This is a genomic window from Nonomuraea sp. NPDC050556 (genome assembly GCF_044457355.1).
Lineage (GTDB): Bacteria > Actinomycetota > Actinomycetes > Streptosporangiales > Streptosporangiaceae > Nonomuraea.
Map to the genome: position 1 here is coordinate 1 of NZ_JBITGU010000004.1, position 56,055 is coordinate 56,055.

Consider the following 56,055-nt stretch of genomic DNA (forward strand, 5'->3'; position numbering starts at 1 on the left):
TTCCAACCAAAGGAATCCGTCATATACATGACGGGGTTGTGCATCATGCACTGGCTTTTAACACACTGTTGAGTTCTCAAGAAACGGACGCGTACTCCCCGGTACTGCGAGAGGCGCACATTTCGTCTTTCGAATCTTATCAGATCCGGGCGATCCTTGTCAAATCGCTCGTTCCTGCATAATTCGGGCAACCCGTCTAACTTACTCTGACCTCCGGCCCGTGTCCAATCGTGCGGACACGCACCCGAAGATCGGGGTCAGTCAGTGGGATGTACAGAGCCTAGCAGCCCGTCCGAGTGCTCCAGTCGAAGCTCTCCAGGCCCTTGCTGCCCTGCGTTGAAAAGAGTAGCAGCCCATCCGGGATGCAACGCCCAACTTCAGTAACGAAAGGGTTTTCCCTCTCTGCGTGTTCCCCAAACCCCTTCCCCAGAAAACGACAAACCGCCCACACCGAGCACGGTGCGGGCGGTTCGACGAGCTCTGTCAGGCAGCGGGCAGCGCCGCGATCTGCGCCTCCAGGCGGGCGATGTCGGCAGCCGCCTGGTCAGCCCTCCCCCGGACCTTGGCCACCACGTCGTCCGGCGCCTTGGACATGAACTGCTCGTTGCCCAGCTTCGCCGCCACCTGGGCGGCCTCCTTCTGCGCCACAGCCAGATCCTTCTCCAGCCGCTTCCGCTCGGCCGCCACGTCGATCGTGCCGGCCGTGTCGATCTCCACCTCGACCCCGGCGACCACCAACCGCGCCGTGGCGTTGAACGTCTCCCCCGCCGCGTCGAGCCGCAGCAACGACCTGATCGCCGACTCGTGCGCGGCGAGAGCCGTACCCGACAGACCGAGACGGGCCGCGACCTTCTGGCCCGGCTTGAGCCCCTGGTCGGAGCGGAACCTGCGGACCTCGGTCACGAGGTCCTGCACCGCCAGGACCTCGGCCTCAGCGGCCGGATCCTCGTAACGTTTGTCGACCACCGGCCACGGCGCGACCACGATCGACTCCCCGCCGGTGACCGCGCGCCACAGCTCCTCGGTGACGAACGGCACCAGCGGATGCAGCAGCCGCAGCAACGCGTCGAAGACGTGGCCGAGGACGAGCCTGGTGTGGTCGAGCCCCTCGGACAGCTGGATCTTGGCGAGCTCGAGATACCAGTCGCAGACCTCGTCCCACGCGAAGTGGTAGAGCAGGTCGGACGCCTTGGCGAACTCGAACTCCTCCAGCGCCGCGTCCGTCGAGGCGATGACCGTCTGCAGCCGCGACAGGATCCACCGGTCGGAAGCCGTCAGCTCCGACGGCAGATCCCCCACCTGAGCGCCGTTCATCAGCGCGAAGCGCGTGGCGTTCCAGATCTTGTTGCAGAAGTTGCGCGACCCGCCGGCCCACTCCTCGCTCACCGCGACGTCCGCGCCGGGGTTGGCGCCGCGCAGCAGGGTGAACCGGGTGGCGTCAGCGCCGAACCGCTCGATCCAGTCGAGCGGGTCGACGACGTTGCCGAACGACTTCGACATCTTCTTGCCGTACTGGTCGCGGACCATGCCGTGCAGGGCGACCGTGCGGAACGGCGGCTCGCCGTCCATCGCGTACAACCCGAACATCATCATCCTGGCGACCCAGAAGAACAGGATGTCGTAGCCGGTGACCAGCACCGAGGTCGGGTAGAAGCGCGACAGCTCCGGCGTGCGGTCGGGCCAGCCCAGCGTCGAGAAGGGCCACAGCGCCGACGAGAACCAGGTGTCGAGCACGTCGGGATCCTGGACGTACCCGGCGGGCGGCTCCTCGTCAGGGCCGACGCACACGACCTCACCGGCTGGGCCGTACCAGACCGGAATGCGGTGACCCCACCAGAGTTGCCGGGAGATGCACCAGTCGTGCATGTCGTCGACCCAGTCGAAGTAGCGCTTGGCCAGCTCCGGCGGGTGGATGCGGGTGCGCCCGTCGCGGACGGCGTCGCCGGCCTCCTTGGCCAGCGGCGAGACGTTGACGAACCACTGCAGCGACAGCCGCGGCTCGACCACGGTCTTGCACCGCGAGCAGTGCCCGACCGAGTGCAGGTAGGGCCGCTTCTCGGCGACGATCCTGCCCTCGGCGCGCAACGCGGCCACCACGGCGGGGCGCGCCTCGAACCGGTCGAGCCCCTCGAAGGGCCCGTGCGCGGTGATCACGCCACGCTCGTCCATGACCGTCAGGGACGGCAGGCCGTGCCGGCGCCCGATCTCGAAGTCGTTGGGGTCGTGCGCGGGGGTCACCTTGACGCAACCCGTGCCGAAGGCGGGATCGACGTGCTCGTCACCCACGATCGGGATGGACCGCCCGGTGAGCGGCAGAACCACCGAGGTCCCGATCAGATGCGCATAGCGCTCGTCGGACGGATGGACGGCGACGGCCGTGTCGCCGAGCATCGTCTCCGCGCGCGTCGTGGCCACGACGATCTCGTCGGAGTAGCGGATGGAGACGAGCTCGCCCTCGTCCTCGCTGTGCTCGACCTCGATGTCGGACAGCGCGGTGTGGCAGCGCACGCACCAGTTGATGATGCGCTCGGCGCGGTAGATGAGCCCGTCGTCGAAGAGCTTCTTGAAGATCGTCTGAACGGCCCTGGACAGGCCCTCGTCCATGGTGAACCGCTCGCGCGACCAGTCGACGCCGTCGCCGAGCTTGCGCATCTGGCCGAGGATCTTGCCGCCGGACTCTTCCTTCCACTCCCAGACCTTCTCCACGAAGGCCTCACGCCCGAGGTCGTGCCGGGACAGGCCCTCGGTGCCGAGCTTGCGCTCGACGACGTTCTGGGTGGCGATGCCCGCGTGGTCCATGCCGGGCAGCCACAACGTCTCCTTGCCCTGCATGCGGGCCCGGCGACTCAGCGCGTCCTGGATGGAGTGGTCGAGCGCGTGCCCGATGTGCAGGACGCCGGTCACGTTGGGCGGGGGCAGGACGATGCTGTACGGCTCGCGCGAGCTGCCCGGATCGGCGCCGAAGTAGCCTTCGGATACCCAGCGCTCGTAGCTCCGGGTCTCGACGTCGGCGGGCGTGTACTGGGTAGGCAGCTCTGGCGTTGTCACAGTGACCAAGTTTAGAGCCCAAGCGAAAGGCCCCGGACACGATATGTGTCCGGGGCCTTGACGCGAGAGATCAGGCGGACTTCTCGCGCGGCGTGCGCTGCTGCTTGGCCGCCAGCTGGTCGCGCGGGACCAGCGTCGGGATCGCGTGCTCCAGGACGGACTCGCGGGTGATGACCACCCGGGCGACGTCCTGGCGGGACGGCACTTCGTACATCACCGAGAGGAGCACCTCCTCCAGGATCGCGCGCAGGCCGCGGGCGCCGGTGCCGCGCAGGATCGCCTGGTCGGCGATGGCCTCGAGCGCGTCGTCGGTGAACTCCAGCTCCACCCCGTCGAGCTCGAAGAGCTTGCGGTACTGCTTCACCAGCGCGTTCTTCGGCTCGGTGAGGATCTGGATGAGCGCCTCACGGTCGAGGTTGTGCACCGAGGTGATCACCGGAAGGCGGCCGACGAACTCGGGAATCATGCCGAACTTCAGCAGGTCCTCCGGCATCACGTCGCCGAAGATGTCGATCGCGTCGACCTCTTCCTTGGACCTGATGATCGCGTTGAAGCCGATGCCCTTCCTACCCACCCGCGACTCGATGATCTTCTCGAGCCCCGCGAAGGCGCCACCACAGATGAACAGCACGTTGGTGGTGTCGATCTGGATGAACTCCTGGTGCGGGTGCTTGCGGCCGCCCTGCGGAGGCACGGAGGCCGTGGTGCCCTCCAGTATCTTCAGCAGCGCCTGCTGCACACCCTCGCCGGAGACGTCGCGCGTGATCGACGGGTTCTCGCTCTTGCGGGCGATCTTGTCGACCTCGTCGATGTAGATGATGCCGGTCTCGGCCTTCTTGACGTCGTAGTCAGCGGCCTGGATCAGCTTGAGAAGGATGTTCTCGACGTCCTCGCCGACGTAACCCGCCTCGGTCAGCGCCGTGGCGTCCGCGATGGCGAACGGGACGTTGAGCATCTTGGCCAACGTCTGCGCCAGCAGCGTCTTGCCGGAACCCGTGGGACCTAGCAGCAGGATGTTGGACTTGGACAGCTCGAGGCCGTCGTCCCTGCCGCGGTCGCCTGACTGCACCCGCTTGTAGTGGTTGTAAACCGCCACCGACAGCGCCTTCTTGGCGTTGTCCTGGCCGATGACATAGCCATCGAGGAACTCGAAGATTTCCCTCGGCTTGGGCAGATTGTCCCACTTGAGCTCGGAGGACTCGGAGAGCTCCTCCTCGATGATCTCGTTGCAGAGATCGATGCACTCATCGCAGATGTAGACGCCAGGTCCGGCGATGAGCTTCTTGACTTGCTTCTGGCTCTTCCCGCAGAAAGAGCACTTCAGCAGGTCTCCCCCGTCGCCGATGCGTGCCACCCCAGATACTCCTTTGCGTGGGACCGCCCTGCTCCCGCGATCCGTATCCTCCGGACCCGGTCCGAACCGCTCAGGTTTCGACGTTACCGTCTTCTGGGCCCTCAGTGAGCCCCCTGGCGGCGAGTCGCACCGGAAGGTGCCCAATTGGGCACCGTTCCGGCGCGGCGCCATCTCGTCAGGAAGCCACGGCCTGAGCTCGCTTTTTCCGCGACGGGATGATGTCGTCGATCAGACCATACGCCTTCGCTTCATCCGAAGTGAGAATCTTGTCGCGTTCGATGTCCTTGCGGATCTCGACTGCGGGCTTGCCCGTGTGCTTGGCCACGATCTCCTCCAGGAGGGATCGCATGCGCAGGATCTCACGGGCCTGAATCTCGATGTCGCTTCCCTGGCCGCCGCCCTCGGTGGAGGGCTGGTGGATGAGGATGCGCGCGTTCGGAAGCGCGAAGCGCTTGCCTGGCGTGCCACCTGCCAGCAGCACGGCCGCCGCTGAAGCGGCCTGGCCGAGGCAGACGGTCTGGATTTCCGGCCTGACGAACTGCATCGTGTCGTAGATCGCCGTCATGGCCGTGAAGGACCCGCCGGGCGAGTTGATGTAGATGCTGATGTCCCGGTCGGGATCGAGCGACTCCAGCGTCAGCAACTGCGCCATGACGTCGTTGGCCGAGGCGTCGTCGATCTGCACTCCGAGGAAGATGATGCGGTCCTCGAAGAGCTTGTTGTACGGGTTCATCTCCTTCACGCCGTAGGACGTGCGCTCGACGAAGGAGGGGAGAACGTAGCGGCTCTCGATGTTCACTTCAACTCCCCCTAGGAGACTGGGCCCTGAGAGGACACCTGGCGCGCGTTGCGCACGACCTGGTCGATGAAGCCGTAGTCCTTGGCTTCGTCGGCCGTGAACCAACGGTCGCGGTCGGAGTCCTGCTCGATCTGGTCGAGCGGCTGGCCGGTGTGGAAGGCGATCCGCTCGGCCAGGGTCTTCTTGACGTAGAGCATCTGCTCAGCCTGGATGGCGATGTCGGCGGCGGTGCCGCCGATGCCACCGGAGGGCTGGTGCATCATGATGCGCGCGTGCGGCAGGGCGAAACGCTTGCCAGGGGCGCCGGCGCAGAGCAGGAACTGCCCCATGGAGGCCGCCAGGCCCATCGCAACCGTTGCCACGTCGTTCGGCACGTATTCCATCATGTCGTAAATCGCCATGCCGGCGGTGACAGAACCACCCGGCGAGTTGATGTACAGGTAGATGTCACGCTCTGGGTCGTCCGCCGCGAGCAACAGCAATTCCGCACAGATCCGGTTAGCGATCTCGTCGTTGACGTCCGTGCCGAGCACGATGATGCGCTCGCGCAACAGACGCTGGTAAAGCTGGTCCTCGAGCCGGAAGGACGAGCCGTTCTCACGGCCTCGCGACTCAGGGTGATAGAAGGTCGGCGGGCTGGTCACAGCGTCACCTTCCGATCAGTCGTCATCGATGGGCTTTGCTTGTGACCTTAACGCGCAGGGCTCACAGGTCATGCCCGGTCCGCGTACTGTTCGCTGACGGCGCAGGTCGCCTCATGGACTTCCCTGGCCCTGACGGCCCGCCTCGAGGTCCAGTTCATGCCCCAGTTTGCGCATCGTGTCCGCACTGATCCTGCCCTTGCGGTACAGCTGGTGCAGCTTCTCCCGCTGAGCTTTGATGAGCTCTTTGCGCAGCCATCCCTTGGGCGCCGGCGACTCCTCCGAGTCGTCGAGTACGGCACGCACCCGGTCGAGCCTGAGCTCGAACAGCTGGCGGTAGACCTCGGCGGTGTGCTCGTCCACCCGGTCGTCGGCCGCGAGGGCGTCCAGACGGGCGAGAGCGGCCTCCAGGGTGGCCTCGCGCGCCGTACCCTCCTCCTTGAGCAGGTCCTCGCCCTCGCTCAGCCCCAGCGCCCGCAGGAGGGGCGCCAGGGTCGGCGCCTGGCCCAGCAGGGTGGCCAGGACGACGCAGGCGGCCAGGAAGATGAGCAGCGGCCGGTTCTCGACGTCCAGCGGGATCGACAGGGCGATGGCCAGGGTGATCGCGCCGCGCATTCCCGCCCAGCCCATCACCAGGCGCTGCCTCACGTCGATGCTGGCGAAGCGGCGGAAGCGCAGCAGCGGCACGACCACGAGCGTCCAGAACAGCCTGACGAGCACGACGACGCCCACCACGAGCAGTGCGGCCACGGCGAGTCTCGGCCAGGAGCGGTCGGCCACCTCGGCGAACACGTCGGTCATCTGCAGCCCGAGCAGGACGAACAGGGTCGACTCCAGCAGGAAGACCAGGACGTCCCAGAAGACCTGCGCGGTCAGCCTGGAGGCGGGCTGGAACACGCCCTGTCCCTTCACCCCCAGGTAGAACCCGACGACGATGGTGGCGAGGACGCCGGACAGCCCCATGTGCTCGGCGGGGATGTAGGCGACGAACGGGGTCACGAGCGACAACACGATCTGCACGCTGGCGTCGTGGATCAGCGGGCGCACCCTGCCGATCACCCACGCGAGCGCGAAGCCGTACAGGATGCCTCCCGCCACGACCTGAAGCAGGTCGATCACCACGTCTGCCGCGGTGACCTGGACGGTGAGCGCGGTGAGCGCGAGCCCGAACAGCGTGAGCGCCACGCCGTCGTTGACCAGGCTCTCGCCTTCGAGGATGGTCACCAGCCTGCGCGGCGCGCCGAGCCGCTTCATGACCGACGTGGCGGCCACGGGGTCGGTCGGCGCGACCGCGGCCCCGAGCGCCAGCGCGGCCGCCCAGGTCAGATGCGGTACGGCGAGGCCGACGGCGAGCATCACGCACAGCGCCGTGACGAAGGTCAGGGTGAACGCCATGATCCCGATCGGGACGGCGTCCGCGCGCGTCTCCCTGGGCGCGGTCAGGAACGCCGCCCGGTAGACCAGCGGCGGCAGGAAGATGTTGAGCACGACGTCCGGGTCCACGTGCACGCCGTCCACGCCCGGCAGGAGGCTCACCAGGATGCCCAGCAGGACCAGCAGGATCGCCTCTGGCACGTTGAGACGCTTGGCCAGCGTGCGCGCCACCACGAGCGCCACAGCGATCGCCAGCGCCAGGATGAACAGCTCGTCGCCCACGATGCCCCCAGAAAAGACAAAACCCCCAGCCTGCACGCAGGCCGGGGGTTTCGTTGTGCTACGGGGAGCTTACTCCTCGGAGTCGGCCTCGGCGGCCTCCTCGGTGACCTCTTCACCGTTGATCTCGGTGTAGATCGCCTTGAGGTCGACCTCGTTGCCCTCGGTGTCGACGACCTTGGCCGCGTCGCCGATGACGGTCTTGGCCTTGTCGCGGACGATCTCGACCATGGCCAGCGTGAGCTGGTCGTTGTCGGCGAGGTGCTGGGCCAGCTGGTTGGGCTGGACGCCCATCTGCATGGCGCGGCGGACCACGAAGTTGGTGAGCTCCTGCTCGGAGACGCCCAGCTCCTCGGCCTTCACGATCTTGTCGAGCACGAAGCCCGTCTTGATGGCCTTGGCGGAGTTGGTGTCGAACTCGGCGAGGCGCTCCTCCTCCGTCGTCTGGTACAGACGGTAGAAGGCGTCCTTGCTGAGGCCGCTCTCGGCGATCTGGTGCTCGTTGTTGTGCTTGCGAGCGTCGACCTCGGCCTTGAGCGCGCTGTCCGGGATCGGGATGTCGATCTGGCCGAGGAGCGCCTCGAGGGCCTTCTCGCGCGCCTGGACGACCTGGTCGACCAGCTTGTTGCGGCGGGCCTGCTCGCGGATGCTGTCCTTCAGCTCGTCCAGCGTGTCGAACTCGCTGGCCAGCTGGGCGAACTCGTCGTCGAGCTCGGGGAGGACCTTCTCCTTGACCGACTTGACGGTGATGATCACGTCGGCCTCCTCGCCGGCGTTCTCACCGCCGACGAGCTCGGTCTTGAAGGACTTCTCGTCGCCGGCCGACATGCCCTCGAGCGCGTCGTCGAGGCCCTGGAGCACCGAGCCTGCGCCGACCTCGTAGGAGACCTCGTTGGCCTGCTGCTCCTCGATGTTGTTGCCATCGATCTCGGCGCGCAGGTCCATGACCACGTAGTCGGTCTTGGTGGCGGCCCGCTCCACGCCGGTCAGCGTGGCGAAACGCTGGCGCAGGGCGTCGAGCTGGGTGTCGATGTCGGCGTCCGAGACCTCGGCCGAGTCGACGGTGACCTCGAGGCCCGCGTAGTCGGGGACGTCGAAGTTGGGGCGGATGTCGACCTCGGCGGTGAACTCGATCTGGTCACCGTCTTCGATCTTGGTGACCTCGATGTCGGGCTGGCTCACCGGGAAGACGTCGACCTCGTCGACGGCCTGGCTGTAGAGCTTGGGCACCGCGTCGTTGAGGGTCTCCTCAAGCACCACCGCGCGGCCGAAGCGCTGCTCGATGATGCGCGCAGGGACCTTGCCTGGGCGGAAGCCGGGGACGCGCACCTGCTGCGCGACCTTCTTGTATGCCGCATCCAGGCTCGGGCGCAGCTCGTCGAACGGCACCTCGACGGTGAGCTTCACCCGGGTCGGGCTGAGCTCCTCGACAGCGGTCTTCACGGGGTGGTCTCCTTGATCAAGCTTCGAGTGATCGCGGGCGCGTCTCTTCGGAAACGGCTCACGCGCCGCGCCCACATGAGGCGGCATTCTGGCACGCTCCGCATCGGCGGGATCCAATGCCGCCTGCCAGTCTAGGGCAGAAGTGCAGCCCTCAGAACTCTTCCGCGATGGTACGCAGCAGTTCGACGGTCTCCACCGGTGTGGTGCTCACCGCGCACAGCCGTTCCATCACCTCGCTGTAGCGGTCGACTTCCTCGCGCTTGTCCAGGTAGAGGGCGCTGGCCAGCTGTTCCACGTAGACGACGTCCGGCAGTTCCCTGTCCGGGAAGCGCAGGATACTGAAGGCGCCGCCCTCCGCGCTGTGCCCGCCGAAGCTGAACGGCATGACCTGGATCGTGATGCGCGGCTGGCGCATCAGGTCGATGAGGTGCTCGACCTGGGCGCGCATGACCTCGCCTCCGCCGATCGGCCGGCGCAGCGCCGCCTCGTCGATGACCGCCCAGAAGATCGGCCCGTCCGGCCGGTCGAGCAGCCGCTGGCGCTCCAGGCGCAGGTCGACGCGGCGGGCGATCTCCTCGGAGCCCAGGCCGGCCGACCCGGCGGTGATGACCGCCTTGGCGTACTCCTTGGTCTGCAACAATCCGGGAACGAACTGCACTTCGTACGTCCTGATGCGCGCCGCGGCCTCTTCCAGGCCCACGTAGGCCTGGAACCAGCCGGGCAGGACGTCGTTGAACCTGTGCCACCAGCCGGGCTCGTTGGCCCGGTCCACGAGGTCGAGGACGGCGGCCCTGGCCTGCTCGTCGATGACCTCGTAGAGCGTCAGCAGGTCGGCTACGTCACGCTCCTTGAATCCGACTCTGCCCAGCTCCATGCGGCTGATCTTGGATTCCGACCCCCTGATGAGGTGGCCGGCCTCCTCGCGCGTGACGCCCTTGGTCTCGCGCAGGCGGCGGAGCTGCGAGCCCAGGAGGATACGCAGAGCCGTCGGCCCCGTGCCCGGCTGATGCTGCGTCACGTCGCCTCCTCTTAGGTCCGCACACAGTGTCATCATCTTGCGGCCAGATGACAAGGTCTCAACCTCGTGTCCGGTTTGGATACCCAGACGCGTAGTCGCTCATGCGGTTGCACATTGCACATGCACGTGCATTTGGGTCTTGCAGCTCCGGCGCTCGTGACCCATGATGGCCTAGTGCATATTGGGCCAAACATGCACTAAACCCAACGGGTGAGCGGGAGGTACCGGCAGGATGGTGGAGGATGCTCTGGCCACTGCCGCCTGCTTGCAGCTCACCAGGGAAGTGGGCTTCGACCGGCTCCTGAACAACGGTCACGCCCTCCCTTTTCAGGCCGACTCCGTCAAGGCCGCCAGGGACATCACCCGCACCACCCTCAGCGACTGGGGACTGTCGGAGCTGAGCGACGACGCCGCGCTGGTGGTCTCGGAACTGGTGACCAACGCCGTCCGCTACACCAGGGGCCACAGGGACATCACGCTGCTGCTGATGCGCGTGGCGCCGCACGTCCTGCTGGCCGTGGCCGACCCCAGCGACGAGGCGCCCAGGCGCAAGGAGCCCGACTTCGTGTCGGAGAACGGGCGCGGGCTCTACATCGTGGAGACCTACAGCCAGTGCTGGGGCTGGGACCCGCTCGCCGACGGCGGCAAGGCGGTCTGGGCCCTCTTCCAGACCGAAGCCTGACTTATTAGTCTGGTAGGGGATTTCTCCTTTGCGGGGGTCCCCCATGCGCATGCTCATTCCCATGGCGCTTCTCGCGGCCGTCTACGCCGCGGTGCTGGCCGTCCTTCTTCGTGCCGGTGTACCTGTCGAAGTCGTCGTCACCGGCGGCGCCGCCATCCTGCTGGCCCAGTGGTGGTGGACCGAGGCGGCCGCGCGGCGCGCGATCGGCGCCCGGGTCGTCGACCGGTCCCAGGAACCGGAACTGCACGCCGTACTCGACCGTCTTTGCGCGCTGAGCGGGCTGCCCAGGCCGCGGCTGGCGGTCAGCCCGACGCTTTCGCCCAACGCGTACACGATCGGGCGCGGCCCCCGGTCGGTGACGATCATCGTGACCGAAGGGTTACGGCGGCGCCTCTCGCCGGACGAGCTGACCGCGGTCCTGGCGCACGAGATCGCGCACATCCGGCACCGCGACGTGGCGGTGATGACGCTGGCGAGCTCGTTCACGATCTTCCTGCAGGCGTTCGGCCGGCACGCGCGGCAGGCGATCCGGCGGGTGCCCGTGCTGTTGTTCCTGCTGTTCCCCGCGTTGCTGATGCTGACCATCTACCTGATGGTCATCGGGGCGCTCGCCGGGGTGGCCAGCTTCGTGGCCCACGTGCCGTTGCGCGCACTCAACCGGGCACGGGAGCTGGCCGCGGACCGGGCGGCGGCCGAGCTCCTGGGACAGCCCGCGTTGCTGGCCTCGGCGCTGCTCAAGCTGCACGACGCGAAGGGGATCCCGCTGACCGACCTGCGGGCCGGGGCTTACGCGCTGGGCGTGGTGGCCTGCCGTACGGGCTCTGGCCTGATGGCCACGCACCCGCATGTGAACGAGCGGGTGCGGCGGCTGCTGGAAGGCCACCCTCGCTGAGGACAGCGAGAGTGGCCCGTTGGGTCGGGGCGACAGGATTTGAACCTGCGACTTCCTGCTCCCAAAGCAGGCGCGCTACCAAGCTGCGCCACGCCCCGATTCGTCGATTGCGCATGCGCCCCGTGACTCCGGTACGCTTACGCCCTGACGACCGGATGAAGTCTAGACCAGAGTTCGACCGGCTCGCGCGGACGTAGCTCAATGGTAGAGCCCTAGTCTTCCAAACTAGCTACGCGGGTTCGATTCCCGTCGTCCGCTCAGATGACGAAAGGCCAGGTCAGCCCCATGGGCTGCCTGGCCTTTCCGCATCTTCTGGGATTTCTTTCGAGCTCGCAGGATCATCTGCCCCAGCCGAGGCATCTGGACAGGGTCACGAGCAGTAAGCGGACGGCGAAGATCGGCCCAACGATCTCCACCCTCGAACGAGACACCTGGCACTCCAGTCTCCTTCATGCGTTCTAGCCCTGTTGCTCTGCCGGAATCCGCGTGACACTGGGGAGTTCCCCGGCGATCAATTGCCCCAGAACCTCGGAGGCGGGTACGGCGCGCTGATAGCGGCAGGAATCGCGCATGTGCCACGATGTGCCGGGTGATCAGGACGCAGCTACTCAAAGCCACCGCAGCCGGCGTCCTGCTGCCGCTGGTGATCGCGGCGGCCACGATCGTCCTGTTCGCCGTCACCCCCTGCGCCGAGCAGGGCTGCTTCAGCGTCCTCGACGGCGCCGGCGAGCGGGCGCTGTGGATCGCCGCCTTCCTGGGCTGGCCGCTGCTCTACCTGGTCAGGGTGCGTCCCGCCTGGCCGGTCGCGGTGATGGGGGCGTTGTTCATGATGGTGGCCTGGCCGTTCGTCGCGTTCCCGTTCGACGCGGTCGCGGGGGTCGTGGCGTATCCGGCCGCCGTGCTGATCTCCGTGCGCCGGTGATGCGTCCCATCTCTCCCAAGGTCCTGGTCGAGGAGCTGGTCGAACGGATCCACGCCACCGCGGCGCCCTGGGTGCGGGTGGCGGTCGACGGGGCTCCTGCGGCGCTGCCGGGTGAGCTGGCCGACGCGCTGGTCGAGCCGCTCAAGGCGCTGGGCAGGCCGGTCGTGCGGGTGTCTGCCGCCGACTTCCTGCGTCCGGCCTCGTTGAGGCTGGAGTACGGCCGGACGGATCCTGACGTGTTCTACACCGACTGGCTCGACGTGAAGGCGCTGGCCAGGGAGGTCGTCGGGCCGCTGGCGCCGGGCGGGTCCGGGCGGGTGCTGCCCGCGTTGTGGGACAGCGCGCGGGATCGGGCGTTTCGCGTGCCGTACGAGGAACTGCCCGCGCGTGGGGTGTTGCTGCTCGACGGGGCGCTGTTGCTGGCCACAGGGTTGGAGTTCGAGGTGACCGTGCACCTGTGGCTGTCGCAGGGCGCCCTTGCCCGCCGTACGCCGGAGGCGGACCGCTGGCAGCTGCCCGCCTTCGCCAGGTACGACAGGGAACGGGCGCCCGCCGACGTGACCGTCAAGGTCGACGACCCGCGTCATCCGGCGACGCTGGAGTAGAGGATGCCGCGCATCCCCACCGCCCGCGCCCCCTCGACGCAGGCGGGCGTGTCGTCGATGAACACCGCCTCCCCCGGCTCCACACCGAGCCTTTCGCAGGAGAGGCGGTAGATGCGGGGGTCCGGCTTGGACATGCCCACCTCGTGCGAGTAGACGATGTCGTCCACCAGATCCTCGAACCCATAGGCGGCCTGCTCCCGCTCCCTGGCCCCGACGAAGCTGTTGCTGAGGATGCCGGTCCTGTACCGGGGCCTGAGCCCGCGCACGAACGCGATGAGCCGCGTGTTGGCGGTGCCCAGGTACTCCGCCCAGATGTCGTCCATCAGCGCGGACACCTGCTCCTCGTCGAAGCCGTAGTGCTCGGCGACCGCCTCGTGCACCTGCTGCTCGGTGACGGTGCCGATGGCGCCGGCGGCCCAGATGTGGTCCATGCGGCCGTCGAGTCCCCACTTCTCGCGGAGTCCGCGGTCGGGGGTGAGCTCCAGTACGCCGCCGATGTCGAACACGACTGCCCTTATCGCCATGGAAGCTATGACGACAGCGCTGAGGCGATGGTTCGGGCGACGGTGGGGTGGGAGAGGTACTCCTCGACGTCGTGGGCGCGCTGCAGCGGGTTCTCCACCGCCCGCTCCTCCACCTGTCCCTTCCAGTCGTCGTCCAGCGGGCAGCCGATGCACACCGGGTCCGCCGGGCACCACACGTTCAGCCACCGGCCGACCCGGCTCGGCCGTACCGGTCCGCCCGACAGTAACCGCCGGTGCACCGAGTCGAGCCCCAGCGGGCTCCCCACCGTCACCAGCAGCGGCACCTCGACCCGCGACGGCAGCTCGGTGAGCAGGTCCATCGCCACGACGGTGCCCAGGCTGTGCGCCACCAGCACGACGGGCCCGGACTCGGGCATCGTCTGCAGCACCGCGTCGAGTACGGCACGCCGTACGGCAGGGTCGTCGAGGTAGGCGGCGACGTCGCGGAAGACGGCCGCGATGAGCAGGTGGTCGAGGTTGGTCGCCGAGGCCAGCCACGACAGCGCCCCCTGCACCCCGCTCACCAGCCCCTCCCGCCGCCCGTCCGACGGCATCCCGGCCATCATCGCCGCCTCGCTGATCAGCTGCTCGTACAGCAGCCTGGCCGTCGGCGAGCGCGGCGCGAACGCCCCCGCGTGGTCCCCGGCCAGCGCCTCGGCCGACCCGATGGCGGCGGCGAGCCGGTCGCCGTAGAACGGCATCCACGCGTCGCCCGGATCGATGGGCGACAGCTCCGCGAGGGTCAGCCCCTTGTTCAGTCCCGCCGTCCACTGACGGCGCATGGTCACCGGGTCGTGCCCGGCCTGTCCCCTTCCGTGCAGGAAGAGCAGCTTGCCCGCCCCGCCGAACGCCGCGGGCCGCGCGGTGAGGCCTGTGGCCCGCGGCAATACCTTCTCCTGTACGGCGGGCGTCCCCATGTCCAGGTCGGCGCGCACCTCGGGGGCCAGGTCGCGCCCCGCCAGGTCGCGCAGGATCACGCTGATCCGCACCCCCTCGTTGAACTCGTCGGTGCCCACGTGGTGCAGCGCCACGACCTCCCACTGGTCGTTGAAGACCGGCGAGCCCGAGCTGCCCGGCTCGGTGTCTGCCGAGTAGTGCAGGAAGTCGTCGAGCTGGAGCATGAGTTCGCTGTTGCGTACGGCGATCTCCTTGAGCCGCCCGTTGGGGTGGCCCGCGACGTTCACCGGCTCGCCGGTGACGATCTTGCCTTGCTGCACGATGAGCTGGTTCCAGCCGAACAGGGTTCCCGCAGCGCGTCCGTCAGGCGCGGGCCGCACCATGACCAGGGTGTAGTCGAGCCGCTCGTCGGTGACGAAGCAGCCGTCCGGGTCGAGGGTGAACCTGCTCCACGGCGACGGGTCGTTGTCGATGCCGATCTCGGCGCCGAACTCCACCACCACAGCGCGCGCCGTGTCCTCGTCGGGGAGCACGTGGTTGTTGGTGAGCAGCAGGCGCGGCGACACCAGGAAACCCGTGCCGATCGGCCTGGAGGTCCGGTCGGCGACGCGGCCGACCGAGGTGATCGCCCGAGCGCCCCTGGACAGGAAGTTGGCGGCCTGGAAGTCGCGGGACACGCCGATGATGCGCTCGAAGAGGCGCGATGGAGACTCCCCTGCGAGCTTCTCGACCGCGGCGACCGGCACGTCGCCCCTGCGGACGAGCCGCTCGGCCCTGGCGGAGATCTGGGCGGGGTCGTCGACGATGTAGTGGCCCGTCTCGTCGCGGCGGCGCAGGACGGTCTCGCGGGCTTCCGTGCTCCGCTCGAACCGCTCGGCGGCCGCCTGGGCCTGCTCGAAAGCGTTCATGCGGCTACGGTCCGCCCGGCTCGCCCACCCGCACATGAGTAGACCCATACTCAGGGATATGACCGATTATGGACGGCCTGTCGAGTTTGGCTACTTCCTGGTTCCGAACGCCGGCGACCCCTTGCTGAAGCTCGCTTCCGTGGCCGACGACCTGGGCCTTGACCTGCTGGGCGTGCAGGACCATCCGTACCAGCGGCGCTACGTGGACACCTGGACGCTGCTCGGCATGATCGCCGCCACGACCCAGCGGATCCGGGTTTTTCCTGATGTGGCGTGCCTGCCTCTGCGGCCGCCCGCCGTACTCGCCAAGGCCGCCGCGAGCCTCGACCTCCTCAGCGGCGGGCGGGTGGAGCTCGGGCTGGGCGCCGGTGGTTTCTGGGACGCCATCGAGGCGTACGGCGGGCCGCGCCGTACGCCGAAGGAGGCCTTCGAGGCGCTCGGCGAGGCCGTCGAGGTGATCAGGGCGATCTGGAGCGGCGAGCGCAACCGGCGTTTCGACGGGACGCACTACCAGCTCAAGGGCGCCCAGTCCGGTCCGGTGCCCGCGCACCCGATCGAGCTGTGGCTCGGCGTCAGCGGTCCCAAGGCGCTCGCGCTCACCGGGGCCAAGGCCGACGGCTGGCTGCCGTCGTCGAGCTGGGCGACCCCGGACAAGCTGCCCGGGATGAACGCGCGCATCGACGACTCGGCCGCGGAGCACGGCAGGCGGCCGGAGGAGATCCGCAGGCTCTACAACGTCCACGGCACGGTCACCGCTGAATCGGTCGAGCAGTGGGTGGAGGAGCTGACCGACCTCGCCGTCGGGTTCGGCATGGACACGTTCGTCCTCTGGGCGGAGGGTGAGCAGGAGCCGCAGCTGCGCAGGTTCGCCGAGGAGGTCGTGCCACGCGTGCGCGAGCAGGTAGCTATGGAACGCGGAGCGTAATCGGCGCAGACTGGGCCGATGACCCCAGAACACTGGTACAACATCGTCCCCGACCTGGCGTCACCACCGCCCCCTCCGCTGCACCCCGGCACGATGCAGCCGATCGGCCCCGACGACCTCGCCCCGCTGTTCCCCATGGAACTGATCGCCCAGGAGGTGAGCACGGACCGGTTCGTCGCCATCCCCGAGGAGGTGGCCGACGTCTACCGGATGTGGCGGCCGACGCCCCTGATCAGGGCGCGACGGCTGGAGAAGTCGCTGGGCACGCCCGCCCGGATCTACTACAAGTACGAGGGCGTCTCCCCGGCCGGCTCGCACAAGCCGAACACCGCCGTGCCCCAGGCGTACTACAACGCCCGCGAGGGCGTGCGCCGGCTCACCACGGAGACCGGCGCCGGTCAGTGGGGGTCGGCGCTGGCGTTCGCCTGCGCCCAGTTCGACCTGGAGTGCCTGATCTGGATGGTGCGGGCCTCCTACGACCAGAAGCCCTACCGCCGCTCGCTCATGCAGGTGTACGGCGCGACCGTGCACGCCAGCCCCTCCCCCGTCACCGGCGCGGGCAGCAAGATCCTCGCGGACGACCCGGACTCGCCGGGCAGCCTGGGCATCGCGATCAGCGAGGCGGTGGAGGTCGCCGGTTCCGCCGAGGACACGCGTTACGCGCTGGGCTCGGTGCTCAACCACGTGCTCATGCACCAGACGGTGATCGGTGAGGAGGCGCTCAAGCAGTTGCCCGAGATGCCCGACCTGGTCATCGGGTGCACCGGCGGCGGCTCCAACTTCGCCGGGCTTGCCTTCCCGTTCATGCGGGACTCCCCCGGGACGCGGTTCCGCGCGGTGGAGCCCGAGGCGTGCCCGTCGTTCACCCGCGGGCGCTACGCCTACGACTTCGGCGACACGGCCGGGTTCACGCCGCTGCTGAAGATGCACACGCTCGGCCACTCCTTCGTGCCCGACCCCATCCACGCCGGCGGGCTGCGCTATCACGGCATGTCTCCCCTGCTGTCGCACATGTACGAGCTGGGCATGTTCGAGGCGGTGACCCGGTCGCAGACCGAGTGCTTCGCCGCCGGGGTGCGGTTCGCCAGGACCGAGGGCATCGTGCCCGCCCCCGAGCCGACCCACGCGCTGGCCGAGACGATCGCCGAGGCGCTGCGGTGCAGGGAGAGCGGCGAGGAGAAGGTGATCCTCACCGCTCTGTGCGGTCACGGCAACTTCGACATGGCCGCCTACGACCGCTACCTGTCGGGCGAGATGTCGGACTTCGCCCTTCCCCAGGAGCGCATCGACGCGGCCCTGTCGGAGCTGCCCTCATGAGAAGACCTTGGCCTTCAGCTTGGGGAACCGCTCGGCCACCCGCAGGAAGGTCTTGAACCCCATCCTGGCGACGGCGTTGCCGTCGACGAACTGCTCCGCCGCCTTGAGCGAGTCGTTCACGGCGGCGAAGCCGTACCCCCTCATCTGCTCCTCGTAGGCGGCGATGGCCTCGACCACGTCGCCGCCGCCGGTCAGCGCCCGGCAGAGCAGGCGGGCGTCGCGCAGCGCGGTGTTGGCCCCGATCCCGCGCATCGGGGTCATGCTGTGGATCGCGTCGCCGAGCAGGGTGATGTTGCTGGCCTGCCAGGCGTCGATCGGGACGGACGTGCGGATCGGCAGGAGCGAGACGGTGTCCTGGTCGGTCATCGTGACCAGCTTGCGCAGGTCGGGGTGCCAGCCTTCGGTCAGCGCCGCGGCCGCGTCCTTGAGCTCCTTGCCCGTCAGGCCGGCGATGCCGGCGGGGAACAGGTTCGTGGCCGCGCCCAGCGCCCACAGGATGTAGCCGCCGCTGTTGTCCATCAGCGCGCCCTCCTGCTCGGTCACGCCGAACCCGCCCACCGACTCCGTCGCCAGGTGCGGCGCGGAGAAGAAGCCGACGCTCCTGGGCGGGATCACGCTGTTGGGCCCGTCGACCAGCCTCGGTGAGATCATCCGGCGGGTCGTGTCGTCGAGCGGGAACTTGCCGGCGATCGTGATGATGCCCGTGTCGACGCGCTGGGCGTGCGGCAGGTACTGCTTGCGCACCCGGGAGTTGCCGCCGTCCGCGGCGACCACGACGTCGGCCGTGGCCGTGGTGCCGTCGGCGAAGTGCAGGGTGACGGTTCCGTCGTCGTCGCGCTCGTAGCGCTCGTAGGTCTTGCCGTACCGGACCACGTCGTCCAGCCCCGACAGCAGCACCTGCCTGAGCGTGATGCGGCTCGCCGAGTAGTGGTCGAAGTTCTCCTTCGGCGCCTTGAGTACCAGGAGCTTCTTCATCTTCTCGGTGATGAAGCCGAAGTCGTGGTTGCTGGCGCCCGCTGTGGCGGTGAAGGCCTCCCACAGCTCGGGCGGCAGGCAGTCGCGCAGCGCCTCTGCGCCGTTCGGGTCGATGTGGATGCGGTAGCCCTGGAGGCGGTCGGTCGGGGTGCGGTCGCGCTCGAACACGGTCACGTCAACGCCCGCCTTGCGCAGGCCCTGGGCCAGGCACAGCCCGCCGATTCCGCCGCCGATCACCGCGATGTGAGTTCTCATGGCTCCGACTATCAACCATTCGGATAATTGTGTCAACCATCCGGATGGATGATAAACTTCCGGCATGAGAAGAGCCCCAGAGGAGAAGCAGCGCGACGCGGAGCGCACCAAGGGCCGCATCGTGCAGGCCGCGATCGAGGAGTTCGCCGCCAAGGGCTTCGCCGGCGCCCGGGTCAGCGAGATCGCCGCGCGGGCGGGCGTCAACAAGCAGCTGATCTCCTACTACTTCGGCGGCAAGGAGGGGCTCTACACGGCCATCGCCGCACAGTGGGACAGCGCGGAGGCCGCCTTCACCGACGAGTCCATGACGCTGGGCGAGTTCGCCGCCGAATACGTGCGGGCGAACCACACCCATCGCGACATGGGCAAGCTCCTGCTGTGGCGCGGGCTCGACGACTCCGTGCCGGACGCCGGCTTCACCGAGGCGGCCCGGTTCGAGCTGGAACGGCTGCGCGCCAGGCAGGCCGCCGGGGAGTTCCCCGCCGACATCGACCCGGCCGCGATGTTCGTGATGCTGTTCTCCATCGCGGCGGCGAGCATCTCCTACCCGCAGGTCGTCCGCGCCCTCTACGACCTCGACCCGGCCTCGGCCGAGTTCGCGGAGCTCTACGCCGAGCAGGTCAAGCGGATGATCGATCACCTCCGGGGTTAGGTTGGACCCATGGACGTCGATGTGATCGTGCTGGGGCTCGGGCCGGGTGGCGAGGACGTGGCAGGACGGCTCGCCGAGGCCGGGCTGCGGGTGGCGGGGGTCGAGGCCAACCTCGTGGGCGGCGAATGCCCCTACTGGGGATGCATCCCCTCGAAGATGATGATCCACGAGGCAGCCAAGCCGGACGCCTCGTGGGAGCGGGTCGCGCGCCGGATCCGCGACGAGGCCACGGACAACTGGGACGACAAGGTCGCCGCCGACCGGTTCACCGGCAAGGGCGGCATCCTCGTCAGGGGGCGCGGCAGGATCACCGGGCCGCGCACGGTGACCGTCGGGGAGGTGATCACGGCCTCACGCGGCATCGTCATCGCCTCCGGATCCCAGCCGTCCGTGCCGCCGATCGACGGGCTGGCGGACACTCCGTACTGGACCAACCACGAGGCCATCGAGACCGCGACGCTGCCGTCGTCGCTCATCGTGCTCGGTGGTGGGGCGATCGGGGCGGAGCTGGCTCACGCGTTCTCCCGCTTCGGCTCCACGGTCACCGTCGTGGAGGCGGCGCCTCGGCTGCTCGCGCTGGAGGAGCCCGAGGCCGGGGAGCTGGTCGCCTCGGCGTTCGGCTCCGCCGGGATCCGGGTGCTCACGGGGGCGACGGTCTCGCACGTCTCGTACGCTGACGGGCAGTTCTCGCTGGCCGGGGTGTCGGCTTCGCAGCTGCTGGTGGCCACGGGGCGGCGGGTGGACCTGGCCGCGCTGGGTGTGGGGGCGGTGGGGCTGGACGAGTCGGCTCGGGCGATCCCCACGGACGGGCTGATGCGGGCGGGCGACGGGGTGTGGGCGTTGGGGGACGCCGTGGGGAAGGGCGCTTTCACCCACATGTCGATGTACCACGCGGACATCGTGGTCAAGGACATCCTCGGGCAGGAGGTGCAGCCCGCGTCGTATCACGCGGTGCCGCGGGTGACGTTCACCGATCCGGAGATCGGCGCGGTGGGTCTCACCGAGGCGCAGGCGCGGGAGCAGGGCCTTTCCGTGCAGGTCGCTCTTACCGACCTGGCGAAGTCCACGCGGGGGTGGATCGCCGAGGCGTCGGGGTTCATCAAGCTGGTGGCGTCGGACGGGGTGCTGGTGGGGGCGACGAGCGCGGGGCCTTGCGGGGGTGAGGTGCTGTCGATGCTCACGCTGGCTGTGCACGAGCGGGTGCCGGTGCAGCGGCTCAGGGAGATGATCTACGCGTATCCGACCTTCCACCGGGCCGTCTCCGCGGCGCTGGCGGAGCTGGGGGGGTCCGCATGACGGACGAGGTCAACCGGCTGATGAGCACGGTCGATCATCCTTCGAAGGATGCGATCGAGTACCTGCGGGCGGCGATCCTGGGGGTGGATCCGGAGATCACCGAACAGGTGAAGTGGAACGCGCCCAGCTTCTGCTTTGACGGGGTGGATCGGGTGACGTTCCAGCTGAAGTCGAAGGACATCCAGCTCATCTTCCACCGGGGCGCCAAGGTGAGGGACGACGGTGCGCCCTTCACTTTTGACGACGAGAGCGGCTTGATGGACTGGCGCTCCAGCGACCGGGCCGTGGTCACCTTCAAGGACCTCGCCGACGTGAAGACACACGAGGCGGCGTTCCTGACCCTGGTCGAGCGCTGGATCAAGAGCTAAAACAGGCCCGCTGGTTCCAACCTCCCCCAGAGGATGGCCCAGCGGGTGCATTCGTCGGCGTCGCTCAGCCCCCAGAGGTGGTCAGCCGCAGCGGGGTGGGGCTATGGGGTTGGGGGTCGGGTTTGGCCGCCGACCAGGGGGACGGCCCAGCGGGTGTTCTCGTCGGCGTCGATGAGCAACGCGCGGGCGAAGGCGCTCAGCGGCCCACCAGGATCGCGCCGATCCCCCAACCCCACCATCCCCCCAACAGCGACAGCGGGCACCGCGAAAACCCCCGCGGGCGGGCTCCCACGACGGACGGAAACTGCCAGAGGTGGCCAGCCACAGCGGGAGCAAGGGCGGGCGGGTGGGCGGGCGGAGGGCGGGACGGCGGGGGTGGGAAAGCGGATGACGTAGGTGGGGTTAGGGGGTTGGGGGGTTGGGTTGGCCGCTTACCAGGGGGATGGCCCAGCGGGTGTTCTCGTCGGCGTCGATCAGCAACGCGCGGGCGAAGGCGCTCAGCGGCACCGCCAGGATCGCGCCGATCGCCCCCAGGACAACCGTCCACACCAGCAGCGAAAGGATCGTCAGGGTCGTTGACAACCCCGCAGACTCCCCGGCGAACTTGGGCTGGATCACCGACTGGATGATGAAGTTCAGGACGCAGTACACCACCACGACCCACAACATCGTCGTCCACCCCGAGTCCAGCAGCCCGAGCAACGCCGGCGGGATCAGCCCGATCAGGAAGCCGATGTTGGGGATGTAGTTGGTGATGAAGGCCAGCAACCCCCACAACAGCGGCAATGGGACACCCAGCACCGCCAGAGCCCCCGCGTCCAGCACCGCCACGATGATCCCGAAGATGCTCGAAACCACCAGGTATCGGCACGTCCCCCGGGTGAACTCACGCAACGCCCCCACCAGATGCGGGCGCGACGCCGACAACGCGCCCACGGCGTCCTGCAGGAAGGTCGCGTCCAGACTCATCCCGAACAGCAGCAGAAGGATCAGGACGAACGCCGACCCCACCCCCAGCAGGCTCCCCAGGAACCCCTCCACCAGCGCCAGGATCTTGTTCGGGTCAAGCTTCCCCAGCACCGCGTTGACCTGCTCCGTCGTGATCCCCAGACCGTGGATCCACGTGGTGACGTTCGCCACCAGCGCCTGGTACTTGTCGGTATAAGTCGGCAACAGGACCGCCAGCTGCGCCACCGACACGATCAACGACCCGACAAAGGCCAGCAGCACCACGATCACCACAGCCAGCGGCACCACGATGAGCGCCCACGACGGCGCCCCCCGACGCCGCAGCCACTGCCGCAGCGGGCTCACCGCGATCGTCATGGTGAGCGCCAGAAAGGCGGGGCCGGCGATCGAACTGACCTGCCCGATGCCGGCCAGCGCGATCACAGCCGCAGCGAGACCGAGCAACAGCCGGAGACCGCGAGACATCATGGCTCACACTATGTCGCCACAGCATGACACCCAGTAGTCAACGCGCCGGTTTACCGTCCGGTGGGACGCTTTCCGTGGTTGGCCTTCTTCTTCTTGCGCGCCTTGCTTTTCCGTTGTCTCTTCGCCATGGGCACAACGTCTCGCGGCGCAGCCGTACACACAAGGGCCCCCACAGACTCCAACATCTGTGTGTCATAATTTGGTGGAAAGTGTTGGAAGGGAAGGCATGCTCGCACAGCAGCGGCAACAGACGATCCTCGAGCGGGTGCGCAGGAGCGGCGGCGTGCGCGTGGCCGACCTCGTCAGAGACCTCGGCGTCTCCGACATGACCATCCGCCGCGACCTGGAAACCCTGGCCGAGCGCGGACTGCTGGAGAAGGTACACGGTGGGGCCACCGTACTCGGGCCAGGCTCCACCGAGGAGCCGGGGTTCACCGCGAAGTCGGCCCGCCAGCAGCCGGAGAAGGAGTCCATCGCGCGCCGCGCCGCCGAGCTGGTCAGGCCGGGCACCGCGGTGGCGCTGTCGGCGGGGACGACGACGTGGGCGCTCGCCCACCATCTCATCGAGGTGGCGGATCTGACCGTCATCACCAACTCCATCCCGGTCGCGGAGGTCTTCCACCGCAGCACCCGCCCCGACCGCACGGTGGTGCTGACGGGCGGCGTGCGCACGCCGTCCGACGCGCTGGTCGGGCCGGTCGCGGTGGCCGCCATCAGGCGGCTGCACGTGGACACTCTGTTCCTCGGCGTGCACGGGATGAGCGCGCGTGCCGGTTTCACCACCCCCAACCTGCTGGAGTCAGAGACCGACAGGGAGCTCGTGGCCTCGGCGAGCAGGCTCGTGGTGATGGCCGACCACACCAAGTGGGACACGGTCGGCATCAGCACGATCGCCGAACTGGCGGAGGCCGACGTCGTCATCAGCGACGCCGGGCTGCCCCAGGAGGCGCGTTCCGAGCTGGCGGAGCGCGTCGGAGAGTTGATCATCGCGGAGGACTCGTTGTGAAGCGCACCATCACCCACCTGGCCGACGGCCGAGAGCTGATCTATTTCGACCGGCGCGACGACGCGGACAGGAGCGCGGTGGACAGGCGGCCGCTGGAGGGCCGGCCTGTGGCGTCCGAGCTGCGTTATGACGCGCTGACCGACGAGTGGGTGGCGATCGCCGGGCACCGGCAGACGCGCACGTTCCTGCCGCCGGCCGACGAGTGCCCGCTGTGCCCGTCGAACGGCGAGCGGCTGTCGGAGATCCCGTCCAGCTCGTACGACGTGGTCGTGTTCGAGAACCGCTTCCCCTCCTTCTCCACCCACCTCGGCACCTATCGGGACGACGTCCAGCCGGGGGTGGGCCGCTGCGAGGTGGTGTGCTTCACCGAGGACCACAACTCGTCGTTCTCCCAGCTCACCGACGACCAGGTGGGCCTGGTCATGGAGGCCTGGGCGGACCGTACGGCGGAGCTGTCCTCGATCGACGGCGTCGAGCAGGTCTTCTGCTTCGAGAACCGCGGCGAGGAGATCGGCATCACGCTGCCGCACCCGCACGGCCAGATCTACGCCTACCCGTACATCACGCCGCGCACCCAGCAGCACCTCCGCGCGGCCGCGAGCAACCCGACGGTCTTCGCCGACCGGCTGGCCGCCGAGCGCGCCTCGGGCGAGCGCGTGGTGGCGTCGAACGAGTTGTGGACGGCGTTCGTCCCGTTCGCCGCGCGCTGGCCGTTCGAGGTGCACGTGTATCCGCACCGGCAGGTGCCCGACCTGACGGCGCTGTCGGATGACGAGCGCGCCGCGTTCGCGCCTCTGTACACGAGCGTGCTGCGGGCGCTGGACGGCCTGTTCGACCTGAAGATGCCCTACGTCTCCGCATGGCACCAGGCGCCGGTCAGACAAGGCCGTGACCTCGCATATCTTCATCTCGAACTGTTCACGGTGCGGCGCGCGCCAGGGAAGCTCAAGTACCTGGCCGGTTCAGAGTCCGCGATGGGCGCTTTCGTCAACGACGTGCCGCCGGAGCAGGCTGCTGCCATGCTTAAATCACAGGTAGATCACTAATTGATTCCGGCTTGAGGTCGCATTACCGTCGTTTTACTACTAATATCCCTCAAGCATCGGCTGTCACAGCCGTGCCGCCTAATCCCGGGCGTGTAGCCCGGGAACCGGGGACCCACCGCTCCCTCGGGGTGAATCCACTGCTCAGTGGTAGGGCCACTCCAGCCCGAACCCGTCAGCTAACCCGGTCGGCAGGAGGAGAGGATAGTTAGTGACGTTCCCCCGCGTCGTGGCCTGCGGCGTTCTCGCTGCGGTCACCCTGGCTCTCAGCCCAGCGGGTACGGCTGCCGCCGCCCCCAAACCCACCGAGAAGCAGCTTCGCGCCGAGCTGAGCAAGCTCAACACGAAGGTCGACAAGCTCATCGAGACCTACAACGCCAAGCGGGTCGCGCTCGCCAAGGCGAAGAAGGCGGAGCAGTCGGCCAAGGAGCGGCTGGCAGCGGCGGACAAGACGCTGGCCGACACCCAGACCAAGATCAGCCAGATGGCGGCGATGGCGTACCAGGGCGGCGACCCGGGGCTGGCGAGCATGATGTGGTCGCCCAACATCGGCGGCCGGGCCGTACTCGACCAGCTCAACAACGAGCAGGAGGCCATCCTGGCCGGGGTCACGGCGGCCAGGGCGGCCAAGAAGCAGGCCGTGGACGAGGCGGCCGAGCTCACCGAGCAGATCAAGGACGACACCGACGAGGTCGCCGGGCAGCGCGAGGACGCCGAGGATGTCATCAAGGACATCGAGAAGAAGCTGAACGACCTGGTCCCGTACGGCACGGGCCGCAGGTCGGACGGGAGCTGGGCGCCTGAGCTCCCTTCGGGGGACGACAACATCACGCCGCGCATGCGTCAGGTGCGGGATCTGATCAAGAAGGACTTCAACCTGCCGTTCGAGGTGGGGTGTTACCGGGTGGACGACCACGGCGAGCATCCGCTGGGGCGGGCCTGCGACTTCATGATGAGCTCGGGCGGCTCGATGCCGTCGGCGGCCAACAACGCGCTGGGCGACCAGATCGCGGCGTGGGCGATGAAGAACAAGGACAAGCTGGGCGTCAAGTACGTGATCTGGAAGCAGCGCATCGACCAGGGGTCGGGGTGGCGCGGCATGTCCGACCGCGGCGGCATCACCGCCAACCACTACGACCACGTCCACATCTCCATGTACTGACCCGTACGGCGGGCAACCGGCCTCCCGGACGGCGTGACAGAGCCAGGGATCTGGCGACGCGTAAGGGATACCCCCTTCTTGTATGCGGTCGGGATTCTGGAGGCCTGAGGGGTTCCTGTGGATTTGGGGTGGTGATCCTCGTATGGGTGCGGCAGGCTTGAGGCGGACCGCGCATCATACGGAGGCGATGTGGACGACCCGCCCGCAGGACGCCATGCCCGCAGCGGGGGCGACCGCAGGCTCTACAACCCTCTGCCCGCGCCCGTGCCCCCGCCCGACGAGCCCTACCTGGGCCCGGAACCGCCGGGGTTCCCCTGGCGGCTGACCGTCGGGTTGGTGGCGGTTCTGGCTGCCGGGGTGGGGTTCGGGCTCTGGGTCACCTGGCCGGACGCTCCCCCGCCCGGACCTGTGTCCTCGTCGGTGTCCGTGTCAGCCGGTGGGCCGGTGAGTTTCGAGCCGCTCGTGCGCAGCCCGGCCCCCACCCTGTCGCCGCGGCGCAAGGCCACCCCAACCCCGTCGGCCTCACACAAACCCACGCCGACCAGGAGCACGGAACCGCCGCGGGTCCGCCGTACCCCCAAGCCGACGGTCACCGTGACGAAGAAGGTCACCGTGACCCCCAAACCGACGAAGGTGGGCACCGGGCCGGAGGAGCCGCCTGACGACGGGTCCGGCCCAGCGCCCACCTGCCGCACCTGGTCCGACTGTCACGACGAACCGCCGGGCGGCTGACCCGGTGTTCACGTGGACAGCAGGAAGATCTCGCTGACGGTCGTGGCGAGGGTACGGATGTCGGCTTCGACGCTGATCTCCGGCTTGCCCGGGTCGAAGGTCGCCGACAACCTCGATCGGTAGCCGGTCAGCGCCCGCCACACCTCGTTGGGCGCCAGTCCCGCGTTCAGCAGGCGGTAGGAGCTGGAGCTGTGGCCCCACAAGGTCACGGTCTGTACGCCGAGGCCCAGGGCGGTGCCGACGCGGGCGGAGATCTGCCCGTCCGCCGTCGCCTTGTCCCAGCCGGAGGTGTCGCCCTGGTGGGCCAGGCCGTACTCGCGGGATCCGATCTGGACCAGCGTGTCCCAGCCCAGGGCCTTGACGGCGAGCCACTGCGCCTGCGCCGCCTTCGCGGGAGTGATGCCGTACGCCGCGTAGGTGGTGCCGAACAGGCCGCTGGCGACGTAGACGCGGTCGACGTCCGCTGCCCTGATGTAGCCGTCGACCTGCTGCTTGGTGATGACGGGGTATTTGGCGCGCATGGCTGACACGCACTTCTGGTTGGCGCCGCAGCCGAGCTCCGGGACGACGACGCTGATGGACAGGCGCTTGCCCGGGAGGGCGTTGCGCAGCGCGGTGGTGGCCGCGGTGAGGAAGGCGCGGATCTCGGTGGCGGAGGTCAGGTCGCGGTAGCCGAGGTTGTCGGCGAACTTCACGCCCGCGACGCCCGGCTGGCGAGCGTGGGTGATGAGGGTGGCCAGGGCGGACTGGAAGCGGACGTCTCCCGCCTTGTACGCGCCTGCGAGGTCGGCTTCGACCCAGGTGCGAAGGTTGGCGGCGTGCGCGGCGTCGATGGCGGCCGTCATAGGGCTGGCGGTGGGCACGGCGGTCGGCACGGGGGTGGGCACGACCGAGACGGTAGGCGCCGGGGTGGGCACGACCGAGACAGTAGGTACAGGGATGGGCGAGAGCGAGGAGGTGGGTAAAACCGAGACGGTCGGTAAGGCGGTCGGGGCGGATGAGGTCGGGCTGATGGTTGGGGCGGTGGTCTGCACCACCTTGGTGCCGTTGACGTACCGCTCGTAGGTGACCTCGCCCGTCACCCCGTTCCTGCACTGGTACCACCCGTCACCCAGCTCCTTGCACGCCGTCTGACCACCTCGGCAGTTGGTGCTGGTCGCGAAGTCGGTCCTCTGGTTGCACCTGATGTACTGCTGCGGCAACGGCCGCGCCGCCTCCAGGTTGGCTCCGCCGTTCGCCCCCCAGAACGCGGCGACGGCGGCCGCCTCCTGCGGCGGCGTCAGCCACCGGCAGACCACGAACGACGGGGTGTCCGCCGGGAGGAGGTCGCGGCACGACTGCCCGCGGGTGACGTCGAGCGGGACCTCAGCCGTCGGCGTGGTGCCGGGCACCAGGCCGGGGTCGGCGAAGGCGAGCAGCGGGAAGCCGAACACGAGCGCGATCACGATGCCCGCGACGGCGAACCGCTTCTCCCGCCGGGTGATTCCGGAGAGGAACTGTCTCATCACATCCCCTTAGGCCAGGATGAAGATCTCGCTCACCGTGGCGGCCAGCACGCCGATGTCCTCGCTGACGCCGGTCTCCGGGGAGTCCGGGTCGAAGACGACGGAGAGCTGCCCGCGGTACGGCGCGAGCGCCTGCCACAGCCGGTTGGTGGCCAGGCCCGCGTTCAGCAGCCGGTAGGTGCCGGTGGAGTCGGACGCCTTGTGCCCCCACAGGCTCACCGTCCGCCCGGCGAGACCGCTGTCCGGACCGAACCGCAGGTCGACGTCGGCCTTCGTCAGCCCGGAGACGGCGCCCGGGTGGGCCAGGCCGTACTCGCGCGCCCCCACCTGCGCCAGCGCGTCCCAGCCCAGCGCGACGACGCCCGCCCACTGGAGGCGAGCCGGGGTCCTGATGCCGTACTTGGCGTAGACGGAGCTGAACAGGCCGGTGGCGACGTAGACGCGGTCGATCGGGACCGCGCGCACGTAGGAGTCCACGAGGGCCCTGGTGACCAGCGGGTATTTGGCGCGCATCGCGTTCACGCAGCCGGCGTTGGCGCCGCAGCCGAGCTCGGGCACGACGACGCCGACGGCGAGCTGCTTGCCCGGCAACGCCGTACGCAACGCCGTGGTGGCCGCGGTGAGGAACGCCCTGACCTCCTTGGCCGAGGCCAGGTTGCGGAAGGCAAGGTTGTCTGCGAACTTCACGCCGGTCACGCCGGGTTCCGCGGCGTAGGCGGCGAGGGAGGTGAGCGCGGCGCGGAAGGCGGTGTCACCGGCCTTGTAGGCGGGGACGAGGTCGGTCTCCACCCAGGTGCGCAGGTTCGCCGCCCGCGCCACCGCCAGGGCACCGCGCACAGAATCACGCAGAACGACCTGCTGGATGGTGGGAGATGGAGTGGGTTGTACGGTCACCGTCGGCGGAGGGGGTGTCACCGTGGGCGGGGGCGTATATCCCAGGGTCGAGACCACCACCGCTCCCCCGCAGTAGTAGTACTGCTGCTCCTGCGGGCACGTCGGCGCGGGCGGGATCACCGCCCTGTTCTCCCTGGTCACGCAGTGGTACAGCCCGTCGCCAGCGTCGACGGTGCACACGATCGGCTCCTTGCACGAATCCGCGTACCGCGCCGTCACCCATCGGGCGCCGTCCTTGCAGAACACCCGTGGCCCACGCACCGCCGTCGTCGTCGGTTTGGGCGCGGGAGGCGGCCGCTCGGTGATCGCGGTGACGTCGGGCGGCGCGCTGCCCTCGATCAGTCCCGGGTCGGCGAAGGCGAAGATCGGCGCGGCGAACACCAGCAGCAGCGCGATGCCGCCGACGGCCAGGTGCCGCTCCCGCCTGCTCAACCGGGAAAAGAACTTCTTCAAGGCGTGTACCTGCTCTCGAGATCAGTGGCAGTTGCTCCAGTAGCTGGTGCCGTTCGGCCCCTGCACCTGGTAGCCCTTGTCGGCCTTGACGACCCACGCGACGGAAACGGTCAGGGTGCCGCTGCCGCTCGTGGTGCCTTCCGTGCTCGTCCCGTCGCCGGTGTTGCTCCCCGACCAGGAGACGGTGATCGTTCCCGACTTCTCCGTGTCGGTGCAGCCCGGCCGGTCGGTCGGGTCGGTGATGGTGAAGGAGCTGCCCGAGACGCTGATCCCGGAGGAGGCCGAGGCGCCGGTGATGCTGCCGCTGCCCGGCGAGACGCTCAGCGAGAACGACCCCGACCTGCCGGTGCCGAGCGACCCGCCGCCCGAGACGCTGGCCTGCGGCGCGGGTGGCGCCGGCAGCGCGGGCTTGGGCGGCGGCTGGGTCTTGTCCGGGTCCTTGGTGGGGTCGGCCTTGGTGGTCGGTTTGGTGCCCTGCGGCGGCGGTTCGGCCGGTCCGCTGCTCTTGGACTTGGGTTTGGGCTTCTCCGTCTGGGTGGCCGCCCGCACGGTCGGCTTGGTGGACGCCGTGGGCTTGGTGCTGGGTTTCACGACGGGCACGACGACGGTCTGCGGCGGCACGCCGGTGGTGTTCACCACGACAGGGGCGGTGGAGGTGTCGTCAGGCGGGAGCTCGATGAGGATGTCGGGCGTGGGCGTCGGGGCGGCGGCCAGGACGTCGTTGCGCGGCGCCGCCGTGACGATCGGCGGCCCGCCGCCCGCCGGGGTGAAGAGCCCGCGCACGAGCACCAGGCAGAGCCCGGCCCCCGCCACGGTCACGACCAGGATCCTGGCCACCGACCTGAAGGTGAACCGGCTCTCCGGATCCGCCTCGTCGGCGCGCGGGGCGTAGAACTCCGGGTCGGGCACCGGCGGGGGTTTCTCGCTGAAGAACCGCTCCCCCAGCTCCGCCCGCTTGTCCCACGCCCTGAACTCCACGGACTCCTGGTCGCCGAAGTCGCTCACCTGCACGGGGAAGCCGTCCAGCCGCCACTGCCCCGCGTCGTCCGGTAACGGCTGCGCGGTGGCCAGCCCGTCGGCCAGGTGCTCGGGCGCGGGCAGCGGGGTGAGCTGCCGCATCAGCTCGGCCGCCGTGACGGTGATCGGCGCACGACGGCATTCGGCGCACCCGTCGATGTGCCTGCTGATCTGGGTTCTGGTGCGCCTGGTCGGCGCCGCCGTCCACTCGGAGACCAGACCACCGAGTACGGCGCAGCCGTCCTCCCCCTGTGCGGCGGTGACGGCGGCGAACCAGATCTCCAGCGCCGCCCCGGCCTCGGCGTGCACCGAGGCCACCTGCGCCGCGCCGACGCCGAAGATCAGGGCGATCTCGTCGTCGGTCAGCGCGTGCCGGTGGACCAGGTCGAGCACCTCGCGGTGCGGCGTCTCCAAGGTCGCCAGCGCCTCGGGCAGGAGTTCCGGGACCGGGCCAGGACGCCGCCACGACCCGGTGCTGGTCGGCCCGGCCAGCGCGCTGCGGTGCGCGCGGGCCAGGGCGTACAGCCAGGCGCGCAGGTGCACGGACTCGGCCGGGCGCTCGGCGTGCACGTGCGCCGAGAGCAGCGCGCCGCAGGTGGCCAGCGCGGCGTCGGGTTCCGCGAGCTCGGTGCGGTTGTAGTCGATGAGCCGCGCGCCGTACTCCGCGCACAGCTCGCCGATGTCGCGGCGGGCGTCTTCCGGGATCGCGTCCCACATCTGCGGAAACTCCTTTAGAGCGAGGAGGAGCGGAGTGCTGCGATGGCCGCAGCGGTGGTCAGTACCTGGCCGCAGCGTTGCGCGACGTGGGTCATGGCCATCTGGTGGTGTCCTGGGCTGAAGTCGGCGACCCCGTCGCCCAGCACGAACGCCTGGATGTCGTTCATGAAGGCGTCGACGGCCGTGGCGAGGACGCCGATGTGGGCGTAGACGCCGCAGATGATCAGCTGGTCGCGCCCCGCGGCGTGCAGCCGGTCCAGCAGGTCGGTGCCGAACAGCGCCGAGTAGCGCAGCTTGGTGAGCTGGATGTCGCCGGGTCTGGGGGCGAGGGCGGCGGGGATCGAGGTGTCGGCAGGGTCGGCCGACATGCCCGGTCCCCAGAAGTCGTTGAGCAGCCCGCGCTCGCCCGGTCTGGCCGCCCCGCGCTGGAGCGTGTAGACGACGGGTACGCCGAGGGCGGCGCAGGTCTCGCGCACCGCCACGGTGTTGGCCAGCAGTTCGGCCAGCGGCGAGCTGCCCGCCGGGTAGGGGCGCAGGAAGTAGTTCTGCATGTCGTGGATGAGCAGCACGCTGCGGCGCGCGGTCGGCCGCCAGCCGGCGGCGCGGTTGGCTGGCAGCTCGGCGGGCATCGCGTGCGCGCCGATCGACGGCAGCGCCCGGGGCGCCGGGTGGTCAAGGACGGTCATCGGGAGAACTCCTTACTGGGCAGAGCCGCGGTAGCCGAGGGCCTGCAGGAGGGTGGCGAACTTGGCGCTGGTCTCGGCCAGCTCGGTGTCGGGGTCGGAGTCCGCGACGATCCCCGCTCCGGCCCAGAGCCTGAGCTGGCGCCGGTCGAGGAGTTCCGCGCAGCGCAGGGTGAGCGCCCAGGTGCCGTCGCCGGTGCTGTTCTGCCAGCCGACCAGCCCGGCGTAGAAGCCGCGCTCCGCCTCCTCCAGTTCGGTGATCAGCGCGGCCGCCGTATCGGTGGGGCTGCCGCACACGGCCGGGGTGGGGTGGAGCGCGCCGGCGAGTTCGAGCGCGCTCGGCGCTGGGTCGCGCAGCTCGCCGCTGATCGGCGTGGACAGGTGCCACACGGTCGAGGTGGCCACCACCTCCGGCGGCGGCACGTGCAGGTCCCGGCAGTAGGGGCGCAGGGCGGCGGCGACGGCTTCGACGACGACGCGGTGCTCGTGCAGGTCCTTGCTCGACTCCAGGAGCTGGGCGGCGAGAGCCCGGTCCTCGATCGGGTCAGGACTGCGCGGCACGGAGCCGGCGAGCGGGTTGGCGTTCACCCGCAGGCCGCGCCGCTGCACCAGGAGCTCCGGGCTGGCCCCGATGAGCAGGCGCTCGCCGGGCAGCGGGACGGCGAAGACGTACCTGCCGCGCCCGCCCAGGTGGGTGAGCACCTCCAGGGACGACATCGGTCGCGCGCTGGTCATGCGCAGCGATCGGGCGAGCACCACCTTGCGCAGGTCGCCGGCGCGGATCCGGTCGCGGGCGACCTCGACGGCCTTGCGGTAGTCCTCCGGTGCGGTGTCGTGCTCGACGCTCCACTGATGGCCGCAGCGCATGCATCGGTTGACCGGCAGCCGCGCCCCCCAGCGCGGCCCCGAGCAGGCGCGCAGCGCGCTGGCCCGGCCGTCGAAGGTGACCGCTCCGGCGACCAGCGCGTCCGTGGCGTGCTGGAACGACGCCACCGCGCCCGCCAGAGCGGGCACGTCGGCGGCCGCCAGGTCGAGCGCGGGCCCGTCGGCCAGCAGGGTCCGCCTCCCCCCGGCGAACAGAACGGTGCTGGCCTGGTGGTAGCCGTCGAGCGGGGCGTATCGGGAGCCCGCTTCGGCGGCTGCCTGCGGCATCAGCATGGGCATGGACATGGTGCTCTCGCTTTCACGTACCTATGTGAGGGTTCAGGCTGCGAGGCTCGCGCCCCCGTCGACCACGAGCGTGTGCAGGGTGATGTGGCGCGCCTGGTCGGAGACCAGGAAACAGACCGCGTCCGCGACGTCGGCCGGGGTGGCTATGCGGCCGAGCGGGATGCCCGCCCGGTAGGCCGCTGGATCGCCGGCGATCGGATCACCGCCGAGCTGGGCGAGCATGGGGGTATCGGTAGAGCCGGGCGCCACCACGTTGCAGCGGATGCCGTAGGCGGCCAGCTCCAGACCAAGGCACTGGGTGAACATCTGCGCCGCGGCCTTCGACGCGGCATAGGCGGCCAGGCCCGCGCGCGGCACCCGGGCCGCGTTGGAGGCCACCGTCACGATCGCGCCCCGGCGCCTGGGCGCCATCGCCGCGGCCACGTGGCGGCTGAGGTGGAACACGCCGCCCGCGTTGACGGCCAGCGTGCGTTCCCAGTCGTCGTCGGCGTAGTCGAGCACCCCGCCAGGACGCAGGATGCCGGCCACGTTGACGCAGATGTCGATCGGTCCCACCTCGCGCTCCACCCGATCGACGACCTTCCGTACGGCGGCGCCGTCCGCCACGTCCACGACGTACGGCTGCACGCCTGGCCCGTCGGGAGCCGGTTCGCGCAGGTCGCACGCCGCGACCTTCGCTCCGGCGCTCGCCAGGGCGGCGACGACGGCGGCCCCGATACCGCCCGTCGCCCCGCTGACCAGCGCGACCCGTCCCGCGATGCCGTCCACCCGCACCGCCTCCTTCTCGTTCACGCGCTTCTCGCGTACGTCAGTGGTTGCAGCGGCAGGAGGGCGCTCCTGGTCAGCCAGGCATGGCCCGCGTCGCGGTCGCTGTTCATCGCGCGCACCCGGTCCAGGGCGGCGTCGTGGGTGGGCGCCGCGTTCGGGCACGTTCCCGCGAGGGCGCGCAGGTGCCTGGCCAGGGAGGTGGAGCGCCGCTGCGACCAGTCCTCCAGCGCAGCCGGCGAGGCGGCGGCTCCCATGACGGCGGCGAGGACCCGGCCGAGGTCGACCGCGCCCTGCAGCCCGGCGTTCAGCCCGAGGTCGTCGCCCAGGTCGGGCAGCACGTGCGCGGCGTCCCCGGCGAACAGCACGTGCCCGTACCTGTAGGAACGCAGCAGGCTGCTGGCCGAGCTGTGCCAGCGGGCATGGGCGACCTTGAGCCGGTGGCCGGGGCCGAGCGCGATGGCGCGGCGGGCCAGCGCGCCCATCTGGGCCCGGGTGAGCGGGCCCTCCGCCGTGGTGTCCGGGATGGGGAGGGTGACGAGCCAGTGGCCGGGCAGCGCCTGGACCGTGCACGGCTGCACCTCGTCGTGCACGTAGGTGAGCGGGGCGAGCCTGGGGAGCAGCTCGTCGAGCTGGGTCGGGGTGCGCAGCCGTAGCAACCTCATCGGCCTGCCCGTGGGACCCGGCCTGGCGCCGACCATCGACCTGATCCGGCTCGCCGCGCCGTCGGCGGCGATGAGGTAGCGGGCGGAGTGCCACTCGCCCGCCGCGTGCACGCGCACCGAGCCGCCCGCGTCGGTCAGGCCGTCCACCTCGGCAGCGAAGCGGATCCGCGCGTTCGTGCGGGCCAGCTTCGACAGCAGGATCGCGGTCAGGCGGCTGTAGTCGAGGTTCAGGCGGAACGGGTGGTCGGTGAGCATGGCGAGGCTGGCCATGTGGAGCTGGTTGTGGATCGTGCCCGTGCGGTCGCGCCACTGCAGCCGCTCGACCCTGCGTCCCAGTGCGGCGAGCGCGCGGTCGACTCCGAGTACGGCGAGCTGGTCGAGGGTGGCGGGCTGCAGGCTGGCGCTCGCGAGGCGCTCGCCGTCGTCCGGGGCGTCGCGCGCCTCCAGGACGAGCACCTCGACGCCGGCCCTGGCCAGGGCGAGCGCCGCCGTCAGCCCCACGGGGCCCGCGCCGGCGACGATGACGCGGTCGCGACTCGGGAAGGTGTGCATGGTTCTCCTAGGGCAGCCGGCGAAGCAGCTGGTCGATCGCGGTGAGCGTGTGGTCGGACAGGGCGACGCCCTGCTGCGTGATGGCGCGGATGCGCTGCAGCCGGTGCATCGTCCGGACGGCGGTCGCGCTCAGCGCTGGCAGGTCGGCGGTGGGGGTGGCGTCGGCGTCCATGGCCGTGCTCGTGCGCGGGGGCGGCGGGGCAGCGCGCTGGTAGGGCGGGCGGCGACGCGCGTCGCCCTGCCGTACGGCTTCGCCGGGAAAGTCGCCCTGCCGTATGGGTTCTCCGGGGAAGAGCAGCGCCGAGCCGTTGGGCGCGGGCAGGACGACAGGGGAGGCGGGCGGGAAGAGCGGGGCTGACACGTCGGTGGACATCACACGAACTCCTCACGGCTGGTGGGAAAGACTCCTGAGGGCCGGTGCCGGCGCGGCTGGCCGGCGCGTTCGAGGTGGGCGAGCTCGTCGTCGGTGTCCGCGCGCACCTGGAGCAGGGTGGCGCGCAGCTCCACGACGTGCCGCCGCAGCATCATCAGCTCGTCCGGGCTGATCGACCAGGCGGCCTCCCGCCTGGCCCGCTGCACCGGGGTGCGCAGGACCAGCGCCAGCAGCCCGGCCAGCACCACCCCGCACACGATGAGCGCGAGCACCGAGGCGTGCGCGGGCAGCGACCCGGGAAGGACCGGGTGCCGCAGGAGCGCGATCCCGCCGCCGACGCCGAGCGCGCTGCCGATCTGCCGCATCGTCATGCTCGCGCCGGCCGCCGAGGCGTACCGCTCGGTGCCCGCCGTGAGGGTGGCGGCAGCGGAGGCGCCGGTGCTGATCGCGCCGAGCCCGAGCCCGGTGGCCGTGCAGGCCAGCACCCAGGCGATCAGGTCGGGGTGGTCACCCAGCCCGAGCTGCAGCTCGCCTATGGCGGTCAGGACCACGACGACCACGCCGACGTAGACGACAGGACGGGAGCCGAACCGGCGGACCAGCGGCCCCGAGATCAGGCTGGAGACGAGCACGCCCACGGACAGCGGCACCAGCAGCAGCCCGACCCCGGCCGGCGCGATGCCCCACGACTGGAGCAGGAACGGTCCCGTGGCCAGCAGCGCGAGCGACACGATGCCGTAGATCAGCGCGATGACGGCGGCGAGGGCGAAGGCGGGGGTGCGCCAGAGCATGAGGTCGACCGAGGGCGCCGGGTGCGTCATGGAGCGCAGGACGCTGATGCTGATCAGCCCGAGGATGGCCAGGGCCAGTCCGCCGGTCGGCGCTGAGGTCCATCCCCACTCCTGCCCCTTGCTGATGACCAGCACCAGCGCGCCGAGCCCGGCCATCAGGGTGAGCGTCCCCAGCAGGTCGGGAGCCCGGTACGGCCCGCTCGGCCGGTCGGCCGGAGCCAGGAAGGCGAGCAGGAACAGCAGCCCGGCGCCGATGGCGGCGGGCGCGAACAGCGTCTGCGGCCCGTAGGCGGCGGCCAGCCAGCCGCCGCCGCTGTGCAGCGCGATCCCGCCCAGCCCCGAGGAGGCCGACCACGCGCCGATCGCCGCGGCGCGCCGCTTGGCCGGGATGTGGGTCAGCAGCAGCGCCAGCGACGAGGGGATGATCGCGCCGGCGCCCACCCCCTGGACGGCCCGCCCGGCCAGCAGGATGGTCAGGCTCGGCGCGACCGTCGCCGCCGCCGCGCCGAGCCCGAAGACGAACATCCCGAACAGCAGCACCCGCCGCCTGCCGAGCGTGTCCGCCAGCCGTCCGGCGACCGCCAGGACCGCGCCATAGGCGATCGCCGAAGCACTTGCCACCCACTGCAGGTCGCCGATCGGCACGCCGCGCCCCACCGGGACGTGCTCCAGCAGGGGCACCGCCATCGTGGCCGCCATGGTGTCGGCCATCGCCAGCGCCATGGCCCCGCATCCCAGCGCGATCAGCACGCTGGTGCGTACGGCCCGCCCGACGCGCCGGTGCGCGCCGGACGCCCGCCCCGCAGGGGGCGCCACCCGGACCGGACGGTCCTGGAGCAGCGTCATCACGCGCGTCCCAGCTCACGCAGGGGGACATTGGGCGTGCTCGCCGCGATGAAACGCTCCACCAGCCCGCGCGCCGGGGCGGGCGGGCGGCTCGCCAGCACCCATAACCCGGAGTCCTCGGCGCGTAACCGGGTGAGCGCCCAGTCCATGACCTCGTGCCTGGCCCGCTCGACGCCGCGCTCCTGCCTGCGCTCGGCGTAGGCGTACACGACGAGCCGCGCGGTGGCCACGTGCTCCTCGCAGCGCCTGGCCACCTTGGCCTCCAGCCCGCTGATCTGGGCGAGGGCGAGCTGCATGGGCCGCGAGCCGGACATCCGGTCGAGCCCGTCGAGCTCGGCCAGGCGGGCCGGCCAGCGCAGTTCGAGCGCGATGCGCCGCCCGGTGGCCGCGGCGACGTCGGCGATCGAGCCGGTGGGGCCGAGCAGTTCCTCGGCGATGGTGAGCGCGCGGTCGATGGTGGGTTCGAGGTCGGCGAGCCTCTGGGTGAGCGCGACGTTGAGGAGCGTGGCGCGGTCCCACAGGCGGCGCGCGCTCCAGCCGAGCACCATCACCCGGCGCGCGTCGGCGTCGACGTGCCAGCCGATCAGGCCGAGCTCGCGGGCGAGCTGGTGGTGGACGATCCAGGTGCGCGGATCGGCTGTCTCGATCCAGACCTCGCAGCCGCCGAGTGGTAATGGCGCGTTCCTGACGCTGGCCCACGCGGGCGCCACGCGGGTGCACACGCGCTCGATGACCTCGTGCGCCATGACGGCGCCGCCCACCAGCCAGAAGCCAACCTCGTGAGGCGCCATTGCGAGATCACCGCTCACCTGGACTCTCCCTTACGGTCAAACTGTCAACTGACAGTTTCCAAGTTCGGCTTGATACTGGTCATCGGACGCTTTAGTTGTCAACTGTCACTTTCCTAACGGATTAACCTCAATCCAGAAGATCGCTGGCTGTGATCATGAAATAACCCACCGTGCACGGATTCGGCGCGATCTGTGGCAAGTTCCGGAGACACTGGGGGTTGTGAGGCAGGCCCAAGGTTGGTTGGATCATGGGTTCAAGGAGGTGACGGGCGTGGCCACACTCGCGGAGCGGCTGACTCTCGCGATCCGGCGGCGTGAGCACTCCGTGGCCGGGCTGGTCCTGGCGCTCAACGACGCCGGGGTCTCGATCACCCGCGCCTACGTCTACCAGCTGATGCGCGGCCAGCAGACCAACCCGACCCTCGGCGTCGTGCACGCCCTGGCCGGGCAGCTGCAGGTGTCGGTCGGCTGGCTCGTCGGCGAGGACGAGATCGAGTCCGGCTCCCTGTCCGACCTCAGGCAGCGGGCTGCCGTCGTCGGCCGGGCGCTGGCCGACCTGTCCGACGCCTCGCTGGAGCAGGTGCACGGCATCGTGGAGCTGGCCAGGCGCGCCGAGGGCCTGCCGCCGAAGCAGACCGTCCTGCCGCTGCCGCCACCCGGCCCCCGGCTCAGCGAGCGCCAGCGCGCCGTCCTGGCCGGACGGCTCTGCGACCTGCGCGAAGGCGCGGGCAAGACCGTCGAGCAGGTCGAGCGGATCCTCCAGGACGAGATCGCCCTCGGACCGATCGAGCAGGGCGACGCGCTGATCGCCCCTGCCGTGGTGGAGCGGCTGCTGACCGTCTACGGCGTCGACGACAACTACCAGCGCGACTGTGTGATGACCCTGGCGCGCGGCGAGCGCGAGCCTGGGCAGTTCGACGACCCCCGGGTGCCCCTGTGGCTCACCGCCTCGGTGAACCTCGAGCAGCAGGCCGTACAGCTGCGCTCCTACAACGTCCAGTACGTCCCGCCCCTGCTGCAGACCGAGGAGTACGCCAGGGCGGCCGTGTCGACCGCCGGGCTGGTCCCGCGCGGGCACGAGGTCATCGAGGGCGCCACGCAGCTCGTGATGGCAAGGCAGGAGTTGCTGGGCCGGCTCGACGGGCCCACGCTGTGGGCGGTGATCGACGAGGTCGCCCTGATGCGCCCGATCGGCAGCAGGGAAATCCAGTTGCGCCAACTGGACGCGCTCATCCAGCACGCCAAGCAGCCGAACGTGACTTTGCAGGTCCTGCCGGTCGGCGCGGCCGTGTTCGTGCCGCGGATTGGCCCGTTTACCATTCTGCGCTTTCCCGAGCCGTTCAGGACCGAGGTGGCTTGCCTGCACGCCGCGGAATCCGACGTGCTGATCGCCGATCTCCCCGGTGTCGAGTCCTACAAGGTGACGTTCGAGCAACTTGCAGTGACGACCATGGACTACACCGTTGGCTACCTGCAGAAACTGCGTACCGATCTGGCCGATTCGCTCGACTGACCGCCAGTCGATAAGGTAATTCGCATTTCCGGATGAGTTGACGGCTGCTCATTGCCAAACCCTCCTGTCACTTGATCCACTGTTGACTCCATTGACCCATAAGTGTCAAAAGGCACCAACAGTGGCGCGTACCAACGCAAGAGGGTGAAAGGCGACATTAATGTCGGAGAGCGCCGTCCGTAATCTAGTGAAGTTAAACCCAGCCAAAGCACAGCCCGGCCGCATGGTCAATGCGGCCGTCGGGGGACAGGACCACTTCGCAGCCGACCGAGAAGCCATGTATTTGGCCAGTACCGTGTGGGAACACTCGAAGAAATCCATGCAAACGATTCCGCCGTACTTCCAGCGTCTGGTCCGCGCCATGGCGAACGGCGGGGTCGACCAGTTCATCGTCGCAGCCAGCAGCGTGCCCACCGGCCTGCCCGCCGGTCAGCAGCTGCACGACATCGCCGCCCAGATCGTCCCCAGCGCCCGCGTCGTGTACCTGGAGCACGACGTGCTGGTCATCGTCAAAGCACGCGCCGACTTGGAGCGTGGCAATGATCGCATCCGCGTCGTCGAGGGCGATGTGATCAACCCCAAGTTCGCCCTCGACGACTTCGTCATGCGCACGTTCCTGGACTGGTCGGAGCCCATCGGCCTGGTCCTCCCCCTCCACCAGCTCGGCGGCACCGACCACCTGACCACCGCCCGGACCTTCCTGGACAGGATGGTTTCCGGCTCCTACCTGGGCATTCACCAGGTCACCTTCGACCACCTGCCCGCCGACCGCATCCCCAGCGTCCAAAAGATGATCGACGAGACCATCGCCATCCCAGGCATCCGCTCCAAAGCCGAGCTCGAGCCCATCTTCGACGGGCTCGAACTGCTGGAACCCGGCATCACCTGGGTGCCCTCCTGGCGCCCTGACGGCATCGACCTGTACGGCCCGCCCCCAGAGGCCACGGGCATGTACGGCGCGCTAGCGCGTGTGCCCTGATGCCCCTCATATCCCGGGCGGCGCGGCAGCAGTGGGCAACGACCGCGTCGCCCTCCAGGGTCATCTCGGCTTGACGCTCACCTGCAGCTCACGGTAGCCGCGCACGTTGGGCGAGAGCGCGAACACCCCGCTCTCCAGATCCACCTCGTAGTCCGCGACGGCGGACACGAACTCCTCCAGCACCACCCTGATCATCAGCCTGGCCAGCGAGGCTCCCAGGCAGAAGTGCCGCCCGGCGCCGAACGCGATCGCCGCGCCGGTGTCCCTGCCGATGTCGTACCGCTCCCCACCGGGGAAGACGCGGTCGTCCCGGTTCGCGCACGCCACCAGCAACAACATCCGCGCCCCAGCGGGCACCACCCGCCCGTACATCTCGGTGTCGCGAGTAACTCTGCGGGCGACGAGCTGGCCTCCGCCGTCGTAGCGCAGCGTCTCCTCCACCCACCCGGAAATGCCCCCTGACCAGGCCTTGGCCCGCTGCTCCTGGTTGAGCCACGCGTGGACCAGCGCGTTCGTCATGACCTTGCTGCTCGACTCGTTGCCCGCCGTGGTGACCACGCCGAGGACCGCCACCCGCTCCTCGTCGGTGAGCCCGGCGCCGCCCGCCAGCACGCCCGCCAGGTCGTCGCGCGGGCACCGCTGCCGCTCGTCCAGAAGCGCGCCGAGGTAGGTGACGGCGTCGGCGGCGGCGCTCCAGAACTCGTCCTGTCCCGCCGGGCTCACCAGGGTTTCGGTCAGCCGTTGCATGCGTTCGTGGTCATGGGCGGGCACCCCGATGAGTTCGGCCACCACGCGGGCCGGGATCCGCGCCGTCCACCTGGCCAGGTCGAAGGACCCGGCGGCCAGCGGTTCGTCGAGAAGTTGCCTGGTCAGGGCGCGGATCATGGGTTCCAGCTCGGCGACCCGGCGCGGGGTGAAGCCGCCGCTGACCACCTTGCGCAGGTCGGTGTGGGCGGGCGGGTCCATCGCCAGCAGGCCCTGCAGCCGGGCGGCGTCGGGCGACCACAACTCCAGGGTCACACCGTGCGAGCTGGAGAACCGCTCGTGGTCACGCAGGGCGGCGCAGACGTCCGCGTGCCGGGACAGAGCGTAGAAGTCCAGCTCAGCGTGGTGGTACAGCGGTGACTCCGCGCGCAACCGCGCGTAGGCCGGGTACGGATCCCGCTGCGTGACGGGGTCGAAGGGGTTGTAGTGGACCAGTGGACTCGCCTCCTCGCCTTGACTTCGTCCCGATTGTGGGGACAAGTGGTCCGGTCAGGGCGGCGAGGACGACGAATCCGCGCACGAGCGGCCCGCATTCGGCCCATACCTGCATGGGGTATGGGCAACGAACCTCAGTCGAGCTGGGCCGCCAGAGTCTTCGGCGCGATCATGCGGTAGGCGTCCGTGACGATCTCCCCGATCTCCCGCCAGTCCACCTCGACGTCCAGGTAGACGCCCAGCCAGCCGCGGTGCCCGACGTACGGCGGGCGGAAGAACCGCTCCGGGGCCTCTCCCACGAGTTCCGCCTGGACTCCGGGCGGGGCGGCGCACCAGAAGGCGAGCCGGTCGTCGTGGTGGTGGTCGGCGAACATCACGAAGGTCTTCTTGTCCCGGACGAACCAGGTGGGCTCGCCGTGGCTGAGCCGTTCCGTGGTCTCGGGAAGCGCCAGGCAGATGCGACGGAGTTCATCCAGCGGGTCCATAATCACACGCTATGACAGACACCAGGATCGAGATCCCTTACGCAGGCACCGAGCGTGAGCTCCTTGAAGCCTTCCTCGAATGGCATCGGCAGACGCTGGCGCTCAAGTGCTCCGGGCTCACGGACGCGCAGTTGCGCGAGCGGTCGGTGCCGCCGTCGTCGCTGTCGTTGCTCGGGCTGGTGCGGCACATGGCGGACGTGGAGCGCGGGTGGGCTCGGCGGTATTTCCTGGATGAGGACGCTCCTGCGTACCACTGGAGCGACGCCAGCCCGGACGGCGACTTCGACGAGGTCGACACGGCCGACCGCGCGGAGGCCTTCACGCTGTGGGAGACGGAGGCCGCCCACTCACGAGCGGCATACGCCAACCTCCCCCTGGAGACCCTCAGCAAGGCGGAACGGCACGGCCGTCGCGTCTCGCTGCGGTGGATCCTCATCCACCTCATCGAGGAGTACGCCCGCCACAACGGCCACGCCGACCTCCTCCGCGAACGCATCGACGGCGAGACGGGCGAGTAGAACCCCCAGCGATGACAACCCCTTGGGAGGGAAACCCCAGGGGGTACACCCCCGCGAGACGGGCCGACCTTCGAAGGGAGGGTGACCCCCGAAGAGAGGGTCAGCCGGAGAGGCGGATGGGGTTGACCAGGTCCGCGTACACCAGCAGCCCAGCCATGATGATCATGACGAACGCCAGCGCGTACGTCAGTGGCAACACCTTCGCGATGTCCACGTACCCAGGCTCAGGCCGCCGCATGATCCGCGCGTACCCCCGCTTGAGCCCCTCCCACAACCCACCAGCGATGTGCCCCCCGTCCAGCGGCAACAACGGGATCAGGTTGAACATCCCGATCGCCAGGTTGAACCCGGCCAGCAGGTTGATGAAGAACGCGATCTTGTTGGTAGCCGAGATGTCCGCGGAAAGGATCTCGCCACCCATCCGCCCGGCACCGACGACCCCGACGGGCCCCTGCTTGTCCCGCTCCTCACCCGAGAAGGCGGCGTTCCACACCCCGACCATCTTCTGCGGCAGGTTGACCAGCGACTTCGCCACGTTCCCCGTCAACTGCCCCATGTAGGCGAACACCCCGCCGACGCCCTGACGCTCCATGACCTCGGTAGGCATCACCCCCAGAAAACCGACCCCCTTGTCGATCTTCTTCGGGTCCTCGATGTTGGGCCGGTCCTGCGCGATCAGCGTCACGGACAGCGTCATCGGCTTCCCGTCCCGCACGATCCCGAGCGAAGCCGCCCCAGCCCCGTGCGACCGGATCAGCTTCGTAGCGTCCGTCCACGCCTCGATCTTCTTGCCGTCGAAGGTGACGATCTCGTCGCCCGGCTTCAGCCCCGCCTGCGCCGCAGGGGTCCGCTGGTCGGTCGCCTTGCACTCGGTGCGCTTCTCGGCCACCGGGATCACGCACGTGTTGGTCTGCGGCGACACGATCGGCTTCAGCGTCGGCAGGCCGAACCCCATGAGCAGCACGCCGAACAGGATGAAAGCGAGCACGAAGTTCATGAACGGCCCGCCGGACATGATGATGACCTTCTGCCACCACTTCTTGCGGTAGAACACGCGGTCCTCGTCGCCGGGCCGCACCTCCTCCTGGGCCGCGTCCCGCGCGCTCTCGATCAGCGACTGGAACGGGCCGGTCGAGGAGCTGCGCAGCTTCGTCGGGTCGTCCCCCGGCCTGGGTGGCAGCATGCCGATCATGCGGATGTAGCCACCGAGCGGGATCCACTTGATGCCGTACTCGGTGTCACCCTTGCGCTTGGACCACATGGTCGGCCCGAAGCCCACCATGTACTGCGGCACCCGGACACCGAAGATCTTGGCGGGCACGAGGTGACCGATCTCGTGCAGGCCGATCGACGCCATGAGCCCCACGAAGAAGACGACGATCCCCAGGGCGTAGAGCAGGTAGGTCATGAAGGAGTGCTCCAGGGCAGACAGAAGGTCCCGACAACCCCAGACTAGTCGAACTCTCCACAGCTGAACGGCTTGCGCACCCTTTGCGGAATCGAGAGACTGCGTTGACAGTGCGCAGTCGCACGATCACCCTGAGATAGGAAGAAGGGAGCGCCTTGATCCGGATCCTGGTTGCCGAGCACCTGCCGCTGGTCCGGCGCGGGCTGGTGGCATCGCTCGACGCGGAGGCGGACCTGCAGGTCGTGGCCGATGTGGGCAGCGGAGCCGAGATCGTGCCCGCGGCGCTGGCGCACGAGCCTGACGCGGCCGTCATCGACCTGGATCTGCCCGGTGTCGACGGCCTGTCGGCCGCCGCGCGGCTGCACGAGAAGGTGCCGCTGTGCCGTGCGCTCATCCTGTCCGCCCAGCCCAACCCCGGTCAGGTACGGCGCGCCTTCGCCGTGCACGCGCTGGGCTTCATGAGCCTCGACGTCGACCCCGACCGCCTGGCCGAAGGGCTGCGCATGGTCGCGTCCGGCCGCCGCGCCGTGGACACGGACCTGGCGATCGCCGCGCTGCAGTCGGCGGCCAACCCGCTGACCAGGCGCGAGCTCGACGTGTTGCGCATCGCGGCGGGCGGGGCGCGCTCCACCGAGATCGCCGACGCGCTCTACCTGTCGGTGGGGACCGTACGCAACCACCTGTCGCGGATCATGTGCAAGACGGGCGCGCGCAACAGGATCGACGCGGTCCGCATCGCCAGCGACTCAGGGTGGTTGTGACTCGACGAGGTCCCGGTAGAGCGGTGAGTGTTCCAGCAGGTGCTCGTGGGTGCCGAGCACGGCCTTCACCCCGTCGAGCACCAGCGTCCTGCGCGCACGCAGCGCCGAGCCGAACCGGTGCGCGACCACCAGCAGCGTGCCTGGCCGGGCGGCGAACGCCTCCTCCACCCGCGCCTCCACGTCCGGGTGCAGGTGGCAGGTCGCCTCGTCGAGGATGACGAAACGCGCGTGCGACACGTAGGCCCTGGCCAGCGCGATGAGCTGACGCTCGGCCGGCGGGAGCCGTACCAGCCGCTCGTCGAGCGGGGTGGCCAGGCCCATGACGGCCGCCGCAGTGGCGAGCTGGTCGTCGGTGGCGTGCGGGTTGAAGTAGCGCAGGTTGTCGGCGAGGGTGCCGGTGAAGACGTACGGCTCCTGCGGCAGCAGCACCCGCCTGCGGGCGAGCAGCGCCGGGTCGAAGCCGGTCAGCGGCGCCCCGGCGAGCGTGACCTGGCCGCTGTCCGGGCGCAGCACCCCTGCCAGCAGGTGCGCGAGCGTCGTCTTCCCGACCCCGCTCGGGCCGACCACGGCCAGGTGGTCGCCGTCGCGCAGCCGCAACGACAGGTCCCTGACCACGGGTTCCGCTCGCCTGCCGTAGGCGAACGTCAGCCGCTCGGCGACCACGTCGTTGCCGTGTTGCCAGACCTGGCGCGGCCCCCACCCGTCGCGCGCCTGCCTGGCCGCCGTCCTGGCCAGCAGCCCGTGTACGGTCACCACCAGCGTGACGCCGTCCGCGCAGAGCCCGTGCGCCAGCGCCGCCAGAGCCGGATGCACGCCGTACAGGACGAACACGATCGCGCCGATCACCTCGCCCGCGCTCGCGCCGCCGCCCAGCAGCCAGGGGGTGAACGCCAGGATCAGCAGCACGGGCAGCCACCCGCCCGCGGCCACGCACCAGGCGGACGCCGCGGCGGTCCGCGCCTCCGCCCGCGCCGCGCCCGCCCGCTCGCCGAGCACCGTGTCGGCGGCGTCCGCCAGGTTCTGCTCGGCGCCTGAGGCGACGGCGTCCCTGACCCCCGCGACGAGCGCCGCGGCCTCGCCCGCCACCCGCTGGTCGGCCGCAGCCACGCGGCGCCGCAGCGGCGCGAGCGCCAGCAACACCCGGGCCAGGAGCACCAGCGCCACGGCCAGCGGCGCCACGAGCAGAGGCACGGCCAGCGGCATCAGCGTGGCCAGCCCGGCGACCGCGACCAGCGCGACCCCGGCGAAGTCGCCGCCGACCATCAGCACCCGCCCGAACGCCGCCCGCGCCTCCTCCACCTGACGCATGAGCCCGGCGGAGCCCGACCCGCTGAGCGCGCTCCGCACCACCCTGCGGACGAGGGCGTCGCGGATCGGCTCGACGATCGCCCAGGTCAGCGTCGCCGTCCTGGCCGCGCCCCACGCCCCCACCGCCAGCGCGGCGGCGAGCACCCCCAGCCACTCCAGCCCGACGTCCGGACGCCCGGCCAGGAACCCGGCGTCCAGCGCCCGCGCGACCGCGTGCCCTGAGGCGAACACCGGAGCGGCCCGCACCAGCGACCACGCGCCCAGCCGGAGGAACCGCCGCCTGTCCCGCCTGACCGTCGCCCACACCAGCCGCCTCACGGCCCACCTCTCCTGTACGGCTTGCGCACGGAGAAGCGGTGCGGCGGCGGCCTGGACGAGACGCCGAAGACCGCGCGGTAGTCGGGGTCGCGCCAGAGCGAGGCGTGCTGTCCCAGCGCCCGCACCCGCCCGCCGTCGATCCACGCCACGAGGTCGGCCCTGGCCGCTGTGGCCGCCCTGGAGGCGACGATGAGCCTGGTCCGCCCGGCCAGCTCCTCGGTGATCGCCCTGCTCACCTGCATCTCGGTGACCGTGTCGAGGCTGGCCGTCGCGTCGTCGAACACCAGCAGCCTGCCCGGGTGCGCGAAGGCCCGCGCCAGCCCGAGCCGCTGCGCCTGCCCGCTGGACAGCGGGGCGAGCGCGGCGGGCGTCTCGTACCCCTCGGGCAGGCTGCGGATGAACGTGTCCGCCCGCGCCGCCCTGGCCGCGGCGGACACGCTGCGCCGGTCGACCGGCCCGGGACCGAACGCGATCATGTCGTGCACGGTACGGCCCAGCAGTACCGGCTGGGCGAACGCGTAGCCGACCGCCTGGCGCAACGCGGTGCGCGACAGCGCGCGCAGCTCCACCCCGTCGAGGGTGACGCGCCCGGCCAGCGGCTCGGCCAGCCTGACCGACAGCGCGCCCAGCGTCTGCGCGCCCTCGCCGACGACGGCGACGCTGAGGCCGCTGGGCACGGTCAGCGTCAGCGCGCGCAGCGTCTCGCAGGTCACGGCGTGGAACTCCAGCCTGCCCGGGGCGATCACCGAGACGCTGGGCAGGTCCCGCGTGCCGTACATGAGGGGTGGGGTGTTCAGGAGGGGCGCGATCCTGGCCCTGGCCCGGCGGGCTGCGGCCAGCGTGGTGAGCAGGGTGACGGCGGCGCCGAGCCCGCCGCCGAGGAAGGCGTAGCGTCCTGCGGCGACCAGGCCGCCCGTGGTCAGCTCGTGCGCCGACAGCAGCACGCCGGCGACGGCCAGGACGGCGAGGACCGGGAGCGGGCCGAGCAGGGCGGCGGCCGCCTCGCGCCCCGCGAAGGAGGAGTGTTCCGGCAGGACGCGCAGGATCCGCGCCGCCTCCTGCTCCTGCGTGCCCGCCGCGACGATCGTCGGCAGCCCGGCCACGGCCTCTTCGAGCAGCGGGGTGACCGGGTCGTGGGCGATCTCCTGCCTGCCCTGGCCCAGGATGACGAGGGTCAGGAGGGCGCCGACCGCGAAGGTGAGCCCGAGCCGCCGGTCCATCGTGAACAGGAACGCGACGCCGCCCAGCGCGGTCGCCAGCGTGGCCGCCTCTCTGACCGTCGCGGGCCCGGCTCGGGCGAGCTCGTCCGCGTCGCGGGTGAGGACCTCGGTGCCGGAGCGTTGAAGCGCCGCCGGTCCGGCACCGAGGAGTTGGCGGGTCAGCCGGCGCCGCAGGCGAGCTGCGGCGTCGGCCCGGCTGACCCCGGCGCTGCCTTCTGTGACGACCTCCCCCACGATGGCCATGACAACGAGCAGCGCACATCCGGCGAACCAGCGCGGGTCCGCGTCCTTGGCGATGGCGCTGTCCAGGGCCGCGCCGAGCAGAAGCGGAAGGATCAGCTCGGCAGCGGCCTTGGCCAGCGCCGCGAGGGCGAGCACCACCGCTCCCCCCTCTGGTTGGGCCGGGCCCCGGGCGAACCGCGCCGCTCTCCCGGGACCCGGGCTCTGATCAGGGCGTCAGGCGCCCTACACCTCCATTTCTCGTGGTGACAGGAACGGCAGCGCGACGACCTCGTCGTGCAGCGCCGCCCCTACGGCCAGCAGCACCCCTGCGGTGCCTGTGGCGAGATCCATGGACAGGCGCGTCAGCTGCTCGCCGGGGAAGGCGATGTGCGCATCGTGGCGCACAGCGTGCCAGCCGAGCGCCCTCAGCTGCGCCTCAGCCGCCGGGTCCTCGCCGCGCCCCCTGGCCAGGTAGGCCAGGGCGCCCGCCCGCCCGGTTAACAGCCCGGACCGGCGGTAGAACGGCGAGCGGGCGGTCTGGTCGAGCGCCTTGAAGGCGTTGGCGAGCTCCTCGTCGTGCCGGTGCGCCAGGTAGATGTCGAGCACCCAGGCCAGGCCGACGCCGCGCAGGTCCCGGCTCCGCTGGTCATAGCGGCGCAGGTCCTGCCGGAGCGCCTCCTTCGCCAGGTCGAGCAGCGCCCGGTCGCCGGTGCGCTGGAACAGCCGCAGGAACAGCAGCGCAGGACCGGACGAGCCGGTCATCAGCCCGGCCCCGCCGACCCCGCTCTCGCCCAGCCGCCTGGCGACCAGGTCGGCCACCTTGAGCGCGCGTTCGCGCAGGTCGTGCTCGCCGGTCGTCTCGGACAGATGGAGCAGGTTGAGCCCGATGCCGGCCAGACCCCCGTGCAGGTCGAGGCCGAGCGTCTCCCATCGCTCCCGCGAGACGATCTCGACGAGTTCCAGCGCCTCCCTCCGGTGACCCAGGTGGGCCAGCGTGTGGGCGATGCCGTGCAGTCCGTCGTAGAAGCCGAGTCCTGCGCCCTCCCCGGGGCGCGTCGCTCGTTCGATCAGCCGGCGTTCGTGGTCGGGGAAGCGGCCCACGCCGGTCGCGTCGAGGGCGTAGAGCACTCCGGCAGCGCCGTACGCCAGGGTGATGCCGCCCGTGCCGAACAGCTCGTCGTCGTGGTCGAGGATGGCGTTGCCCATCGACCGGCGCAGCCGTTCCCACCGCTCGGGGTCGGGCAGGGTCGCGCAGTGCCAGGCGGGCAGGTGTTTGGCCCTGCTTCCGCCGTTGACGGCGCGCACGGCATCGTCGAGGAAGGTTCTGGGGACCGGGAAGTAGCCGCCGATCACGTCGGCCAGCTCGGTGGCCTTGTCGAGGTCGAGGCGCACGAGCTCGGTCAGCGGCAGGAACAGGGCGAGCCGCAGCCTGGCCAGCGCGTGCGTGTCCACCTCGACGGGGCCAGGTGCGGCCAGGCCGAGTCGGGCGAGCGTGACGCGGCCGTCGGGGCGGACCAGGACGTCGCCGGGCTCCACGCCGCCGAGGGTCAGGCCGCGGGCGTGCAGCGCCTGGATCGCGGACTCCACCTGGGCGCAGACGCCCGCTGCCCACGCGGTGTAGGCGGCGGGGTCGGCTCCGGACGGGCCGACCAGGGGGTTGCACTCGGCGATGAGGCGGTCCAGCGGGGTGCCGTCCTCGTCAGGGGGCTGATACCGCTTGTCCACGATATTTCACCCCTTTCCCGCACTGGCTTTACCTTCACAATCTCAGGCAGTCCCGACTACAGCCAGTGACCATGAACACGTAAAACCCGTGTTGTTCGTCAGGGGTCAGGGGCGCCAGATGAGGACGAGGGCGCAGTCGTCGTTGTGGCCCGAGGCCATGGCGTTGACGAGCGCGCGGGCGCCGTCCCTGAAGCCCTTCGGCAACAGCCGCTCCGCCTCGCCCAGCAGCCGGTCGAGGCCCGCGTCGATGTCGCGCCCCGGCTGCTCGATCAGCCCGTCGGTGTAGAGCAGCAGCGCGTCGCCCTTGCGCAGCACCCCGCTGTCCGGCTCGCAGTGCAGGTCGGGGACGACCCCGAGCACCACGCCCTTGGCCGAGGCGATCTGCCAGTTGCCCGTGCCCGCGTCGAGCTTCACCACCGGCGGATGGCCCGCGGAGGTGATCGTGTACTCGCCCGTCGCCAGGTTGAGCCGGACGTGCACGGCCGTGACGAAACCCTCGTCGCCGCGCTGGCGGTGCAGGTAGGTGTTGCAGGCGGGCAGGAAGTCCTCCACCGAGCCGAGCAGCCCGCCGAACGTGCCGGACAGCAGCAAAGCCCTCGTGCCCGCGTCGACGCCCTTGCCCGAGACGTCGACCAGCGCGATCTCCACCATGTCGCCCTGGCGCATCGACACCAGGAAGTCGCCGCCGAACGACGAGCCGCCCGCCTGCTTGAGCACCACCTTGGCGCCCCAGTCCTTGGGCAGCGGCGGCAGCTCGCTCTGGCTCTTCAGCCGGTCGCGCAGCTCCAGCAGCATGGCGTCGCCGCGCAGCCCCTGGACGCCCAGCTTGCCGCGGGTGCGCGCCATGAGGACGGCGAGCACGGTGGTGAAGCAGATCGTCACCAGGAGGCCGAGGCCGATCTTGGCTGGGCCGAGCACGAACGCGATGTAGCCGAGCGCGACCACCACGGACACCAGGAGCTTGGCCAGGCTGCGCAGCCGCAGCTGCAGGCCGCCGACCAGGGTGACCAGGATGAGCAGCGAGGGTGAGAACCACTCGGTGGAGACCCTGGCGGCCAGCCCGCCGACGACGAGGCTGACGATGGAGAGGGTGATCAGGAGGTTCCGGTCACGGGCGAACGGTCCACGGCGCAGGAACCGTACGACGGGCACCAGAAACGGCACCCGGACGAGGATTGCGCGGAGCCGTGGCGGGATCAGCGGCGCCGGACGGGAACTCATGATGCGCCTGACTGTATCGGTCTGACCCATGTTTGGGCAGCCCACTTGACCAAGCCCTAGATCATTAAGCAGGGATATTAGGTAGCCGTCCCGGTTTGCGCCCTCGTACCTTGGTCTGATGAGCTACCCGATCCGTCCCATCTCCGAGGACGAATGGCAGGCGTTCGGCGACGTGCTCGCCGAGGGGTTCAACTGGACCCCCAACCCGCAGCAGCAGGAGCGTTACAAGGCCGGCACGGAGTTCGACCGCACCCTCGCCGCCTTCGACGGCGACACCATCGCGGGCGTCACCGGCATCCACAGCTTCGCCATGACCGTCCCCGGCGGTCCCATTCCCGTCGCCGGTGTCACCGCGGTCAGCGTGCTGCCCTCGCACCGGCGGCGCGGCATCCTGTCGTCGCTGATGCGCCGCCAGCTCGCCGACGTGCGCGACCGTGGGGAGGCGGTCGCCGCGCTGTACGCCAGCGAGGCGGGGATCTACGGCAGGTTCGGGTACGGCAGGGCCTCGGACGACCTCAGCTTCACCATCGCCAAGGCGAACTCCGCGTTCGTCAAGAACGCGCCGGTCGACCCCGCGCTCAGGCTGCGCGTCGCCAAACCCGCCGACGTGCGGGGCGAGCTGGAGGCGCTGTTCGCCTCGGTGCTCGCCGAGCGGCCGGGGCGCTACACCAGGTCCAGCCACATGTGGGACGGCGTGCTCGCGGACGAGGAGTTCGACCAGCAGGGCAACGGCAACCTGCGCTCGATCCTGGCCGAGGACTCCTCCGGGGTCAGGGGGTACGCGCTGTTCCGGATCAAGCCGTCGTGGAACGAGAACGGGATCCCGGACGGCGTGCTCTGGCTGCACGAGCTGTACACGGCGGACCCGGCCGCGTATGCGCTGCTCTGGCGTTCCGTTCTCGAGCGGGACCTGGTCTCCACGGTGCGGACGTGGGGCAGGCCGGTGGACGACCCGATCATCCACCTGCTGGCCGAGCCGCGGCAGCTCAAGGCGCGGTGGGCGGACGAGCTGTGGGTGCGGCTGGTCGAGGTCGGCAAGGCTCTTGAGTCTCGCTCCTATGCGGTGCCGGTGGACATCGTGATCGAGGTGCTGGACGACGTCTGCCCGTGGAACGCCGGTCGGTGGCGGCTCACCGCCGACGCGTCGGGCGCCTCGTGCAAGGCGACCGACGAGGAGCCCTCGGTCACCCTGCCCGTTTCCGCGCTCGGGGCGGTATATCTGGGTGGCGGGTCACTTGGCGGGTTGCAGGGAGCCGGGCTGCTGACGGAGCACACGCCGGGGGCTGTGCGGTCGCTGGGGGCAGCGATGTCGTGGGATCCCAAGCCCTGGGCGGGCCTGACCTTCTGAGGGGTCGGGGTTAGGGTCTTGGGTATGGCGTTGCAGAGCTTGCAGATCACAGCGATCACCGCGATGCGGGCACGTGACGTGTCGCGGCCTTCGCAGGAACAGCAGGAGGCGGCGGACCGCCGCCCGCTGCGCGACGAAACCCCCAAACGCGACCCCAAACGCCGCCCCTGACGGATCCCTCTTTTCGGGGAGCGCTCTTCTCATGAGGGCGCTCACCTCTTGGGGAGCGCCTCGGGCGACGCCCGCCCCCAAGCCCCCTCACTCAGGGTGCTCTGCTTTCGGGGTGGGTGTTCCAGGGGGCTGACGTGGGTCGTCGTGGTGGCCTGCCCGTGCGCCCGAGTGGCGTCGAGCAGGCAGCCGGTCGTGACGTCGGCGAGGGTCAAGGCCGCCCTGGCTCCGCCGTACCCCCCTAAAAAGAGGCTAGGGAAGCGGCGGGAGCTGGCCGATGGTCTCGTAGGACGCGAGCTGCGCGATGCGCCGAGCGTGGCGCTCGGCGCCCGAGAACGCCGTCCCCAGGAAGATCTCCACGAACCGCGTCGCATCCTCCACCGGATGCATCCGCGCCCCCACGCTGATCACGTTGGCGTTGTTGTGCTCCCGAGCCAGCTTCGCCGTGTCGTCGCTCCACGCCAGCGCCGCCCGGATCCCACGCACCTTGTTCGCCGCGATCTGCTCGCCGTTGCCCGACCCGCCGATGACGATCCCCAGGCTCCCCGGGTCCCCCGCGACGCCCTCGGCCGTGCGCAGGATGAACGCCGGATAGTCGTCCTCCGCGTCGTAGACGAAGGGACCGCAGTCCGTCACCTCGTGGTTGTGCTCCTTGAGCCAGGAGACGAGGTGGTTCTTGAGCTCATAGCCGGCATGGTCGGCACCGATGTAGACGCGCACGCGCACAGTCTTTCACATCGCGTTGTGTGGCGATCGGGATAGAGTAATGGGCGAAATCCCGGCACAGCCCTTACAGGAGAGACCCCATGCGTGAGATCCGCGTGATCGGCGACCCGGTCCTGCGCACGCCCGCCGAGCCGGTCGCCGACTTCGACCGCGAGCTGCGCCGGTTGATCGACGAGATGTTCGACGCCATGTACGCGGCGCAGGGGGTCGGGCTCGCGGGACCGCAGATCGGCGTGTCGCGACGGCTGTTCGTTTACGACTGCAGCGGGCGCAAGGGGCACGTGATCAACCCCGTGCTGACGATCGACGACGTCGAGGAGGTCCTCGACGAGGAGGGCTGCCTTTCGGTGCCGGGCAAGGCGACGGGCAAGCCCCTGTACGCCCCGACCCCGCGCGCGGCGGGCGCGTCGGTGACCGGGTTCGACCGGTTGGGACGCCCGGTGAAGCTCAAGGCGAGAGGCCTGCTGGCGCGCTGCTTCCAGCACGAGACCGACCACCTGGACGGCACCCTGTACGTGGACCGCCTCCCCAAGCCCGAGGCCCGCAAGATCCTCCTCCAGACCCCCTGACGGTCGCTCCTCACGCGATCTCCGTCCGAGGGCCGGGGCGTAGTTTGGATCTATGGGTGTACTCGCGGGTAAGGGCGCGCTGGTGACGGGTGGGTCGCGCGGGATCGGCCGGGCGATCGTGGAGCGGTTGCGCGCCGACGGCGCCGAGGTGGTGTTCAGTTACCGCCACAACGACGAAGCGGCCGGTGAGGTCTCGGCGCGGACCGGGGCGCTGGCCGTACGGGCCGACCAGGAGGACACCGACGACCTGGAGCGCCTGTTCGGCGAGGCAGGGAAGCACCTGCCCGGCCTGGACGTCCTCGTGAACAACGCGGCGGTCGGCGAGACCGTGCCGCTGGTGGACGTCACGAGCGAGCAGTACGACAGGGTGATGGCGGTCAACGTCAGGGCGGTGTTCCTGGCGATGCAGTGGGCGGCGCGGACGATGCGCGACGGCGGTTCCATCATCAACATCTCGACGTTGAACACCGCTCTGCCCGCAGCCGGTGTGGCGCTGTATGCGGCGAGCAAGGCGGCGGTGGAGCAGTTCGCGAAGGTGGCGGCGCGGGAGCTCGGCGGGCGCGGCATCACCGTCAACAGCGTGTCGCCCGGCGCGGTGGACACCGACATGCTCCGGTCGTCCAACACCGAGGAGACGCTGGCGCAGGTGCCGATGTTCACGGCGCTGCAGCGCCTGGGGCGGCCGGACGACATCTCCGGCGTGGTGGCCTTCCTCGCGGGCCCCGACAGCCGATGGATCACCGGCCAGAACCTGCTGGCCACGGGCGGAATGATGGTGTGAGTCACTTCTTGGGAGTGGCGAACCATTCGCGGCCGAGCAGCAGGGCGAAGAGCGGGACGGGGAGTCTCACCAGCAGGCGCATGGCGGGGGCTATGCGGCCTGTGCCCATCACGGTCGAGTGGTGGGCTGCCAGGGCTGCCTGCTTCTGCCGCGCGTAGCGGCGGATGTCCACCCGGTGGGTGATCACGCTGTCCGGCGGGTTGGCTGCGCGCAGCGCGTCCAGGTCGTAGCGCAGCGGGATGCGGAGGAACTTGGCCAGGGTGGCCAGGCGGGTCAGGGCCGTCAGAGGGGTGGTGGCCTCCAGGACGCGGACGCCGGTCAGCTCTGCCGCTCGTTCGCCCACCTCGTGGACCTTGATGTGGTCCCGGTGACCGTACCCGCCGTTGCTGTCGTAGCTGAGCAGCAGCGTGGCGTTCTCCTCGCGCAGGATCGCGGCCAGGCGTTCCGCTGCCTCGCCGAGGTCGGCTCGGACGAATCTGGGGCGGTCGGGCGGGTCGGGGTACAGGATCGCGCCGTGGCCGCTGTCGGCATACCCGAGGTGGACCACGCGGTGGGCGCCCAGGGCTCTGGCGCTGGCGTGGAGTTCGTTCATCCGGACGTCGGTGGCCGGGCCCATGGTCCCGTCCGTGGCTACCACGATCACCACCCGGTGGCCTTCCGCCGCGGCCTTGGCCAGGGTGCCCCCGGTCAGGAGCACTTCGTCGTCCGGGTGTGCGTGGAACGCCACGACGGTTGCCATCTAGAGCTGGAGGGACTTGGTTTCGAGGTATTCCTCGAGGCCGGACTCGCCGAGCTCCCTGCCGATGCCCGACTGCTTGTATCCGCCGAAGGGCGCCAAGGGGTTGAAGGCGCCGCCGTTGATGGCCACCTGGCCGGTGCGCAGCTGGCGGGCGACCCCCAGAGCGCGGTCCTCCGTCGCCGCCCACACCGCCCCGGCGAGGCCGTAGCGGGTGCCTTCGGCTATGGCGATCGCCTGGTCCTCGGTCGTGAAAGGGATGATGGAGAGCACCGGGCCGAAGATCTCCTCCTGCTCGATCGTCATCCCGGACTCCACTCCGGCGAACACGGTCGGTTCCACGTAGTAGCCGCGGTCCAGCGGCCGTTCCGTGCCGCCCGTCACCAGGCGGGCACCCTCTTCCTGCCCCCTGTTGATGTAGTGCACCACCCGCTCCAGCTGCACGGCCGACACGAGCGGCCCCAGCCGGGCCCCCTCGGCGAACGGGTCGCTGGGCACGTAGGAGCTGGACGCGTCGACCGCCATGCGGACCGCGGTGTCGTACTGGTCGCGGTGGACCAGCATGCGGCTCCACGCCGAGCACGTCTGCCCGCAGTTGACGAACGCGTTGGCCACGCCGACCTTGACCGCCGTGGCCAGGTCGGCATCGGGAAGGATGATATTTGCGGACTTGCCGCCCAGCTCCAGCGCCACCCGCTTCACCGTCTCGGCCGCCAGCGACGCCACCCGCTTCCCGGCCGCCGTCGACCCGGTGAAGGACACCATGTCCACGGAAGGGTGCGTGGCCAGCGCCTCGCCGACCACCGGCCCCCGCCCGCTCACCAGGTTGAACACCCCGGCGGGCAGCCCCACCTCGTGGAAGATCTCCGCCAGCGCGTAGGCAGCCAAGGGCGCGACCTCGCTCGGCTTGAGCACCACCGTGCACCCGGCGGCCAGCGCCGGTGCGACCTTGCAGATGACCTGGTGCAGCGGGTAGTTCCACGGCGTGATCGCGGCGACCACCCCGACGGGCTCCTTGACCACGAGCGAGTTGCCGATGCGCCGCTCGACCGGCAGCGCGTCGGCGAGCTGCG

At 70.0% G+C, this 56,055-nt stretch carries 53 protein-coding genes, 2 tRNA genes and 1 riboswitch (1 of these 56 only partly in view); of the genes, 22 read left to right on the forward strand and 33 right to left on the reverse strand.

Features of this window, described 5'->3' with window-relative positions:
* Positions 1–483: 483 nt before the first annotated feature.
* The 7 genes from ACIBG8_RS37000 to ACIBG8_RS37030 form a co-directional block, all read right to left on the reverse strand.
* The gene (locus ACIBG8_RS37000) at positions 484–3,057 is read right to left on the reverse strand and encodes a valine--tRNA ligase (RefSeq protein ID WP_397347844.1); all 2,574 of its coding nucleotides are present in this window, start codon (positions 3,055–3,057) and stop codon (positions 484–486) included.
* 61 nt (positions 3,058–3,118) lie between these two features.
* Complete coding sequence (clpX, locus tag ACIBG8_RS37005; protein ID WP_397347845.1) at positions 3,119–4,402, reverse strand: ATP-dependent Clp protease ATP-binding subunit ClpX; 1,284 nt, start codon at positions 4,400–4,402, stop codon at positions 3,119–3,121.
* A gap of 175 nt (positions 4,403–4,577) precedes the next feature.
* Positions 4,578–5,201 (reverse strand): ATP-dependent Clp protease proteolytic subunit, encoded by a 624-nt coding sequence (locus ACIBG8_RS37010; protein ID WP_397347846.1) that lies wholly within the window; start codon positions 5,199–5,201, stop codon positions 4,578–4,580.
* A gap of 11 nt (positions 5,202–5,212) precedes the next feature.
* Positions 5,213–5,845 carry a ClpP family protease gene (locus ACIBG8_RS37015; RefSeq protein WP_397347847.1) on the reverse strand — a complete coding sequence of 211 codons (633 nt, stop codon included), beginning with the start codon at positions 5,843–5,845 and terminating at the stop codon, positions 5,213–5,215.
* 111 nt (positions 5,846–5,956) lie between these two features.
* Complete coding sequence (locus tag ACIBG8_RS37020; protein WP_397347848.1) at positions 5,957–7,498, reverse strand: Na+/H+ antiporter; 1,542 nt, start codon at positions 7,496–7,498, stop codon at positions 5,957–5,959.
* A 69-nt stretch (positions 7,499–7,567) separates the two neighbouring features.
* On the reverse strand, positions 7,568–8,938 hold the full coding sequence (tig, locus tag ACIBG8_RS37025) for a trigger factor (protein ID WP_397347849.1): 1,371 nt from the start codon (positions 8,936–8,938) through the stop codon (positions 7,568–7,570).
* Positions 8,939–9,089: 151 nt separating this feature from the next.
* On the reverse strand, positions 9,090–9,956 hold the full coding sequence (locus tag ACIBG8_RS37030; RefSeq protein ID WP_397347850.1) for a helix-turn-helix domain-containing protein: 867 nt from the start codon (positions 9,954–9,956) through the stop codon (positions 9,090–9,092).
* A gap of 232 nt (positions 9,957–10,188) precedes the next feature.
* On the opposite strand from ACIBG8_RS37030, the gene ACIBG8_RS37035 reads away from it, so the two are divergent.
* Complete coding sequence (locus ACIBG8_RS37035; RefSeq protein WP_397347851.1) at positions 10,189–10,638, forward strand: ATP-binding protein; 450 nt, start codon at positions 10,189–10,191, stop codon at positions 10,636–10,638.
* A gap of 61 nt (positions 10,639–10,699) precedes the next feature.
* On the forward strand, positions 10,700–11,530 hold the full coding sequence (locus tag ACIBG8_RS37040) for a M48 family metalloprotease (RefSeq protein ID WP_397347852.1): 831 nt from the start codon (positions 10,700–10,702) through the stop codon (positions 11,528–11,530).
* A gap of 24 nt (positions 11,531–11,554) precedes the next feature.
* Here the strand turns inward: ACIBG8_RS37040 and ACIBG8_RS37045 are convergent.
* Positions 11,555–11,628: transfer RNA gene (locus ACIBG8_RS37045), tRNA-Pro, on the reverse strand.
* Positions 11,629–11,717: 89 nt separating this feature from the next.
* Here ACIBG8_RS37045 and ACIBG8_RS37050 point away from each other — a divergent pair.
* From ACIBG8_RS37050 to ACIBG8_RS37060, 3 genes are all read left to right on the forward strand, one after another.
* Positions 11,718–11,788, forward strand: a tRNA-Gly gene (locus ACIBG8_RS37050).
* Between the two features lie 331 nt (positions 11,789–12,119).
* On the forward strand, positions 12,120–12,452 hold the full coding sequence (locus ACIBG8_RS37055; protein WP_397347853.1) for a hypothetical protein: 333 nt from the start codon (positions 12,120–12,122) through the stop codon (positions 12,450–12,452).
* Complete coding sequence (locus tag ACIBG8_RS37060; RefSeq protein ID WP_397348862.1) at positions 12,452–13,057, forward strand: uridine kinase; 606 nt, start codon at positions 12,452–12,454, stop codon at positions 13,055–13,057. Before ACIBG8_RS37055 ends, ACIBG8_RS37060 begins: the two co-directional genes overlap by 1 nt.
* Here ACIBG8_RS37060 and ACIBG8_RS37065 read toward each other — a convergent pair.
* The gene (locus tag ACIBG8_RS37065) at positions 13,036–13,581 is read right to left on the reverse strand and encodes an HAD family hydrolase (RefSeq protein ID WP_397347854.1); all 546 of its coding nucleotides are present in this window, start codon (positions 13,579–13,581) and stop codon (positions 13,036–13,038) included. The genes ACIBG8_RS37060 and ACIBG8_RS37065 overlap by 22 nt on opposite strands.
* A 5-nt stretch (positions 13,582–13,586) precedes the next feature.
* Positions 13,587–15,386, reverse strand: a complete 1,800-nt coding sequence (locus ACIBG8_RS37070) for a trypsin-like peptidase domain-containing protein (protein WP_397347855.1) — start codon at positions 15,384–15,386, stop codon at positions 13,587–13,589.
* 58 nt (positions 15,387–15,444) lie between these two features.
* Here ACIBG8_RS37070 and ACIBG8_RS37075 point away from each other — a divergent pair, with 58 nt between their 5' ends.
* Positions 15,445–16,311, forward strand: a complete 867-nt coding sequence (locus tag ACIBG8_RS37075; RefSeq protein WP_397347856.1) for an LLM class flavin-dependent oxidoreductase — start codon at positions 15,445–15,447, stop codon at positions 16,309–16,311.
* An 18-nt stretch (positions 16,312–16,329) separates the two neighbouring features.
* On the forward strand, positions 16,330–17,628 hold the full coding sequence (locus ACIBG8_RS37080) for a TrpB-like pyridoxal phosphate-dependent enzyme (protein WP_397347857.1): 1,299 nt from the start codon (positions 16,330–16,332) through the stop codon (positions 17,626–17,628).
* On the opposite strand, the gene ACIBG8_RS37085 is transcribed toward ACIBG8_RS37080, so the two are convergent.
* Positions 17,623–18,858: an FAD-dependent monooxygenase gene (locus ACIBG8_RS37085; RefSeq protein WP_397347858.1), complete on the reverse strand. Its 1,236-nt coding sequence runs from the start codon at positions 18,856–18,858 to the stop codon at positions 17,623–17,625. The two genes, ACIBG8_RS37080 and ACIBG8_RS37085, sit on opposite strands and share 6 nt — an antisense overlap.
* Before the next feature lie 64 nt (positions 18,859–18,922).
* Between ACIBG8_RS37085 and ACIBG8_RS37090 the strand changes: the two genes are divergently transcribed.
* The 3 genes from ACIBG8_RS37090 to ACIBG8_RS37100 are packed head-to-tail and all read left to right on the forward strand — an operon-like array spanning position 18,923 to position 21,174.
* Positions 18,923–19,510 carry a TetR/AcrR family transcriptional regulator gene (locus ACIBG8_RS37090; protein ID WP_397347859.1) on the forward strand — a complete coding sequence of 196 codons (588 nt, stop codon included), beginning with the start codon at positions 18,923–18,925 and terminating at the stop codon, positions 19,508–19,510.
* Between the two features lie 9 nt (positions 19,511–19,519).
* On the forward strand, positions 19,520–20,806 hold the full coding sequence (locus ACIBG8_RS37095; RefSeq protein ID WP_397347860.1) for a dihydrolipoyl dehydrogenase family protein: 1,287 nt from the start codon (positions 19,520–19,522) through the stop codon (positions 20,804–20,806).
* Complete coding sequence (locus ACIBG8_RS37100) at positions 20,803–21,174, forward strand: DUF1801 domain-containing protein (RefSeq protein ID WP_397347861.1); 372 nt, start codon at positions 20,803–20,805, stop codon at positions 21,172–21,174. Before ACIBG8_RS37095 ends, ACIBG8_RS37100 begins: the two co-directional genes overlap by 4 nt.
* 402 nt (positions 21,175–21,576) lie before the next feature.
* Here ACIBG8_RS37100 and ACIBG8_RS37105 read toward each other — a convergent pair whose 3' ends face one another.
* Complete coding sequence (locus tag ACIBG8_RS37105) at positions 21,577–22,611, reverse strand: AI-2E family transporter (protein WP_397347862.1); 1,035 nt, start codon at positions 22,609–22,611, stop codon at positions 21,577–21,579.
* Positions 22,612–22,661: 50 nt separating this feature from the next.
* Positions 22,662–22,739, reverse strand: a complete 78-nt coding sequence (locus ACIBG8_RS37110) for a 50S ribosomal protein bL37 (protein ID WP_372453742.1) — start codon at positions 22,737–22,739, stop codon at positions 22,662–22,664.
* 98 nt (positions 22,740–22,837) lie between these two features.
* Here ACIBG8_RS37110 and ACIBG8_RS37115 point away from each other — a divergent pair, with 98 nt between their 5' ends.
* From ACIBG8_RS37115 to ACIBG8_RS37130, 4 genes are all read left to right on the forward strand, one after another.
* Positions 22,838–23,617, forward strand: a complete 780-nt coding sequence (locus ACIBG8_RS37115; protein ID WP_397347863.1) for a DeoR/GlpR family DNA-binding transcription regulator — start codon at positions 22,838–22,840, stop codon at positions 23,615–23,617.
* Complete coding sequence (galT, locus tag ACIBG8_RS37120) at positions 23,614–24,663, forward strand: galactose-1-phosphate uridylyltransferase (protein ID WP_397347864.1); 1,050 nt, start codon at positions 23,614–23,616, stop codon at positions 24,661–24,663. Before ACIBG8_RS37115 ends, galT begins: the two co-directional genes overlap by 4 nt.
* A 65-nt stretch (positions 24,664–24,728) precedes the next feature.
* Positions 24,729–24,868, forward strand: a riboswitch (cyclic di-AMP (ydaO/yuaA leader).
* A gap of 3 nt (positions 24,869–24,871) precedes the next feature.
* A complete protein-coding gene (locus tag ACIBG8_RS37125; RefSeq protein ID WP_397347865.1) occupies positions 24,872–25,822 on the forward strand; it encodes a coiled-coil domain-containing protein in 951 nt (316 codons plus the stop codon).
* A 189-nt stretch (positions 25,823–26,011) separates the two neighbouring features.
* Positions 26,012–26,554, forward strand: a complete 543-nt coding sequence (locus ACIBG8_RS37130) for a hypothetical protein (RefSeq protein ID WP_397347866.1) — start codon at positions 26,012–26,014, stop codon at positions 26,552–26,554.
* 8 nt (positions 26,555–26,562) lie between these two features.
* Here the strand turns inward: ACIBG8_RS37130 and ACIBG8_RS37135 are convergent, their stop codons facing one another.
* From ACIBG8_RS37135 to ACIBG8_RS37180, 10 genes are read right to left on the reverse strand one after another with little or no spacing between them, the layout of a single operon-like run.
* The gene (locus ACIBG8_RS37135) at positions 26,563–28,059 is read right to left on the reverse strand and encodes a hypothetical protein (RefSeq protein WP_397347867.1); all 1,497 of its coding nucleotides are present in this window, start codon (positions 28,057–28,059) and stop codon (positions 26,563–26,565) included.
* 9 nt (positions 28,060–28,068) lie between these two features.
* Complete coding sequence (locus ACIBG8_RS37140; protein ID WP_397347868.1) at positions 28,069–29,406, reverse strand: hypothetical protein; 1,338 nt, start codon at positions 29,404–29,406, stop codon at positions 28,069–28,071.
* 21 nt (positions 29,407–29,427) lie between these two features.
* Positions 29,428–31,140, reverse strand: coding sequence for a hypothetical protein (locus ACIBG8_RS37145; RefSeq protein ID WP_397347869.1), 1,713 nt, complete (start codon positions 31,138–31,140; stop codon positions 29,428–29,430).
* Between the two features lie 14 nt (positions 31,141–31,154).
* A complete protein-coding gene (locus tag ACIBG8_RS37150; protein WP_397347870.1) occupies positions 31,155–31,826 on the reverse strand; it encodes an isochorismatase family protein in 672 nt (223 codons plus the stop codon).
* Between the two features lie 12 nt (positions 31,827–31,838).
* The gene (locus ACIBG8_RS37155) at positions 31,839–32,993 is read right to left on the reverse strand and encodes an isochorismate synthase (RefSeq protein WP_397347871.1); all 1,155 of its coding nucleotides are present in this window, start codon (positions 32,991–32,993) and stop codon (positions 31,839–31,841) included.
* A gap of 33 nt (positions 32,994–33,026) precedes the next feature.
* Entirely contained in the window at positions 33,027–33,785 is a 759-nt protein-coding gene (locus ACIBG8_RS37160; RefSeq protein ID WP_397347872.1) for a 2,3-dihydro-2,3-dihydroxybenzoate dehydrogenase, read from the reverse strand.
* Positions 33,782–34,975 carry an FAD-dependent oxidoreductase gene (locus tag ACIBG8_RS37165; protein ID WP_397347873.1) on the reverse strand — a complete coding sequence of 398 codons (1,194 nt, stop codon included), beginning with the start codon at positions 34,973–34,975 and terminating at the stop codon, positions 33,782–33,784. The genes ACIBG8_RS37160 and ACIBG8_RS37165 overlap by 4 nt, the downstream gene beginning before the upstream one ends.
* A gap of 7 nt (positions 34,976–34,982) precedes the next feature.
* Positions 34,983–35,348, reverse strand: coding sequence for a hypothetical protein (locus ACIBG8_RS37170; RefSeq protein ID WP_397347874.1), 366 nt, complete (start codon positions 35,346–35,348; stop codon positions 34,983–34,985).
* A complete protein-coding gene (locus ACIBG8_RS37175; RefSeq protein ID WP_397347875.1) occupies positions 35,348–36,985 on the reverse strand; it encodes an MFS transporter in 1,638 nt (545 codons plus the stop codon). Before ACIBG8_RS37175 ends, ACIBG8_RS37170 begins: the two co-directional genes overlap by 1 nt.
* Complete coding sequence (locus ACIBG8_RS37180) at positions 36,985–37,794, reverse strand: hypothetical protein (RefSeq protein ID WP_397347876.1); 810 nt, start codon at positions 37,792–37,794, stop codon at positions 36,985–36,987. Before ACIBG8_RS37180 ends, ACIBG8_RS37175 begins: the two co-directional genes overlap by 1 nt.
* 253 nt (positions 37,795–38,047) lie before the next feature.
* Here ACIBG8_RS37180 and ACIBG8_RS37185 point away from each other — a divergent pair, with 253 nt between their 5' ends.
* Both ACIBG8_RS37185 and ACIBG8_RS37190 read left to right on the forward strand, forming a co-directional pair.
* The gene (locus ACIBG8_RS37185) at positions 38,048–39,289 is read left to right on the forward strand and encodes a Scr1 family TA system antitoxin-like transcriptional regulator (RefSeq protein WP_397347877.1); all 1,242 of its coding nucleotides are present in this window, start codon (positions 38,048–38,050) and stop codon (positions 39,287–39,289) included.
* A gap of 160 nt (positions 39,290–39,449) precedes the next feature.
* Positions 39,450–40,268, forward strand: coding sequence for an SAM-dependent methyltransferase (locus ACIBG8_RS37190; RefSeq protein ID WP_397347878.1), 819 nt, complete (start codon positions 39,450–39,452; stop codon positions 40,266–40,268).
* A gap of 60 nt (positions 40,269–40,328) precedes the next feature.
* Here ACIBG8_RS37190 and ACIBG8_RS37195 read toward each other — a convergent pair whose 3' ends face one another.
* Complete coding sequence (locus ACIBG8_RS37195) at positions 40,329–41,513, reverse strand: cytochrome P450 (protein ID WP_397347879.1); 1,185 nt, start codon at positions 41,511–41,513, stop codon at positions 40,329–40,331.
* A gap of 89 nt (positions 41,514–41,602) precedes the next feature.
* Positions 41,603–41,953: an MmcQ/YjbR family DNA-binding protein gene (locus ACIBG8_RS37200; RefSeq protein ID WP_397347880.1), complete on the reverse strand. Its 351-nt coding sequence runs from the start codon at positions 41,951–41,953 to the stop codon at positions 41,603–41,605.
* An 11-nt stretch (positions 41,954–41,964) separates the two neighbouring features.
* Between ACIBG8_RS37200 and ACIBG8_RS37205 the strand changes: the two genes are divergently transcribed.
* On the forward strand, positions 41,965–42,471 hold the full coding sequence (locus ACIBG8_RS37205) for a DinB family protein (RefSeq protein ID WP_397347881.1): 507 nt from the start codon (positions 41,965–41,967) through the stop codon (positions 42,469–42,471).
* 100 nt (positions 42,472–42,571) lie between these two features.
* Here the strand turns inward: ACIBG8_RS37205 and ACIBG8_RS37210 are convergent, their stop codons facing one another.
* Positions 42,572–43,879 carry a M50 family metallopeptidase gene (locus ACIBG8_RS37210; protein ID WP_397347882.1) on the reverse strand — a complete coding sequence of 436 codons (1,308 nt, stop codon included), beginning with the start codon at positions 43,877–43,879 and terminating at the stop codon, positions 42,572–42,574.
* 155 nt (positions 43,880–44,034) lie between these two features.
* Between ACIBG8_RS37210 and ACIBG8_RS37215 the strand changes: the two genes are divergently transcribed.
* Positions 44,035–44,640, forward strand: coding sequence for a LuxR C-terminal-related transcriptional regulator (locus tag ACIBG8_RS37215; RefSeq protein WP_397347883.1), 606 nt, complete (start codon positions 44,035–44,037; stop codon positions 44,638–44,640).
* Here ACIBG8_RS37215 and ACIBG8_RS37220 read toward each other — a convergent pair.
* The 4 genes from ACIBG8_RS37220 to ACIBG8_RS37235 all read right to left on the reverse strand — a co-directional run bounded on the left by ACIBG8_RS37220 (position 44,626) and on the right by ACIBG8_RS37235 (position 50,654).
* Entirely contained in the window at positions 44,626–46,266 is a 1,641-nt protein-coding gene (locus tag ACIBG8_RS37220) for an ATP-binding cassette domain-containing protein (protein ID WP_397347884.1), read from the reverse strand. The two genes, ACIBG8_RS37215 and ACIBG8_RS37220, sit on opposite strands and share 15 nt — an antisense overlap.
* The gene (locus ACIBG8_RS37225) at positions 46,263–47,864 is read right to left on the reverse strand and encodes an ATP-binding cassette domain-containing protein (protein ID WP_397347885.1); all 1,602 of its coding nucleotides are present in this window, start codon (positions 47,862–47,864) and stop codon (positions 46,263–46,265) included. The genes ACIBG8_RS37220 and ACIBG8_RS37225 overlap by 4 nt, the downstream gene beginning before the upstream one ends.
* A gap of 87 nt (positions 47,865–47,951) precedes the next feature.
* Complete coding sequence (locus tag ACIBG8_RS37230) at positions 47,952–49,433, reverse strand: lanthionine synthetase LanC family protein (protein ID WP_397347886.1); 1,482 nt, start codon at positions 49,431–49,433, stop codon at positions 47,952–47,954.
* Positions 49,434–49,538: 105 nt separating this feature from the next.
* Positions 49,539–50,654, reverse strand: coding sequence for a PP2C family protein-serine/threonine phosphatase (locus ACIBG8_RS37235; RefSeq protein WP_397347887.1), 1,116 nt, complete (start codon positions 50,652–50,654; stop codon positions 49,539–49,541).
* 118 nt (positions 50,655–50,772) lie between these two features.
* Between ACIBG8_RS37235 and ACIBG8_RS37240 the strand changes: the two genes are divergently transcribed.
* Positions 50,773–52,002, forward strand: coding sequence for a GNAT family N-acetyltransferase (locus ACIBG8_RS37240; protein ID WP_397347888.1), 1,230 nt, complete (start codon positions 50,773–50,775; stop codon positions 52,000–52,002).
* Positions 52,003–52,026: 24 nt separating this feature from the next.
* Positions 52,027–52,173, forward strand: coding sequence for a hypothetical protein (locus ACIBG8_RS37245; protein ID WP_397347889.1), 147 nt, complete (start codon positions 52,027–52,029; stop codon positions 52,171–52,173).
* A 249-nt stretch (positions 52,174–52,422) separates the two neighbouring features.
* Here ACIBG8_RS37245 and ACIBG8_RS37250 read toward each other — a convergent pair whose 3' ends face one another.
* The gene (locus tag ACIBG8_RS37250; protein ID WP_397347890.1) at positions 52,423–52,890 is read right to left on the reverse strand and encodes a ribose-5-phosphate isomerase; all 468 of its coding nucleotides are present in this window, start codon (positions 52,888–52,890) and stop codon (positions 52,423–52,425) included.
* Between the two features lie 86 nt (positions 52,891–52,976).
* Between ACIBG8_RS37250 and def the strand changes: the two genes are divergently transcribed.
* Positions 52,977–53,465, forward strand: a complete 489-nt coding sequence (gene def / locus ACIBG8_RS37255) for a peptide deformylase (protein WP_397347891.1) — start codon at positions 52,977–52,979, stop codon at positions 53,463–53,465.
* Positions 53,466–53,517: 52 nt separating this feature from the next.
* Positions 53,518–54,246 carry an SDR family oxidoreductase gene (locus ACIBG8_RS37260; RefSeq protein WP_397347892.1) on the forward strand — a complete coding sequence of 243 codons (729 nt, stop codon included), beginning with the start codon at positions 53,518–53,520 and terminating at the stop codon, positions 54,244–54,246.
* 1 nt (position 54,247) lies between these two features.
* Here ACIBG8_RS37260 and ACIBG8_RS37265 read toward each other — a convergent pair whose 3' ends face one another.
* Both ACIBG8_RS37265 and ACIBG8_RS37270 read right to left on the reverse strand, forming a co-directional pair.
* The gene (locus ACIBG8_RS37265) at positions 54,248–54,985 is read right to left on the reverse strand and encodes a PIG-L deacetylase family protein (protein WP_397347893.1); all 738 of its coding nucleotides are present in this window, start codon (positions 54,983–54,985) and stop codon (positions 54,248–54,250) included.
* Positions 54,986–56,055, reverse strand: the 3' portion of a protein-coding gene (locus tag ACIBG8_RS37270; RefSeq protein WP_397347894.1) for an aldehyde dehydrogenase family protein. It continues 334 nt past the right edge of the window; 1,070 of the gene's 1,404 nt are visible here — the last part of the coding sequence; its start codon lies off the right edge, out of view — the gene reads right to left on this strand; its stop codon occupies positions 54,986–54,988.

Bases quoted from the DNA above. Each gene is read 5' to 3' on its own strand.
- ACIBG8_RS37060 (WP_397348862.1), top strand. From the start codon at position 12,452: ATGCGTCCCATCTCTCCCAAGGTCCTGGTCGAGGAGCTGGTCGAACGG.
- ACIBG8_RS37200 (WP_397347880.1), bottom strand. From the start codon at position 41,953: ATGGACCCGCTGGATGAACTCCGTCGCATCTGCCTGGCGCTTCCCGAG.
- ACIBG8_RS37260 (WP_397347892.1), top strand. From the start codon at position 53,518: ATGGGTGTACTCGCGGGTAAGGGCGCGCTGGTGACGGGTGGGTCGCGC.
- def (WP_397347891.1), top strand. From the start codon at position 52,977: ATGCGTGAGATCCGCGTGATCGGCGACCCGGTCCTGCGCACGCCCGCC.
- ACIBG8_RS37040 (WP_397347852.1), top strand. From the start codon at position 10,700: ATGGCGCTTCTCGCGGCCGTCTACGCCGCGGTGCTGGCCGTCCTTCTT.
- ACIBG8_RS37075 (WP_397347856.1), top strand. From the start codon at position 15,445: ATGACCGATTATGGACGGCCTGTCGAGTTTGGCTACTTCCTGGTTCCG.
- ACIBG8_RS37110 (WP_372453742.1), bottom strand. From the start codon at position 22,739: ATGGCGAAGAGACAACGGAAAAGCAAGGCGCGCAAGAAGAAGAAGGCC.
- ACIBG8_RS37165 (WP_397347873.1), bottom strand. From the start codon at position 34,975: ATGCACACCTTCCCGAGTCGCGACCGCGTCATCGTCGCCGGCGCGGGC.
- ACIBG8_RS37240 (WP_397347888.1), top strand. From the start codon at position 50,773: ATGAGCTACCCGATCCGTCCCATCTCCGAGGACGAATGGCAGGCGTTC.
- ACIBG8_RS37170 (WP_397347874.1), bottom strand. From the start codon at position 35,348: ATGTCCACCGACGTGTCAGCCCCGCTCTTCCCGCCCGCCTCCCCTGTC.
- ACIBG8_RS37090 (WP_397347859.1), top strand. From the start codon at position 18,923: ATGAGAAGAGCCCCAGAGGAGAAGCAGCGCGACGCGGAGCGCACCAAG.
- ACIBG8_RS37245 (WP_397347889.1), top strand. From the start codon at position 52,027: ATGGCGTTGCAGAGCTTGCAGATCACAGCGATCACCGCGATGCGGGCA.
- ACIBG8_RS37105 (WP_397347862.1), bottom strand. From the start codon at position 22,611: ATGATGTCTCGCGGTCTCCGGCTGTTGCTCGGTCTCGCTGCGGCTGTG.
- ACIBG8_RS37085 (WP_397347858.1), bottom strand. From the start codon at position 18,858: ATGAGAACTCACATCGCGGTGATCGGCGGCGGAATCGGCGGGCTGTGC.
- ACIBG8_RS37035 (WP_397347851.1), top strand. From the start codon at position 10,189: ATGGTGGAGGATGCTCTGGCCACTGCCGCCTGCTTGCAGCTCACCAGG.
- ACIBG8_RS37100 (WP_397347861.1), top strand. From the start codon at position 20,803: ATGACGGACGAGGTCAACCGGCTGATGAGCACGGTCGATCATCCTTCG.
- ACIBG8_RS37080 (WP_397347857.1), top strand. From the start codon at position 16,330: ATGACCCCAGAACACTGGTACAACATCGTCCCCGACCTGGCGTCACCA.
- ACIBG8_RS37070 (WP_397347855.1), bottom strand. From the start codon at position 15,386: ATGAACGCTTTCGAGCAGGCCCAGGCGGCCGCCGAGCGGTTCGAGCGG.
- ACIBG8_RS37235 (WP_397347887.1), bottom strand. From the start codon at position 50,654: ATGAGTTCCCGTCCGGCGCCGCTGATCCCGCCACGGCTCCGCGCAATC.
- ACIBG8_RS37095 (WP_397347860.1), top strand. From the start codon at position 19,520: ATGGACGTCGATGTGATCGTGCTGGGGCTCGGGCCGGGTGGCGAGGAC.
- ACIBG8_RS37065 (WP_397347854.1), bottom strand. From the start codon at position 13,581: ATGGCGATAAGGGCAGTCGTGTTCGACATCGGCGGCGTACTGGAGCTC.
- ACIBG8_RS37145 (WP_397347869.1), bottom strand. From the start codon at position 31,140: ATGTGGGACGCGATCCCGGAAGACGCCCGCCGCGACATCGGCGAGCTG.
- ACIBG8_RS37150 (WP_397347870.1), bottom strand. From the start codon at position 31,826: ATGACCGTCCTTGACCACCCGGCGCCCCGGGCGCTGCCGTCGATCGGC.
- ACIBG8_RS37175 (WP_397347875.1), bottom strand. From the start codon at position 36,985: ATGACGCTGCTCCAGGACCGTCCGGTCCGGGTGGCGCCCCCTGCGGGG.
- ACIBG8_RS37190 (WP_397347878.1), top strand. From the start codon at position 39,450: ATGTCGGAGAGCGCCGTCCGTAATCTAGTGAAGTTAAACCCAGCCAAA.
- ACIBG8_RS37155 (WP_397347871.1), bottom strand. From the start codon at position 32,993: ATGTCCATGCCCATGCTGATGCCGCAGGCAGCCGCCGAAGCGGGCTCC.
- ACIBG8_RS37265 (WP_397347893.1), bottom strand. From the start codon at position 54,985: ATGGCAACCGTCGTGGCGTTCCACGCACACCCGGACGACGAAGTGCTC.
- ACIBG8_RS37115 (WP_397347863.1), top strand. From the start codon at position 22,838: ATGCTCGCACAGCAGCGGCAACAGACGATCCTCGAGCGGGTGCGCAGG.
- ACIBG8_RS37205 (WP_397347881.1), top strand. From the start codon at position 41,965: ATGACAGACACCAGGATCGAGATCCCTTACGCAGGCACCGAGCGTGAG.
- ACIBG8_RS37135 (WP_397347867.1), bottom strand. From the start codon at position 28,059: ATGAGACAGTTCCTCTCCGGAATCACCCGGCGGGAGAAGCGGTTCGCC.
- ACIBG8_RS37210 (WP_397347882.1), bottom strand. From the start codon at position 43,879: ATGACCTACCTGCTCTACGCCCTGGGGATCGTCGTCTTCTTCGTGGGG.